The organism is Pseudoduganella violacea, assembly GCF_014191875.1.
In the GTDB taxonomy this organism is placed as follows: Bacteria; Pseudomonadota; Gammaproteobacteria; order Burkholderiales; family Burkholderiaceae_D; genus Rugamonas; species Rugamonas violacea_A.
Genome location: NZ_JACHXD010000009.1, coordinates 223,721 through 278,135, shown reverse-complemented (window position 1 = coordinate 278,135; position 54,415 = coordinate 223,721). Strand labels below are relative to the sequence as shown.

Here is a 54,415-nt window from a genome sequence, read left to right as displayed (position 1 = left end):
TTCAACGATCAGGTCTTCGTATTGCATCGATGTATCTCCTCCAGAGTGAAAGGTGTGCGGCGATTGTAGCCTTTTCATCCGCCGCGCTGGTATATTCAAGCTTCAATGTTTACGGTCTTTCGCTCCTACCTCGCCGAACAGCTTAGCAAGGACGCCCTGCTGCGCAGCGCCGATTTCCGCCGCTACTGGATCAGCAGCATCCTGAATGGCTTCGGCGGCCAGATCAGCGCCCTCGCCCTGCCCCTGTGCTCCGTACTGCTGCTGCACGCGTCGCCGGCGCAGATGGGCATGATGACCGCGGCGCAAGCCATTCCCTTCGCCTTGTTCGCCCTGCCCGCCGGCGTCTGGCTGGACCGGCGCGCCAAGTTGCCCATTCTTTTGGCAAGCAAGATCGTGCAGGCACTCACTCTGGCGAGCGTACCGCTGGGCTGGTGGTTGGGCATGCTGTCGATGCCCTGGATGTATACCGTGGCCTTCATCATGGGTATGTGCTCCCTGGTGGGTGGCGGCGCCGAACAGATCTTCCTCACCTTTATGGTGGGCCGCGAAGGGTTGATCGACGCGCAGTCCAAATTCGCCGCCACCGATTCCGCTTCGCGTCTGATTGCACCTGGCATGGCCGGGATACTGATCCAATGGCTGAGCGCCCCCTTCGCCATCCTGGTCAATGCCGCCACCTTCCTGTGTTCGGTGCAGCTGATGCGCAAGGTCAGCGTGCGCGATCCGGTGCCGCCGCCCTCCGACAAGCACCCGCTACGCGATATCCGCGATGGCCTGGCGTATATATGGCAGCAGCCGCTGCTGCGCGCGCTGGCCTGGTCGGCCGCAGCCTGGCATCTGCTGTTCTATGGCTACTCGGCCCTGGTGCTGCTGTTCGCGACGCGCGAACTGGGCATGTCGCCGGGCGTACTGGGGACGGCGCAGATGCTGGGCGGGATCGGTGTTTTTGTCAGCTCGCTGCTGCTGAAGCCTCTCAACCGGCGCTATGGACAGGGTGTGACGATTCTGCTGGGCGTAGGCGCGACCGCCATGGGCTTTGTGCTGATGCCGGCCATTCCGGCCACGCTGTTCGGCAGCGCGACGGCCAGCGCTGTGGCGTATGCGGCCCTGGTCTTCTTCTTCGACTGCGGCGTGATGCTCTACTTTGTCCCCTATATGGCGCTGCGCCAGAAAGCCACACCCGACGAGTTTTTGGGCCGCATGATCTCGACCATGCGCTTCCTGACCATCGCCACCGCGCCGCTGGGCGCCTTGGCCGCCGGCTACGTGGCCGACCACTTCAGCATCCGCACCGGCCTAGCCTGCGTGGCGGCGGGCGGCGTGGCGCTGACGGCGGCGATGCTGCTGTCGCGCCCCATCCGAAGCGTGCGCCCCTGAGCCAACAAGGGTTCTACACTGACCTCTATATAGGAGGTTGCCATGTACAAGAGTATTTTGCTGCCGACCGACGGCTCCGAGCTGTCGCACAAAGCGACCGAAACCGCCATCCAGTTCGCCAAATTAAATGGCGCGCGGCTGGTGACGATTTCAGTGGCCCAGCCCTTTCCCTTCGTGCCGATGGGCGATGGCGTGATTGTTCCCGACGCCACTGTATTCGAACGTCAGATGGACGCGGCGGCCCGCGCCAGCGTGGAGCGGGTCGCCCTTGCCGCCAAGGAGGCGGGCGTGCCTTGCGAAGGCGTGGTGGCGGTATCGCCCACGCCCTACGATGAAATCGTGACAGCGGCCGAAAAATTCGGCTGCGACATCATCCTCATGGCCTCGCACGGGCGGCGCGGCCTGAACAAGCTTTTCCTCGGCAGCGAGACGCAGAAGGTGCTCGCCCACACCACGCTGCCGGTATTGGTGCTACGCTAAGTGGCTCCGCACGCAGCGCCAGTTCAGCGCTGCAGTCGCGGCAGCAGCACCCAGACATTGCCCGACTGCTTCATGCGACCAGCGTTTTCCGCCGCTTCCGGGCCGAAGCCAAAGAAGTAGTCGACGCGGATGGCGCCTTTGATGGCGCCGCCGGTGTCCTGCGCCATCACCAGCCTTTGCAGCGGCACTTCGCTGTTCGGTTGAGTGGTCGCGATGAACAGTGGCGCGCCCAGCGGCAGTTGCGCAGCGTCGACGGCGACGGAACGCTGCGGCGTCAGCGGCACGCCGAGCGAACCTTTCGGACCCACTTTTGGGTCCGGCAACTTCTCTTCGCGGAAGAAGATATAGCTCGGGTTGGCGTTGAACAGTTCCTGCTGGCGCGTCGGATGGCCGGCAATCCACGCTTTGATGCCCTGGGCCGAGGCTTGGTCGGCCGTCAGCTCCCCCTTCTCCACCAGGTATTTGCCGATGGACTTATACGGGTGGCCATTCTGGTCGGCATAGGCGACGCGCACGGTTTCCTGGGTATCGCCGAGCTGGACGCGGCCCGAGCCTTGTACTTGCAGGAAGAAGGCTTCCACCGCATCGTCCACCCACATCAATTCCTTGCCCTTGAAGTCGGCCTTCTCGATTTCGGCGCGGGTCGCATATGGCACCACTTTCTTGCCTTGCAGGCGGCCGCGCAAACGCATGCCTTTCAGTTGCGGATAAATGCTGGCCAGTTCCACCGTCACTAGGTCATCCGGCGCTTTATACAGGGGCGTCTGGAATGGGCCGCCGCGCTTGCGCGAACCTTGCAGCAGCGGTTCGTAATAGCCTGTGACCAGGCCACTATTGGCGCCATCGGCCGCCACCACCTGGTGCGGCTGCAGGAAGGATTCGAAGAACAGGCGGATCGCCTTTTCGTCATTGCCGTTCACGCCGCGCGCGATGGTGCACGGCTCCTTCCAGTCGGCCTGCTTGGCCAGCACGCCGCAGGAAGACATGAAGGCGGGCCATGCGGCGCGCACGTCGTCGCGCGTCCAGCCCGGCAGGGAGGAGAAGCGCACCGGCACGAATTCAGTCTTGGCCGGACGCGCCGGCGCGGCTGGCGCGGGCTGCACCGGCGCCGGCTGGACGGGCGGCGTGGCCGGCTGCGCGGGCGCGGGCTTGACCGGTTGGACTGGCGGCGGCGTGGTGCCGCAGGCGCTCAGGAGCAAGGCCAGGGCGGTAGCGGCGACGGGGGCGGGAGAAACGAGTAGACTACGGCGTGCGAATAACATGGGGATTATCTATGTGGTATCTAATGATTGAAGCGCTGGTGGCCCTCTTCCTGCTGGTCTTTATCGTCTGGTGGACGCTGCCGAGCAAGAAGAAAACTCCGCCGGTCAAGGCTCTGCCGGAAAAGAAGGACGACCAAGGCGTCGAGTAAAACAGGCAGCCCGCAGGCTGCGGCACGCCCACCACCGGCGTGCCAGGGATGCCGCTCCTGCCGCTCAGTGCAAGGTGCGCGGCAGGGACAGAACGAATTCCGGAATCTTGGCTTCGAACTGGTGGCCGTCTTCGGCCACGCAGAAGTATTCGCCTACCATCGATCCTTGCGGCGTGGCGAGCTGGGTGCCGCTGGTGTATTCAAACGTTTCACCGGGCTGCAGCAGCGGCTGATGGCCGACCACGCCGAGGCCGCGCACTTCTTCCTTACGGTTGCTGGCATCGGTGATGACCCAATGGCGCGAGATCAGCTGCGCGGCCACGGTGCCCGTGTTCTGGATCGTGATCGAATAGGTGAACACGAAATTGGTGCGTTCAGGATCGGACTGTTCCGGCAGATACTGGGTTCTGACCGCAACGGTGAATTCATACTGGGGCATCGAGTTTCCTTGATTGGGCGGCAAACATGCCTCGAGTGTAATTATGGCGTTTTCATATCGCGTGTCCCACATTGCACCGCAAATCCGGCGCGGGCGCAAGGTGTGTCCCCCTTAAATGTGTCGCCGCGGCTGCGGGATGAGTCACGGCAGCGTAAAATAGCGCATCTTTTTAAGGCAAGCCCCACCATGACTACTTTCCGCATCGCTCCCAGCATCCTGTCCGCCGACTTCGCCCGCCTGGGCGAGGAAGTGCGCAATGTCGTCGCCGCCGGCGCCGACATCATCCACTTCGACGTGATGGACAATCACTATGTGCCCAACCTGACGGTCGGTCCACTGGTGTGCCAGGCCATCCGTCCGCACGTACAAGTGCCGATCGATGTGCATCTGATGGTCAAGCCGGTCGACCGCATCATCCCCGATTTCGCCAAGGCAGGCGCCAACATCATCACCTTCCACCCGGAAGCCTCGGACCATATCGACCGCACCCTGCAACTGATCCGCGACAACGGCTGCAAGGCCGGCCTGGTGTTCAACCCCGCCACGCCGCTGCACCACCTGGAACACGTGATGGACAAGATCGACATGATCCTGATCATGTCGGTCAACCCCGGCTTCGGCGGCCAGTCCTTCATCCCGCAGGCATTGAAGAAGATCGCCCTGGCGCGCCAGATGATCAATGAATCCGGCCGCGACATCCTGCTGGAAGTGGACGGCGGCATCAAGGTCGACAATATCGCCGCCGCCGCGGCAGCGGGCGCCGACACCTTCGTGGCCGGTTCCGCCATCTTCGGCCAGCCGGACTACAAGGCCGTGATCGACGCCATGCGCGTCCAACTGGCGACGGTGTAAGCATGACGGCGGCGTCTGTGCTTCGCGGCGTGCGCGCCGCCATCATCGATCTGGACGGCACGATGCTCGACACCGTGCCGGACTTCCACGTCGCCATCAACCGCATGCGCGCCGATCTGAATCTGGCGCCCATCAGCGCCGAGCGCATTCAGATCATGGTCGGCAAGGGTTCGGAAAACCTGATCCGCAGCGTGCTCGCGCTAGACCACGAAGCCGATGGCGTGGAACGCCATTTCCCCGCCGCGATGGACGCCTATCAGCGCCACTACCTCGACATCAACGGCAACCACAGCACCTTGTATCCGGACGTGATGGCCGGCCTGCAGGCATTCAAGGATGCGGGACTGCGTCTGGCCTGCGTCACCAACAAGCCAATCGCCTTTGCGCGCCCGCTGCTGGCGCAAAAAAAATTGGATGGCTATTTCGAGATTGTGTATGGCGGCGATTCGCTGCCGAAGAAAAAACCGGACCCGCTGCCGCTGCTGCAGGTCTGCCACGATTTCGGGCTGGAGCCGGCGCAGGTAGTGGCCATCGGCGACTCTTCGAACGACGCCGAAGCCGCGCGCGCGGCCGGCTGTCCAGTGCTCACCGTGCCATATGGATATAACCACGGAGAGTGTATACACAAAATCAATTCTGATGGTATAGTTGCCTCGCTGCTCCAAGCGGCCCAATTAATTAGCTTGCAAAACCCAATCGCAAACTGACCTTTCTAAAGACGATGTTTCTCAACAAAAGACACAATGTCACCCACCGCGGCTCGATTGAGGCCTGGCTGTGGCGACGCTGGCAATCGTTGGCTAACTAAGCCGTATTGATTGCTGCCGTTGCGTTCCTACGCGTTCGCTCCCGGCAGGTTTTTTGAACCTCACCGCCACCACCACATCCAAAGCTGGCGGAATGGAGAGAAGCATGACCGAACTCGAATTCAAATCGCTGGCCAAGGAAGGCTATAACCGTATTCCTCTGATCGCGGAAGCTTTCGCCGATCTCGAAACGCCCCTGACCCTGTACCTCAAACTGGCCCAGATCCAGAACAACGGCAAGAACACCTTCCTACTAGAATCGGTAGTGGGCGGCGAACGCTTCGGCCGTTATTCCTTCATCGGCCTGCCCGCCAGCACGGTGCTGCGCACCACCGGCAGCCGCACCGAGGTCGTCAAACACGGCGAAGTGATCGAGACGCATGAAGGCAATCCGCTGGAATTCATCGAGTCCTTCCAGGCCCGCTTCAAAGTCGCCCTGCGTCCCGGCATGCCGCGCTTCTGCGGCGGCCTGGCCGGCTACTTCGGCTACGACACCGTGCGCCATATCGAGAAGAAGCTGGCGCACACCCAGCCGAAGGATGATCTGGGCCTGCCCGACATCCAGCTGATGGTGACGGAAGAGCTGGCGGTGATCGACAACCTGTCCGGCAAACTGTATCTGATCGTGTATGCCGACACGGCGCAGCCGGAGTCCTTCTCCAAAGCGCGCCAGCGCCTGAAAGACTTGCGCGCCCTGCTGCGGCGCGGCGTCGACACGCCGCTCACCTCGGCCTCGGTGCGCACGGAGATCATCCGCGACTTCAAGAAGGAAGACTATCTGGCCGCTGTCGCCAAGGCCCACGAATACGTGATGGCGGGCGACCTGATGCAAGTGCAGATCGGCCAGCGCATCCGCAAGCCTTATGTGGATTCGCCACTGAGCCTGTACCGCGCCTTGCGCTCGCTCAATCCTTCGCCGTATATGTACTTCTACAATTTCGGCGATATGCAGATCGTGGGCGCATCGCCGGAAATCCTGGTGCGCAACGAGACCCTGCCGGACGGCGAGAAAAAAGTTACGCTGCGCCCGATCGCCGGCACCCGCCCGCGCGGCGCCACGCCGGAGCACGACGCCGAACTGGCCGAAGAGCTGCTGGCCGATCCGAAGGAAATCGCCGAACACGTGATGCTGATCGACCTGGCGCGCAATGACCTGGGCCGCATCTCGGACATCGGCACGGTGAAGGTCACCGACCGCCTAGTGATCGAAAAATACTCGCATGTGCAGCACATCGTCTCGAATGTGGAAGGCAAGCTGAAAGCGGGCATGTCCAATCTGGACGTCCTGCGCGCCACCTTCCCGGCCGGCACCCTGACCGGCGCGCCGAAAGTACGCGCCATGGAAGTGATCGACGAGCTGGAAATTTCCAAGCGCGGCATCTATGGCGGCGCCTGCGGTTATCTCTCCTTTGGCGGCGAGATGGACGTGGCCATCGCCATCCGTACCGGCGTGATCAAGAACGGCATGCTGCATGTGCAAGCCGCCGCCGGCATCGTGGCCGACTCAATACCGGAGATGGAATGGCAGGAAACCGAAAATAAGGCGCGCGCCGTACTGCGCGCCGCCGAACAAGTGCAAGATGGCCTGGATGGAGGGTTCTAACATGCTGCTGATGATCGACAACTACGACTCCTTCACCTACAACATCGTGCAGTATTTCGGCGAACTGGGCGAAGACGTGCGCACCTTCCGCAACGATGAAATCACCATCGCGGAAATCGAAGCGCTCAATCCCGACCGCATCTGCATTTCGCCCGGCCCGAAAGCGCCGGCGCAGGCGGGCATTTCCGTCGAGGTGCTCAAGCACTTCGCGGGCAAGAAACCTATCCTCGGCGTTTGCCTTGGCCATCAGGCCATCGGCGAAGCCTTTGGCGGAAACGTCATCCGCGCCAAGCAGGTCATGCATGGCAAAACTTCCTTCATCGCGCATACGGGTGTTGGCGTATTCAAAAATCTGCCTAGCCCCTTCACAGTCATCCGTTACCACTCGCTGGCTATCGAGCGCGCCTCCCTGCCATCCTGCCTGGAAGTGACGGCATGGACCGACGACGGCGAAATCATGGGCGTGCGCCACAAGGAATTCGATATCGAGGGTGTGCAGTTCCACCCCGAGTCGATCCTGTCGGAACACGGCCACGCGCTGTTGAAGAATTTCCTCGAACGCTGATTGCTACGGGACGCCGCGCGTCCCGCACCACCGTTTTGCGACGCTATTCATTCTATTGAAGGAATTGTCATGCCAATTAGCCATCAAGAAGCCCTGCTGCGCTGTATCGAGCACCGTGAAATCTTCCACGACGAGATGCTGCATCTGTTCCGCCAGATCATGTCCGGCGAAATGTCGCCCGTGATGATCGCCGCCCTGACCATGGGGCTGCGCGTGAAGAAGGAAACCATCGGCGAAATCACCGCCGCCGCGCAGGTCATGCGCGAATTCTCGACCAAAGTGCCGATGGCCGACGCCACCAACCTGCTCGACATCGTCGGCACGGGCGGCGACGGCGCGCACACCTTCAATATCTCGACCGCTTCCATGTTCGTGGCCGCCGCCGCCGGCGCGCGCGTGGCCAAGCACGGCGGACGCAGCGTGTCCTCCGCCTCCGGCAGCGCCGACCTGATCGAATCGCTGGGCGCGAATATCGATCTCAAGCCGGAGCAGATCGCGCAGTCGATTGCGCAGAGCGGCATCGGCTTCATGTTCGCGCCGAACCACCACGCGGCCATGAAGCATGCCGCGCCGGTACGGCGCGAGCTGGGCGTGCGCACCATCTTCAATATTCTGGGACCGCTGACCAATCCGGCCGGCGCGCCGAATATCCTGATGGGCGTGTTCCACCAGGATCTGGTCGGCATCCAGGTGCGCGTGCTGCAGCGCCTGGGCGCGCAACACGCCATCGTGGTGTATGGCCGCGACAATATGGATGAAGTGTCGCTGGGCGCGGGCACCCTGGTAGGCGAACTGGTGAACGGCGAGATCCGCGAATACGAAATCCATCCGGAAGACTTCGGCCTGAAGATGACGGCCAGCCGCAACCTGAAGGTGGCCAATGCGGCGGAATCGAAAACCAAGGTGCTGGAAGCGCTGCAAGGCGTGCCGGGACCGGCCAGCGATATCGTGGCGCTCAACGCCGGCACGGCGCTGTACGCGGCCGGCGTCGCCAGCTCGATCGAAGACGGCTTGCAGCGCGCCCGCCAGGCGGTATCTTCCGGCGCGGCGATGGCGAAGCTGAAGCAGTTCGTGGAAGTGACGCAGGCGCTGGGCGCGGGAAATTAAGCGCTGCGCCCCTCCCCCCGCATTGCACGCCTGACCTTCTGAACAACATTGAGAGCAACAGCATGTCCGACATCCTGAACAAAATCCTGGCCGTGAAGGCCGACGAGGTGGCTGCGGCCAAAAAGCACCGCAGCCTGGAAAGCCTGCGCCGCGAAGTGGAAACCGACAAGGAGGCGCGCGCCGCCATCCGCGGTTTTGAAGCGAGCCTGCGCAAGCGGATCGATGCCGGCGCGGCTGGCGTGATCGCCGAAGTGAAAAAGGCCTCGCCCTCGAAAGGCGTGCTGCGCGCCGACTTCCGTCCGGCCGACATCGCGGCCAGCTATGCCGGCAATGGCGCGGCCTGCCTGTCGGTGCTGACCGACGAGCAGTTCTTCCAGGGCGCCACGGAGTATCTGCAACAGGCGCGCGCCGCCTGCGCCATTCCCGTGCTGCGCAAGGACTTCATGGTTGATATGTACCAGATCTATGAGGCGCGGGCCATGGGCGCGGACTGCATCCTGCTGATCGTGGCGGCGCTGGACCATGGCCTGATGGCCGAAATGGAAGCCTGCTCGCACGAATTGGGCATGGACGTGCTGATCGAATCGCATGACGGCGACGAGCTGGCCGCCGCGCTCAAGCTGAATAGCCGCCTGATCGGCATCAACAACCGCAATCTGCGCACTTTCGAAACCTCGCTCGACACCACGCTCGGCCTGCTGCCGCGCATTCCGAAAGAGCGCCTGGTGATTACCGAGTCGGGCATCCTGAATGGCGACGATGTGAAACGCATGCGTGACGCCGACGTGCACTCCTTCCTGGTGGGCGAAGCCTTCATGCGCGCCGCCGATCCGGGCGCCGAACTCAGCCGCCTGTTTGCCTGATCCCGCGTGGCCTGCTCAGGCCACGCTGCACCACTCCATCGAGCAGGGATCGTCGTCCAGTTCGACGCGGTTCCTGCCGTTCGCCTTGGCGCGATACAGGGCCACATCGGCCCGCGCCAGCAGATTGTCCAGCGATTCATGCGAGGAGTATTGGCAGGCGATGCCGATGCTGGCCGTATATGCCGGCAGGTGCGCGCCGCGCAGTTCGCGCAGCATGTTCTGAATGCGCTCGGCGGCACCGGCCGCCGCCTTCAGCGTGGAGTCAGGCAGCAGCACCACGAATTCCTCGCCGCCGAAACGCGCCACGTAATCGCATTCGCGCACCGCGTAGCGGATGGCACCCGCCGCGTGCACCAGCACCTGGTCGCCCGTCGAGTGGCCATAGCGGTCGTTGATTTTCTTGAAGTGGTCGAGATCGATGTGCATCAGCGCCAGCGGACGGCCTTCGCGGCGCAGCAAGGCCAGTTGCGCGTCATAGCAGGCGCCAAAACCGCGCCGGTTCAGCACATTGGTCAGCGGATCATGGGTGGAGCGGCGCTCCAGCACGGTCTGCAGGCGCCGCATCGCCATCATCAGGAAGCCCACCGCCAGCAGCAGCGACATCATATTGGCTACGGCCAGGTAGACCGTGGCCAGTGCGCTGCCTCTTTGCAGATCCACTGTGGACAGATCGGCGGTCAGCGCCATCACGCCGCGCGCCAGCACCGGCAAGGCTTGCAACGCCAGCAGGCCGGTGAAGAAATAACTGGAGAAGTGGCGCGCGCCATAGCGCAGCACGGCCACAATCTGCACCGCGTAAAAGGAAAAGGCGACCACTGAGAACACGGCAATGCGCAAGGGGAAGCTGGAAATGGCGGCGAACCAGCAGAGCAGCGATGCGCCGCCCGCCCAGCCGGCATGGAACAGCAGCCAGGAAGGACGGCGCCCCAGCAGCATCTGCGTGCCGAGCATGGTACGGCCCAGTCCCCACAGCACCACGCCGTTGGCGATCGGCACGATCACCGGATCGGGCAGGATGCCGTACAGCTTATACAGCCAGATGCTGGGCGCCAGCGCCAGCAGGCCGGCCGCCCACTGGTCCAGGCCTTGCACCTCGCGGCCTGCGCTGCGATGCACGGAATACAGCACCACGCTCATGACCGCGCACATCAGCGTGGTCATGATCATGATGGTTCTTACGTCGAGCGAGGCAAACATGCGCCAGCGGACTTACACTGCCGTCGGACGCTTTGGTCCCGCGCCTTTCTTTTTGGCTTCATCCACCGCAATGCTCACGCCTGGCGCGCGGTCGCCTTCGAGCTGCGCGCTGAACGTCATCAGCTCGTCGCGGCGGAAGGCATGGATCTCCACCGTATCGCCAACCTTGTAGCGCGCCAGCAGGCCTTCCAGATTGGATGGGCTGCCGGTCACGCGCAGGCCGTCCACCGCCACCAGCAGGTCGCCGGCCGACAGGCCGGCGCGGTGCGCCGCGCCGCCTTCATGCACGCTGGCCAGCTTGCAGTCAGTGCCGTCACGGCCAATGTTCACGTCCAGGCTAGGCTTGGTGCGCTTGCGCTCATCGCTGTATTTGACGCCGAACGGCGCCAGCAGCTTGGCCAGCGGCAGGTCTTCGGTGCCGCGGATATAGCGCTCGAAGAAGGACTTCAGCTTCATGCCGCTGATTTCGTCGACCAAGGCTTCCACTTCAGCCGGGGTCACGCCGCGCGCGCCGCCCCGGTAGAAGTCGCGGCCATAGCGCTGCCACAGGGCCAGCATGATATCGTCCAGCGAGCGCTTGCCCGCGGTCTTGGCGCGGATGGTCAGGTCCAGGGCCAAGCCGATCAGTGAACCCTTGGTGTAGTAGCTGACGATGGCGTTCGGCGCGTTCTCGTCCTGGCGGTAGTACTTGCCCCAGGCGTCGAAGCTGGAGTCGGCCACGCTTTGCTTGGTGCGGCCGGCGCCGCGCAGCACGCCGTTGACGGTTTTGCCGAGCAGCTTGTAGTAGGCCGCTTCGCTCATCAGGCCGGCGCGCACCAGCAGCAGGTCGTCGTAATAGCTGGTGAAGCCTTCGAAGAGCCACAGCAGCGGGGTGTAGTTCTCCACCTGCAGGTCGTAAGGCGCGAACACGGCTGGCTTGATGCGCTTGACGTTCCAGGTGTGGAAGTACTCGTGGCTGCACAGGCCGAGGAACTTCATATAGCCCTCGCTCGGTTCCTTGTTCTGCTGTGCGGTGGTGGGCAGGTCGGCGCGGGAGCAGACCAGGGCGGTGGAGGCGCGGTGTTCCAGGCCGCCGTAGCCATCGCCCAGGACCATGGTCATGAAGACGTAGCGATCCATCGGCGCCTTCTTTGTTTTCGGCTCGAAGAAGGCGATCTGGGTTTCGCAGATCGCTTTCAGGTCGGCGCACAGGCGGGCCAGGTCAAGATTCGGCACGCGGCCGGTGAAAACGATATCGTGCGGGATACCGTGTGCCTTGAAGCTGGCCAGGGCAAAATCGCCCATTTCGACCGGGCTGTCCACCAGCTCATCGTAATTGACGGCGGTATACGTGCCAAAGCCGTAGCGCTTGGCCTTGAGTTCCTTCAGCGAAGTCGCCACGCGCCAGGTGCGCGCCGCTTCATCGGCGGGACGCTGGATATCGACCACATGCTCCGCCTCTTCCTGGCCCAGCACCCGCAGGAAAACGCTGGTGCCGTTGAAGAAACCGTGGCTGCGGTCGAGGTGAGCGGCGCGCACCGACAGGTCCCAGGCATAGACTTCGTAATGCACAACCAGTTTGCCCTTGACCGGGGCGGCTTGCCAGGAATGCTTATCCAGCTTGGTCAAGGCCACGGCCTCGCCATTCGATTCGGCGCTGATCCGCACGATATTGCGCGAGAATTCGCGGATCATATAGCTGCCCGGAATCCAGGCCGGCAGGGCCAGAATCTGGCCATCCACGGCCGGCGCATCGACGGTCAGCGTGACCTGGTACAGGTGGGCGGGCAGGTCCTTGCCGACGATGGCGTAGGTGATGCCGGATTTTTTCTGGACGGTTTTCTTTTGCGTGGTCTTGATCATAGTAGGTCGGATGGGGTGTCGATATCCAGCAGTATGCCGGAATCTTCCACCACCACTTCATTGACAGGAAAATTCTTGACGATGGCGCGCGCTCCCTGGTCGCCTTCCAGCGCCAGCAGCAGCGACAGATGGCGGCGGCCGAAAGCAACGGGATTGCCGCGCCGGCCCTGATAGATGGGGGCGGCGATGTCGGCGCCCTCTTCCACCGCCCGCGCCAGCGCGGCCATGGTGGACGGCTGCACATAAGGCATATCGCCCAGCGCCAGCAGCCAGCCGGACGCCTGCGGCGCTTGGCGCAAGCCATGCACCAGCGAAGCAGCCATGCCCTGCGCCGCCTGCGGGCAGACGCTCACTTCGCAGCCCAGCTTGCGCAGCAGCGTCGCGCTTTCTTCGTCGACGGGCCGCACCACCGCGACCACGCGCGGCAATGCGGCCAGCAGCCGGCGCGCGCTGGCTTCCAGCACAGAGGCGGCATCATTGGGCAGGGCTTGCAGCAGCTTGTTGCGCGCGCCAGCCGGGTCGAAGCGGCTGCCTCGCCCGGCCGCCAGCAGAATGCCGACGATGCTCACGCCGCTGCCGCCATTGTCATGCCGTCGCCAGGTCGAAAGGCAGCTTGCGCAGGCGCTTGCCGGTCAGTTTGAACACCGCATTGGCGAAAGCTGGCGCCAGCGGCGGCAGGCCGGGCTCGCCCATGCCGGTGGGCGGTTCGGTGGATGGCACGATATGCACTTCCACCTTGGGCATATCCGGCATGCGCGCAATCGCGTAGTCGGCCAGCTGCGACTGCTCCACCACGCCGTCTTTCAGCGTAATGGCGGCGCCGGGCAAGGTGGTGCCGACAGCCATCAGGATCGCGCCCTGAATCTGGGCCTCGATGGTCAGCGGATTGACCGGCTGGTTGCAGTGCACGGCGGCCGTGACCTTGTGCAGCTTGGGCACGCCATCCTTGACCGAGGCAACGACCACATAGGCCGCCACGGTGTTGAACGATTCGTGCAGCGCCACGCCCCAGGCCTGGCCTTTGGGCAGCGCCTTCTTGCCATAGCCGGACTTGGCGACCGCAAGGTCCAGCGCCGCATGGTGGCGCTTGTGCTTGGGATCGATCAGCTTTTTGCGGTAAGCCACCGGATCGGCGCCGGCCGCGTGGGCCGCTTCGTCGATCAGGGTCTCCATCACAAAAGCGGTGTGGGTGGAACCGACCGAGCGCCACCACAGCACGGGCACATTGGCCTTTACGTTATGCACGCTCAGGTTCAGCGGCACGTCGTAGGGATCGCCCATGCCCTCGACCATGGTGGCGTCGATGCCATCCTTGATCATGAATTGCTCGAAGGGCGTCCCCGTCAAAATCGACTGGCCGACAATCACATGGTTCCAGCCTACTATCTGCCCTTTGGCATCCAGGCCCAGTTCGGCGCGGTGCACATGGGAAGGACGGTAATAGCCGCCCTTGATGTCGTCCTCGCGGCTCCAGATCACTTTCACCGGGCCGGCCTTGCCGCTGGCCTTGTAGGCCTTGGCGACGTTCACCGCCTCCACGATATAGTCCGAAGTCGGCACGGCGCGGCGGCCGAAACCGCCGCCCGCCATCATGGTGTGCAACGTGACCTGTTCCGGCTTCAGGCCGGCGGTGCGCGCGGCGGCCGCCTGGTCCATGGTCTGGAACTGGCTGCCGGCCCACACGGTGCAGGAATCGGCTTTCAGATCGACCACGCAGTTGAGCGGCTCCATCGGCGCATGCGCCAGATAGGGGAATTCATAGACGGCGCTGATTTTTTTCGGCGCCGAAGCCAGCTTGGAAGTGTCGGCCTTCTTCGCCGACAAACCGGCCTTGGCGGACAGCTCCTTGTACTCGGCCAGTTGCTTGTCGCTGCTGACCTTTTCCACGCCGCTGCTGTCCCATTCGATTTCCAGCGCCTCGCGGCCCTGCTTGGCGGGCCAGTAGCCGTTGGCGATCACCGCCACGCCGCTGCCGCCACGGTCAGTCGGCACCTGCACCACATCGACCACGCCGGGAATGGCCTTGGCCTTGCTGGCGTCGAACTTCGCCACCTTCGCGCCGAATACCGGCGGACGCGCCACCACGGCGACCTTGCAGCCTTCCGGCTTGAAGTCCATGCCGAACTGCTGCTGGCCGCTGGACTTGGCGCGCGCGTCGAGGCGCGGCGTGGGCTTGCCGATGATCTTGAAGTCCTTCGCTTCCTTCAGCGTGACCTTTTCCGGCATGGGCTGCTTCATGGCCGCATCGGCCACGGCGCCGTAGCTGGACTTCTGGCCGTTCGGTCCGAGCAGCATGCCTTTCGATGTTTTGACCTGGGCCGGATCGACCTTCCACTGCTCGGCCGCCGCTGCGATCAGCATCAGGCGCGCTTTGGCGCCGATCTCGCGGTACTGGTTCCAGGAATGGGCCACGGTGCCGGAGCCGCCCGTCATCTGGATGCCGAAAGCCGGGTCTTTATAGGCCTCGGCCGCCGGCGCCAGGGCGCCGCGCATCTGGCGCCAATCCACGTCCAGTTCTTCGGCGATCAGCATGGGGAGCGCCGTATGCACGCCCTGGCCGAACTCCAGGCGGTTGACTTGCACCGTCACCGTATTGTCCGGCGCGATCTGCAGGAAGGCGTTGGGCTGGTACACCGGCTTGGCTGTTTCGGCCGCGCGCGCGAAGCGATTGCCGCCGCTGATAAAGAAGCCCAGCACCAGGCCGCTGCCGGCCAATGCGCCCGCCTTCATGAAACTACGGCGCGATACCGCGCCGCTCTCGCCCACCACAACCGCATCCTGCTTCATCCATTCTTTACGCATGACGCTCTCCTTCAGGCGAGGGATTTGGCCGCGTCCTTGATGGCGGCGCGGATACGCTGATAGGTGCCGCAGCGGCAGATATTGCCGGCCATGGCGCTTTCGATGTCGGCGTCGCTGGGCGACTTATTCGTTTTCAGCAGAGCCGTGGCGCTCATCACCTGGCCGCTCTGACAGTAGCCGCACTGCGGCACATCATGCTTGACCCAGGCGTTTTGCACCGCCTTGCCCACCTTGTCGCCTTCCATCGCCTCGATGGTGGTGATTTTCTGGCCCACGGCCGAGGAGATCGGCGTTACGCAGGAACGGATGGCCTGACCGCCCATATGCACGGTGCAGGCGCCGCACAAGGCCGCGCCACAGCCGAACTTGGTGCCCGTCATATTCAGGTTGTCGCGCAAGGCCCATAGGATCGGTGTCGATGGATCGGCATCGAGCTGGGTATCGCGTCCGTTGATATTCAGCGTAATCATCTCTTACTCCTTGGCGTTGGCTGGGGCTTCGTGAAAGAGGTACAGGCACGCAAGCGATATGCGCGCCAATAATGATGCTGCGGGATGGCGGGCCTGGGCCCGGGCATCCCGTCGGATGATGCTTACTGCTTGATTGCGGACAGCTTGGATTCCAGCGTCTTGGCGTCGATCGCGCCAGGAACGCGGCTGCCGTCGGCGAAGAAGATCGCCGGCGTGCCGTTGATGCGCAGTTTTTGGCCCAGGGCCAGCACCTTGTCGTTCGGCGCCACGCAGCCTGACGGCGCGGCCGGCGCGGCCTTGTTGGCGACCATCCAGTCGTCCCAGGCCTTGTTGCGGTCGGCCGAGCACCAGATGTTTTTCGACTTGGTGAACGAATCTTCGGACAGGATGTTGTACATAAAGGTGTACACCGTCACATTGTCCATCTCGTTCAGGGTCTGCTTGCGGAAGCGCTTGCAGTAGCCGCAGTTCGGGTCTTCGAACACGGCGATCACGCGCTTGCCGTTGCCCTTCACGGTTTTCAGCGCCAGTTCCAGCGGCAGATCGCTGAACTTGATCTTGTTGATGTCGTCGATGCGGGCCTGGGTCAGGTCTTCGGTGGTCTTCAGATTGAAGATATGGCCCACCATCAGGTAAGTCGCGGTCTTGTCGGTGTAGCGGATTTCGTCGCCGATGCGGATCTCATACAGGCCGGCGTAAGGAGTTTCCTTGACCGAATCGACCTTCACATTGTCGCCCAGGCGCGGTTCGATCAGCTTTTTGATATTCGCTTCGGTGGGATTTTCCGCGCCGGCGCAAGCCATCAACAAGGCCGACATGAGCATCAATGCAAACTTACTTTTTTTCATACGTTCTCCGGTTTACTGCTTTCCAAGTGCTTGAGAAATCAGCCGGCGCTTCAGGCCCGGCAATTTGTCCAGCAAGTTTAATCCCAAATTGCGCACTACGCGCACCGGTTCCAGATCGGCGCCGAAAAGACGTTGCAAACCATCGGTGGCGATCTGCATCAGCAGCACGTCTTCCTTGCGCGCGCGGGCATAGCGCGCCAGCACGCGCTCGTCGCCCACGGAACGCTGCTCCTCGCGTTCGGAGATCACGCGGAGCAGGTCTTCCACATCGCCAAAGCCCAGGTTCATGCCGTGGCCGGCCAGCGGATGCACCACGTGGGCGGCGTCGCCCACCAGGGCCACGCGCTGCGACACCAGGGAATGGGGACGCATCAGGCGCAGCGGGAAATCGCGTACCACTTCCGGCTGCAGCGGCGTCAGGGCGCCCAGCTTGTCGGCCGCGAATTCGGCCAGGCGCGCGGCCAGACGCTGCGCGCCCTCGCTGCACAGGGTGTCGGCCAGCGCATCGGGCGCCGACCAGACCAGGGATACCTGGTTGCCCGGCAGCGGCAGCAGGGCCACGATGCCCTGCTCGCAGGTGAACCATTGGTGGGCCGCGCCATGGTGCGGCTTCTCGCAGGCGAAATTGGACACCACGCCGCGCTGGTGATACGGCCGGTAATCCATGCCGATATCGCACTGGCCGCGCACCCAGGAGTTGGCGCCATCCGCGCCCACCACCAGCGCGGCTTTAATCACGCTACCATCGTCCAGGTGCACGCTGGCGCCATCGTCCTCGCGCACCAGGGCGGTGGCGCGGCCGGAAACCGTGTGCACATTCTGCGCGAAGCGCAGCGCCGCATCCAAAGCCTGGTCCAGATTGCGCTCCTCCACGATCCAGGCCAGAGTGCCGGTATGGGCGCCGTACGCGTCAAAGTGCAGGCCGCCGGCATGCGTGCCATCGCCGTTGACCAGCATGGCGTCGACCGGTGCGATGCGCGCCTGGTCCATGGCGCCCCAGACCTTGAGGCGGGACAGCAGATTGTAGGCGGTGTGATTCAGCGCATATACGCGCACATCCCAACTCGCTTCCAAGCCGGGCTTGGCGGCCGGCGACGGCGGCGGCCCCAGCAAAGTGACGCTGTGCCCGGCCTGAGCGAAGGCCAGAGCAGTGGTTTTGGCGATAGCACCGTTGCCGACAATGCAAACCGCAGTCTGCACGTGGTGCCGCGTGGACGATGTGGACAGATTGTTCATCCGGCCATTATAGCCCTTGCCATAGGGCAGAATGCCTTGCGCGAGAGGGAATTTCTGGCTTGATACAGGGCGCGCGACCAGCGCTTCCGCCCCTGAGTCGGCAATTTTTCAGGAAAAACTTCCCTGGCGCTATTGCAAATGCTTTTTCGCGTGCTATAATCTTGCCTCTTGGCCTGGTAGCTCAGTTGGTAGAGCAGAGGATTGAAAATCCTTGTGTCGGTGGTTCGATTCCGCCCCGGGCCACCAAGAATATAGAAAACGCCACCTTCGGGTGGCGTTTTTGTTCGTGGGTTCCACACCCCTCGTATCCGCTCCATTTTTAGGCATCCCGGCTTGCGAACATGCAGTCAACACCATATTATGAATGCGTCGCAGGCATTTGTATGAGGTGATGCTATGGCAATGTTAACTGTACGCAATCTACCAGATGATGTGCATCGCGCCTTGCGCGTGCGTGCCGCCCAACATGGGCATAGCACGGAGGCCGAAGTTCGCGCGATTCTATCGAATGCGGTCAAGCCGGAGACCCGCCTTCTCATGGGTGATGCCCTGGCGGCGTTGGGCCGCGAAATTGGCGTGACGGACGAGGACATCGACATATTGACCCAAGCAAGAGACAAGTTGCCGGCCGATCCGCTCAGGCTTGAATGATCGTTCTCGATACCAACGTCGTTTCTGAAGCGATGAAGCCCGCGCCCCACCCTGCTGTGCGGGCATGGTTGAACGCGCAAGCGGCCGAAACCCTGTACCTGTCCAGCGTAACGCTTGCCGAGTTGCTGTTTGGCATACGGACACTTCCGACCGGAAAACGCCGGGATATATTGGCGCAAGCCCTTGACAGCCTGATGCACCTTTTCCGCGGCCGGATACTCCCCTTCGACACTGATGCAGCGCGGAACTATGCCAAATTGGCGGTGACGGCCAAAGCCGCCGGACGTGGATTTCCAACACCGGATGGCTACATTGCCGCGATTGCGGTGTCACGCAGATTCATCATCGCATCACGCGATACGGCTCCCTACGAAGCGGCCAATGTCACTGTCATTAATCCCTGGGAATCGTAAGGCAATTCCACAAGCCATGCTGGCGCATTGTCGTTTCTGAACAGCCACCAAGAAGACAGGCACCGCCATCTTCGGGTAGCGTTTCCGTTTTCAGGAGCGAAGCCTTCATCCCCGCGCGGGACGCGTTATACTCGCAGCCATGATGACCCTGGCCGCCATTCCAACCCTTTGCAATGCCTCCCTCAGCGGGCGCGCATCGGGTATGCCTGTCGTGGCCGGCCTGCTCTTCAACCGCAATCTCGCCTGGCTTTCCTGGGCTCGGTGAGGCCCTACCGGACCTGTCCGGCAATCCCCGCCTCGCCGAGCCGCTCCCGCTTACCGCTTACCTTTCAAGCCAAACCGAAAACCAGGAGAATTGCCAATGAAACCCCATATCACCATTTCCTCGCTCGACGCCGAGCGGCTGGAAGCCCTGCTCGACGCGCCACGGCCTGCCGATGTCACCGGCCAGGCGCTGCTCGACGAACTGGCGCGCGCCGACATCGTGGCGCCGGAAGACATGCCGGCCGACGTCGTCACCATGAATTCCACCGTCCGCTTTGAAATTATCGGCGCGGGCGAAGAACGCTGCCTCACACTCGCCTACCCCAAGGATATGGCTCATTTGCCAAACGGCATTTCCATTCTCACTCCGATTGGCGCCGCCCTGCTGGGCCTGTCGGTGGGCGATACGATGGAGTGGCCTCGTCCCGATGGCCAGTTGCTGCAAGTTCGCCTGCTGGAGGTGCTCTACCAGCCGGAGCGGGCTGGAGAATATTTCCGGTAACAGCGCATGCCGCCCTTCGCCGGCATAATGCTACTTGCACCAGAAATTCAAGCTATAGGGAACAACCCCATGGTCACGCCGCGCGCGCCAGCGTGCGGCACATCTTCGCGCATTGGCCAGTTCAAGGCTGAGATAGCGATCCGTACCGGCATAGACACAGTCGACCTCATGCTTAAAGCCAACGACCTTTTCAAGGTGCCAGATTTGGTAGATAAATCCTGCCTTTTCACGCTCTTCCCACGGCGGCGTAGCATAGTATTCACGATCCGGACCAGGCAAATCCTGGGCTGGGTAGGACATTACACGCACTGACTCCAGCGCTTTCTGCCCGATGCCCCAGTCCGCAGGCGCGAATTGGGGGCAGCTCAGTTGGCCGGCCGAGGCGAAGCCGGCGAAAGTACTGGCGAGAACAAGGATTGCGGTCTTCATTTGACGACTGAATAGTGTTCAGCGCGTAGAAATGTCTGAGCTTGTGAACGACCGAAATAGAGCACACGCCGGTGAGGCGCCTTACCTTTCCATTGGTGAAACACCTCAATCCCGTTACTAACCCAGCGCAGAAAAATGGCTGCGTGATTACCATGTGGCCAATTTGGATAACGGCCGTCGAAAAATGTGGCGATGGCTGTTCCTGCTGCGATGGGGGCATTAATTTCAAGTAAATCAACCAGCTTATCGCCTTCTCGCCAGGTAGACGACGCGGGTGCGCCTGTCAGCTCGCGCACCAGGGCTACACACTGACCATTTCCGAAAATTTTTGCTTGTTCTGTAAAATTCTTTTTTGCAGTGTAAGGCATCGTGAGCTCCAAGTAAGATGACGGAAAACTTCATCCTAGGATGTGGTTCAGAATGCACCTTGCGTTAAAGCAACTACCGCGTGCCGGCGAGGAAAGGTCCACCGCATGTCAACAACACGATAATCTGCCCCGACTTGTCCACTTGCTGCGCCGCATCATGCTAGAATTCTTGCATTCTTAGCCATTTCATGGGCCAGCGTATGAAACGGGTGATCTTCAATCAGAAGGGCGGGGTCGGGAAGTCGACGATTGCGGTGAATCTGGCGGCCATTGCGGCGCACCAGGGCAAGCGGACACTCTTGATCGATATCGATCCGCAGTGCAATTCCAGCCGCTATGTGCTGGGCGCGGCCACTACCGAGGTGGCGCCGACCCTGGGCGCCTACTTCGAGCAGATGCTGAGCTTTTCCATGTTCGCCAAGGAAGCCAGCCACTACGTCCACACGACGCCGTTCGAGAACCTGTCCATCATGGTGGCCCATCCCGAGCTCGGCGATTTGCAGTCCAAGCTCGAATCGCGCCACAAGATTTATAAGCTGCGCGACACGCTCAAGGAGCTGAGCCAGCAATACGATGAAATTTTCGTCGATACGCCGCCCGCGTATAACTTCTTCACCCAATCCGCCCTGATCGCGGCCGATACCTGCCTGATCCCCTTCGACTGCGACGATTTCTCGCGCCAAGCCCTGTACACCCTGATCAATAACGTGAAAGAGATCAAGGCCGACCACAACGCCAACCTGAGCATCGAAGGCATCGTGGTCAACCAGTTCCAGCCGCGCGCCCTGCTGCCACAGCGCCTGGTTGACGAACTGAAGGAGGAAGGCTTGCCGGTGATGGAGAACAAGCTGTCGAGTTCGATCCGCATCCGCGAATCGCACGAGCGCAACCTGCCCATGATCCACCTCGACCGCAACCACAAGCTGAGCCAGGAATTCCTGGCGCTGTACGGCGAGCTGCAAGCCGCCTGACCGCCAGCGTTGCCAGACAAGCCACCTGCGGGTGGCTTTTTGCTGCCTGTCGCCACGGCGCACCGTTCAGAATTTCTTAGTGACAACATGATATAGTTGGCATCAGTTTAGATAAGGAACGGTTTTATGAAGACAATGGCACTTGCCATCGCCGCCGCGCTGGCATTGACTGCCTGCGCCAGCCCGGAACAAGCACGCATCACCGAAATCGCCGGCACGCCGCTGCGCGACCTCAATATTTCCAAGCCCGAGATTCCCGCCGCGCTGCGCGAGGCGCTGGACAAGCCTTATGCCACGCCCGCGCAACAGGATTGCCCCAGCCTGGCCAGCCAGGTCGATACCCTGGACGATCTGCTCGGCCCCGACATCGACGCGCCCGAAGAAAAGCAGGGCCGCACCGAGATGGCGCGCGACATGGCCAGCAAGGCCGCCACCGGCGCCCTGCAAAACACGGTGGAAGGCGCCATCCCCTTCCGTGGCTGGCTGCGCAAGCTGAGTGGCGCCGAGCGCCATTCCAAGGAAGTGCAGAACGCCCTGCTGGCCGGCAAAATCCGCCGCGGCTTCCTCAAAGGCGTGATGCAAACGCGCGCCTGCAGCCTGGCCTGATTCGCGGCGCCAACACGCAACTTGCTCAATAGTAGCGGCTGCACGCCAGATCCCGTTATCATGCCGACGCAGAAAAACGAGATGGAGCCAGCCAGTCAATGAACAAGTTCGCGGAAATGCATTTCTTTGTGGCGGTGGTCGATGCCGGCAGCATGTCGGAGGCCGCCAAGCGCCTGGGCACCACCAAGTCCATGGTCAGCCAGCGCATGCAGCAGTTGGAGCAGCGCCTGGGCGTGAGCCTGCTGGCGCGCGGACGGCAGATGATGGTGACGGAACCGGGCCAGATTTTTTACGCCCACAGCGCGCGCATCCTGGCCGAGGTGAGCGAAGCGGAAAACGCCGTCCTGGCGGGACAGGCCTGCATGCGCGGCAGCTTGCGCATTGCCGCGCCGATGGCCTTCAGCATCGGCCATCTGGCGCCCATGCTGGCGCGCTTCGCCAGCCTGCATCCCGAGCTGCGCATCGACGTCGAGGCCGACGACCGCCGTGTCAACCTGAATGACGAGAATTACGACCTCGCCATCCGCCTCGGCACGCTGCAGGATTCCAGCCTGGTCGCCAAGCGCATGGCCGTCAACCGCCATGTGATCTGCGCCAGTCCGGAGTATCTGGCGGAGCGCGGCACGCCCGCGCGGCCGGAGGATCTGCAGGACCATGACGGCCTGCTGTACGTGCACCGCGAACCGCATGGCATGTGGCAGTTGCCCGTCGATGGCGAGGTCCGCTCTTTCCGCATCCGCAACCGCATGCGCACCGATAGCGGCCATCAGTTGATGGCCGGGGCCAGGCAGGGACTGGGCCTGGCCATCCTGCCCACCTTCCTGTGCGCCGACGCCGTCGCCAGCGGCGCGCTGCGCATCGTGCTGCCCGAGTTTGCGCCTTCCGGCGGCATGGTGTCGGCCGTGTACCGCCAGTCGCACCGCGCCTCGCTCAAGATCCAGACCCTGGTGAACTTCCTGATCGAGGAAATCGGCTATCCGCCCGTGTGGGAACTGCCGATCCAGGAGCAGTTGCAAGCCGTTTCCAGCGATCGTTCGGAAAAAACGAACTTCTGATTCGTGATTCATCGGCTTATGCAAAATCGCTAATCCCCGTAGTCTTCGTTTCGCGGATTTCCCGCGGCTTTGGAGACTAAGAGATGAACGACGCAGTGCATGGCAAGCAGACCGAGAATGCTGTTTTCGACGTGATCGTAGTGGGTGGCGGCTCGGCCGGCGCCGTGATGGCGAACCGCCTGAGCGCGGACGGCAAGCGCAACGTCCTGCTGCTGGAAGCGGGACAAAGCTACGAGCCGAATGCCTATCCCGCCATCATCGCGCAAAGCGACATCCTGGGCGCCAACGGCGATGCGCAGCATGAGTGGGGCTATCAGACCGAAGCCGGCTATGTGGGCCACCCGATCGCGGCGATTCGCGGCAAGGTGCTGGGCGGCAGCTCGGGCGTGAACGGCGCGGTGGCGCTGCGCGCCCGTCCCGAAGATTTCAAGCGCTGGAATCTGCCCGGCTGGAGCTACGAGGATATGCTCCCGCACTTCAAAAATCTGGAAAGCCGTTCCGGCGGCAGCGACGAGCTGCATGGCCGCTCCGGCCCGCTGCCGGTGCGCCAGCTGGAACGCGCCGACATCACGCCGATGCAGCGCGCCTTCCTCGACGCCACGCTGGCCAACGGCCACCGTGAGATCGCCGACTTCGACGCCGCCGATGCCAACGGCGCCGGTCCTTACCCAATGAATATCGTCGACGGCGTGCGCGTCAACACCGGCATGGCCTACCTGACGACCGCCGTGCGCGAGCGGGAAAACCTCTTCATCCACGGCGACAGCACGGTCGATAAAGTCCTGTTCGACGGCAAACGCGCCGTGGGCGTGCAGATGGCGAACGGCGCGCGCCTGTATGCCGGCGAAGTGGTACTGTCGGCCGGCAGCTACGGCAGCGCGGCCATCCTGCTGCGTTCCGGCGTCGGCCCGCAGGCGCATCTGCGCGAACTGGAGATTCCGCTGGTGGCCGACCTGCCGGTGGGCCAGAACCTGATCGACCATCCTTTCTATTACAACGCCTACGCCGCCAAGCCGGAAGCCATCGGCGCGCAAACCCCGGTGATCGGCGCCAAGCTGTGGACCCACAGCAGCGGCGCGGCCCAGGGCGAGCTGGATGTGCATATCACCGCCACCCACCTGTTCCCGCATGAGCAAAGCCCGACCAAGGTCGGCTTCGTGCTGGCCGTGGCGCTGACCCGCCCCCTGTCGCGCGGCCGCTTGTCCTTGAACAGCCGCGACCCGCTGGCCGCGCCGAAGATCGACCTGAACTTCCTGGCCGAGCCGGAAGACCGCGCGCGCCTGCTGGAAGCGGTCAAGCTGTCGCGCCGCATCGGCCAGACCGCGCCGCTGGCGGCCATGGTGGACAGCGAACTCAATCCCGGTCCCGACGCCCAGTCCGACGAAGCCATCCTGGCTTCGATCAAGGCCACGCTGGATACCTATCACCACCCGACGTCCACCGCGCCCATGGGCCATGCCGGCGCGCCGCAAGCCGTGGTCGATTTCGAAGGCAAGGTACACGGCCTGACCGGCCTGCGCGTGGTCGACGCCTCGATCTTCCCGGACGTGCCGTCCGTGGCCACCAATGTAACGACCATCGCCGCTGCGGAACGCATCGCCAGCCGTTTCGCCTGAACCCCATAACACTGATAAAGGAGCACACACATGAACAAGAACATCGCATTGAACTGGATCGGCGGCGAATGGACCGATTCCGGCATCCATAAGGATTCGATCAATCCCGCCAACTACGAAGTGATCGGCCAATATGCCGACGGCGGCCTGCGCGAGGCGAGCGACGCGATCGCCGCCGCCAAGCGCGCCTTCGTCGAAACCGAGTGGAAGGAAGACCGCGCCCTGCGCGCCAAGGCGCTCAATGAGCTGGCCGACGCTTTCGAGCGCCACAGCGCGCAGCTGATCGACATTCTCGCCACCGAAAACGGCAAGGTGAAGGGCGAGGCCGAATTCGAAGTCAGCATGGTGCCGTCCAAGCTGCGCTACTACGCCGCGCTGACCCGCACCGAATATGGCCGCGCCGCCGATCCCAAGCCGGGCCGCCTGTCCGTGGTGCTGCGCGAAGCGATCGGCGTGGCCGGCATCATCGCGCCGTGGAACTCGCCCGTGGTGCTGATGATCCGTTCGCTAGCCCCGGCCCTGGCCGCCGGCTGCACTACCGTCATCAAGATGCCGGGCCAGACGGCGCAGACCAATACCCTGGTTTCCCGCATCATGTCGGAAGTGACTTCGCTGCCGACCGGCGTGGTCAATCTGTTCAGCGAATCGGGCGCGGAGGGTTCCAAGTGGATGATCGAATCGCCCGACGTGCCGGCCATCAGCTTCACCGGCAGCACAGCCACCGGCCGCGCCATTTCCGCCGTCGGCGCGCAGCGCCTGAAGCGCTTCGGCCTCGAGCTGGGCGGCAAAACCCCGATGATCGTGTTTGACGACGCCGACATCGAAGCCGCCCTGCCCAAGCTGGAGAAAGCCCTGACCGTGTTCGCCGGCCAGTTCTGCATGACCGGTTCGCGCCTGCTGGTGCAGTCGGGCATTGCCGACAAATTGCGCCAGCGCCTGGCCGAACGCCTGGAAGCCGTCAAGGTCGGCCCGGCCTCCGATCCAGCCAGCGAGATGGGACCGCTGATCGACCGTCCCAACGTGGAACGCGTGAACCGCGCGGTCAACGAAGCCATCGCAGCGGGCGCCAAGGTGATCGTGCGCGGCGGCCCGGTGGCGCAAGGCCCGCTGGCCCAGGGCGCGTTCTACCGTCCAACGCTGCTGGAGGTGAACGATCCCGATATGGACATCGTGCAGAAGGAAACCTTCGGTCCGGTGCTGACCATGCAGGTCTTCGACAGCGAGCAGGAAGCCATCGCCCTGGCCAACAACAGCGAATACGGCCTGGCCGCCAGCGTCTGGACACGCGACATCGACCGCCCGCTGCGCGTGGCGCGCGCGCTGGAAGCAGGCACGGTCTGGGTCAACGACTGGGCCGTGGTGTACGACGAATTCGAGGAAGGCGGCGTCAAACAGTCCGGCCTGGGCCGCCTGAACGGCATGGCGGCGATGGACGACTTCATCCAGTTCAAGCACATCACCATGACCCACGGCCTGGCGCAGCGCTAAGCCAGCCCCCTAATTTTTTGAAAGATCCAGTCCGTGAACAAGGATAAGCTTTACGACGATATGCTCGACGCGCTGACGGCCAGCTTTGGTTGCCATGAAGGCTTCCGCGTCAGCCATGCCAAGGGCATCGTCGCTCTCGGCACCTTTGTCGCCGCACCCGGCGCCGCAGCCATCACGCGCGCGCCGCATTTCCAGGCCACACCCATTCCGCTGCAACTGCGCTTCTCCAATTTCAGCGGCGTGCCCACCACGCCCGATGGCGACAGCATGGCCAATCCGCGCGGCCTGGCCCTGCGCTTCCAGCTGGAAGACGGCACCAGCCACGACATCGTCGCCCATTCCCATGACGGCTTTCCCGCCGGTTCGCCGGAGGAGTTTCTCGGCTTCCTGCAGGCGATCGCCGCCAGCGTCGCGCCGCAGCCCGATGCGGAACGCCTGAACCGCTTTCTGGAACAGCACCCGCGCGCCAAGGCCTATCTGGAAGCGCCCAAGCCCGCGCCGAAAAGTTATCTGTCCGAGCACTACTTCGGCCTGAACGCTTTCCGCTTCATCAACGCGGCGGGTGAGGTGCGCCACGGCCGCTACCGCATCGATCCGCTGGCGCCGGCCCCGCACCTGACGGATGCCGAAGCGCTGGCCATGCCGCCCAACTTCCTCAGCGCGGAACTGGCGCAGCGCCTGGATGCCGGCGCCGGTCTGATGCGCCTGATGCTGCAATTGGCCGCGCCGGGCGATGTGCTGGACGACTGCTCGCAGGTCTGGCCGCGCAGCGGCCCCGAAGCCCGTCAGGAGATCATGCTCGGCACCATCCGCGTGGAGGCGCTGGCGGCCGACACGGCGGCGCAGCCGGCCTTGCAGCGCAGCCTGGGTTTCAGTCCGGGCGGCGCGATCGACGGCATCGAAGCGTCGGACGATCCTTTGATTCCGCTGCGGCGCGAACTGTACGCGCGCGCCATGCAGCGCCGCCAGCGCGCGGCGGCATGAGCGCCCTGCCCGCGCCGGACCTGAGCACCAGCGTGATCGTGCACGATGTCCATCCGCGCCATCGCGCCGACTACGAACGCTGGATGGAGCGCGCCACGCAGGCGCACCAGCGCTTTCCCGGCCACGTCGCGACCGACATCCTGATGCCGGCCGGCGCGGGTTTGCGCTATGTGGTGATCCTGCGCTTTTGTTCGTCGGCCAGCGCCAGCGAATGGCTGCTGTCGCCGCTGCGGCGCGCGTTGCTGGAAGAGGCGCGGCCCTGGCTGCTGGGACGCGACCGTTTCCGCGTGCACGACGACGCCGAATTCTGGTTTGCGCCCTCGCAGAATGGCCCGGCGCCGGCGCGCTGGAAGCAGTGGCTGCTGTCCACCTCGGCCGTGTTTCCGCTGACAGCCATCGTGCCGCCCGTGGTCAGAATACCGGGGCAAAGCTTTGCTCCCGGCCTGCCTGTTGCCGCCGAGATGTTCGCTTCAGCGGCAATCATCTCGGCGCTCATGGTGTACTGGATCATGCCGCGCCTGACGCGCGCGGCATCGGCCTGGCTGTCGCGGCCCTAATGACGAGATTACGCGCCCTGCGCGTCTTCTCCGGCGCCGCGGCACGCGCAGCTTTGCTGAATATTTTTCATGCAAATATGACGGTTTGATGACGAAACTTAACGTTCCGTCATGAACCCGTCACACGCCATTGGTATGGTGCAGGCTTTTCGACACCCCGGACTAACCGCCATGCCAAAGTTCCCTCTGCGCGCCGCGATCGGCGTATGCGTTGCTCTTGCCCTTGCCGCCTGCAGCAGCAGCGACAATAACTCGGGCGACACCACCGCCCCAGTCACTCCTGTCACGCCCACCACGCCGAAGAACATCATCTTCTTCCTGGGCGACGGCATGGGCCTGACCACCATGACCGCCGCGCGCATCTACTCGGTGGGCGAAGATGGCGACCTGACCATCGACACCCTGCCGGAAACGGCCTTCGTCAAAACCTTCTCCAACGATTCGCAAGTGACCGACAGCGCGCCGTCGATGGCCGCCTATATGACCGGCGTGAAGATGAATAACGAAGTCATCTCCATGTCCAGCGACACCACCGCCATCGATCCGATCAACGATACCGCCGGCAATAAGCTGGGCAACAACTGCGGCAGCAAGAACGGCACGCCGGCCACCACGCTGCTGGAACTGGCCAAAGCCAAAGGCCTGTCCGCCGGCGTCGTCACCACCACCCGCGTTACCCACGCCACGCCAGCCGCCACCTATTCCCATATCTGCCACCGCGATCTGGAAAACGATATCGCTGCGGCCCTGGTTCCAGGCGGCACCGGTTACAACAGCGCGCTGGGCGCCAACGGCATCGACGTCCTCCTGGGCGGCGGCAGCCAGTTCTTCACGCCGGTCGCTGCCAAAGGCAAGCGCGCCGACGGCCGCGACCTGATCGCCGAATTCAAGGCCAAGAACTACGCCTACGCCAGCAACGCCGCCGAATTCAACGCCATCGATGCGGCCAAGACCGATCGCCTGGTGGGCCTGTTCACCTCCAACCACATGAGCTATGACCTGGACCGCGATCCGGCCAAGGAGCCTAGCCTGGCCGATATGACCACCAAGGCCATGGACGTTCTGGCCAAGAACAAGAAGGGCTACTTCCTGATGGTCGAAGGCGGCCGCATCGACCACGCCCTGCACGAAACCACCGCCAAGAAAGCCCTGCACGACACCGTGGCCTTCGACAACGCGATCAAGGCCGCCATCGCCAAGGCCAAACAGACCGACCCTGAGCTGAAAAACACCCTGATCGTGGTCACCGCCGACCATGACCACACCCTGGTGCTGAACGGCTACGCCAAGCGTACCGGCAAGACCGCCGCCAACAATGCCGGCGTGCTGGGCGTGGTGAAAAACTACGTCACCGGCGCCGTGGAAAAAGACGCCGACGGCGCGCCTTACTCCATCATCGGCTTCGGCAACGGCGAGAACCGCACCCAGGGCAGCCGCTCCGCGCTGGCCAGCCTGGACGACAGCGTCACCAGCGCCAACACCTACCACCAGGAAGGCGTGATCCGCGTCAGCGCCGGCAACGAGACGCACGGCGGCACCGATGTCTTCCTCGGCGCGATCGGCATGGGTTCCGAAACCTTCCTCGGCACCATCGACAACACCAAGGTGTTTGGCCTGATCAAGGCCGCCGGCGGCCTGTAACAAGCCTTGTGAGGGCCGCGGCGCGCGCCGCGCCCTCCTGCAATCAATTCTTTCTGGACTGGATCCAAATATGAAACGCAATCTGCACCGCTCCCTGCTGGCCCTCGCTGTCGGCACGGCATTCTCCCAGGCCGCCGTGGCGGCCGATGCCAAGAACGTCATCTTCTTCCTCGGCGACGGCATGGGCCCGGCGACCGTGACCGCCTCGCGCATCTACAAATACGGCGAAGACGGCAGCCTGACCATGGACAAGCTGGAACGCACCGCCCGCATCAAGACCTTCTCCAACGACGCGCAAACCACCGACAGCGCGCCGTCGATGGCCGCCTACATGACCGGCGTGAAGATGAACAATGAAGTCATCTCCATGTCGGCGGAAACCGTGGCGACAGAACCCAGCAAGGACGCCAACGGCAACCTGGGCGTGAACAACTGCGCCGCCACCAATGGCAAACCAGCCGTCACCATCCTGGAACTGGCCAAGGCCAAGGGCAAGGCCGTGGGTTCCATCACCACCACCGAGCTGACCCACGCCACCCCGGCAGCGACCTTCTCCCACATCTGCAACCGCAATGCACAATACGCGATCGCCGCGCAGCTGGTGCCGGGCGGCGCCGGCTACAACAGCGCCCTGGGCGACGGCGTGGACGTGCTGATGGGCGGTGGCCGCAACCACTTCACCCCGTTCGACACCACCAATAAAGGCGGCCGCGCCGATGGCCGCGACCTGCTGGCCGAACTGAAGGCTAAGGGCTACACCGTGGCCGCCAACAAGACCGAGATGACCGCCGCGCCGCTGGACAAGAAATTCATCGGCCTGTACAGCGCCAAGAGCCATCTGCAATATGAGCTGGACCGCAGCACCGCGGCCGCCGGCAGCGAAGGCGCCAGCCAGCCCACCCTGGCCGAGATGACCACCAAGGCCATGGATCTGCTGTCGAAAAACCCGAACGGCTACTTCCTGATGGTCGAAGGCGGCCGCATCGACCACGCCCTGCACGGCACCAATGCCAAGCGCGCCCTGGTCGACACCATCGCCTTCGACGACGCCATCAAGGCGGCGCTGGACAAGGCCAAGGTACTCGATCCGGAACTGAAGAACACCCTGATTGTGGTCACCGCCGACCATGACCACACCCTGACCATCAACGGCTACGCCAAGCGCGGCAACCCGATCCTGGACATCAACCGCGACTACCGCAACAACCAGCCGGGCAAGGACGCCGACGGCAATACCTACTCCACCCTGGTCTTCGGCAATGGTCCGAACCGTCCAAACGTGCGCACCAACCTGGATAGCGCCACCGTGCAGGGCAACGACTATCTGCAGGAAGCCGGCGTGCGCCTGAGCAGCGAAACCCACGGCGGCGGCGACGTCAAACTGTTCGCCACCGGCTCCGGTTCCAAAGCCTTCAAGGGCACGCTGGACAACACCAAGGTGTTCACCCTGCTGAAATCGGCCTTCGGCTTCTAAGCAATACGGAGCAGCATGAAATCCCTGAAGTCTTTTCTGCTGTTCGCGGCCAGCCTGTGCTCCTTCGCGGCACAGGCTGCGCCTGCGGCCCCCGATCTCGATCTGGGCATCAGCTTCTACAGCAAGGTCATCACCGAAGAAGGCGTGACGCGCGAAAGCCGTTACGAGGAACGCTGGCTGCGCCGCACCGGCCATGTGTGGGTCGAACGCGTGCTACCGCAGCGCGCCAAGGACAAGCACGAGCACAAAGGCAGCGGCCACCGCCACTTCAATCCAACGCAGCTGGCGCGCCACGTGATGCTGGAAAACGGCACGCTGAAACTGGAATACGTGGACGCCCACGCGCGTGAACGCATCGCCGTGCCGCCGGGCGAGTATGGCAATGTCAGCTTCAACGGCTCCTGGGACGGCCAGTTCTACCTGGTGTCGCCAAAGATGGTGGCGGACATGCCGCTGTCGGCCCGCGCCTCCGACGTGCCGGGTGCGCGCTGGCGCGAACGCGAGAAGAACGGCCAGTTCCAGCGCGTGCTGTGGGATGACGCGCGCCAGATCGCCCTGGTGATCGAAAGCGGCGACCGCGCCGGCCAGGAATTCCAGCGCATCGAAGTGCGGCCGTCCAAGGCCAGCGCCACCGCGCCCTGGAACAAGCTGGCGGGCTACAGCCTGCGCGAGTACGCCGACTTCCTCGACTGAAAAGCGGCAGGTGGCGCGGACCGGGTGCGCTCACCCGCCGCGCGCCTTTCTTATACCAATCCCGTCAGGTAATACACACCGATCACGAAGAACACCGCCGCCGTCTTGATGATGGTGATGCCGAAAATGTCCTTGTAAGACTGCTTGTGCGTCAGCCCCGTCACGGCCAGCAGGGTGATCACGGCGCCATTGTGCGGCAAGGTGTCCATGCCGCCGCTGGCCATGGCCACCACGCGGTGCAGCACTTCGAGCGGGATATGCGCCGCCTGGGCGCCGGCGATGAAGTAGTCCGACATGGCGGCCAGCGCGATGCTCATGCCGCCCGAGGCCGAGCCGGTGATGCCGGACAGCGTGGTCACCGACAGCGCCGCATTCACCAGCGGATCGGGCACGCTCTTGAGCGCATCGCTGACGGCGATAAAGCCCGGCAGCGATGCGATCACGCCGCCGAAGCCATATTCGGAGGCCGTGTTCATCGAGGCCAGCAGCGCGCCGCCCACGGCCGCCTTGGTGCCTTCCGCGAAGGCGGCACGGATGCGGCCGAAGGCGCTCACGCAGACCAGCACAATCCCCAGCAGCAGCGCGCCCTCCACCGCCCAGATGCCGACCACGGTCTTGACGCTGGTGGTGACGGGCGCGTGCAGGCCGGGCAAGGTGGCGCTGGTGAGCTGGTGGCTAGCGCCGTAAGCGTCGCGGATCAAGTTGGTCAGCACGAAGTTGGCCACGCCCACCAGCAACAGCGGCGCGATCGACAGCAGCGGATGCGGCAAGTCCTTGGCCTCCTTGCCTTGCTGGACGGCGGCGCTGTCGGCGCCATAGCCCTCGCCCTTGGCCATGGCGGCGCGGCGCCGCCATTCCAGGTAGAGCAGGCCCACCGTCACCGTCATCACGGAACCGGCGACGCCGAGCCAGGGCGCGGCCCAGCCGGTGGTCTGGAAGAAGGTGGTGGGAATGATGTTCTGGATCTGCGGCGTGCCGGGCAAGGTATCCATGGTGAAGGAAAAGGCGCCCAGCGCGATCGCGCCCGGCATCAGGCGCTTGGGGATATTGCTTTGCCGGTAAAGCTCGGCGGCGAAGGGATAGACGGCAAACACCACCACGAACAGCGACACGCCGCCATAGGTCAGCGCGGCGCAGACGGTGACGATCACCGCGTTGGCGCGCGAACGGCCGATATAGCGGATGGCCGCCATCACGATCGATGCGGAAAAGCCGGACAGCTCGATCAGCTTGCCGAACACGGCGCCCAGCAGGAAAACCGGGAAGTAGAGTTTGACGAAGCCCACCATCTTTTCCATGAAGATGCCGCTGAAGGCGGGCGCCACGGCGGAGGGATCGGTGAGCAGCACCGCGCCCAGCGCGGCGACGGGGGCAAACAGGATCACACTGTAGCCGCGGTAAGCGGCCAGCATCAAAAAGCCCAGTGCGGCCAGAACAATCAGAAAGGACATCGGCGACTCCCTCAATGAATTTCCGGCAATACTACATTATTAAAAATTACATCTGGGTATTTCCCACCGGACCGAAAGCACTATTTTTTCGCGCGCGAAAATAGTCCGGAATTAGCCGGGCATTTTTGATGTACATCAAGGATTTGCAGGAAGAGCCACCGTAAGATACGCGGTTTTGCCTGCCTTCCCCACCATGTCCCGCGCTCCCGAACTCCTCCTTCCCGCCGGCTCGCTGGCCAAGATGCACGCCGCCTTCGACTATGGCGCCGACGCCGTCTATGCCGGCCAGCCGCGCTACAGCCTGCGCGTGCGCAATAACGATTTTTCCACGCTGCAGGCGCTGCAGGAAGGCATCGAGGGCGCGCATGCGCGCGGCAAGCTGTTCTTCGTCGCCAGCAATATCTTCGCCCACAATTCCAAGCTCAAGACCTATCTGCGCGATATGGCACCGGTCATCGAGATGAAGCCGGACGCGCTGATCATGGCCGATCCCGGCCTGATCATGATGGTGCGCGACAAGTGGCCCGACGTGCCGGTCCACCTCTCGGTGCAGGCCAATGCCGTGAACTGGGCCGACGTCAAGTTCTGGCACCGCATGGGACTGACGCGCGTGATCCTGTCGCGTGAACTCTCGCTCGACGAGATCGAGGAAATCCGCCAGCAATGCCCGGAGATGGAACTCGAAGTCTTCGTCCACGGCGCGCTGTGCATCGCTTACTCGGGCCGCTGCCTGCTGTCGGGCTATTTCAACCACCGCGACCCGAACCAGGGCACCTGCACCAATTCCTGCCGCTGGGATTACAAGGTCAAGAACGCGGAAGAAGACGCCAGCGGCGACCTGAACGAGATGAAGGTGATCCAGTTCGACTTCAACCAGGCGCTCGATGAGGCCAACAGCCGTCCGCTCTCCGCGCTGGGCCAGCAACCGCGCCATCCGCTGGCCGACCGCCCTTACCTGATCGAGGAAGGCGGCCGTCCCGGCCAGATGATGCCGATCCTCGAAGACGAGCACGGCACTTACATCATGAATTCCAAGGACTTGCGCGCCGTCGAACACGTGGCGCGCCTGGTCAAGATCGGCGTCGATTCGCTCAAGGTCGAGGGCCGCACCAAGTCGCTGTACTACGCGGCGCGCACCGCCCAGGTCTACCGCCGCGCCATCGACGACGCCGTCGCGGGCCGTCCTTTCGACACCGGTCTGCTGGGCCAGCTGCAAGGCTTGGCGAACCGCGGCTATACCGACGGCTTCTACCAGCGCCACCACACCCAGGCGCACCAGAACTATATGCGCGGCGCCTCCGAAACCGACCGCAGCCAGTATGTGGGTGCGGTGCTCGGCGTGGAAAACGGCTGGGCGCGCGTCGATGTGAAGAACCGCTTCGCCGTCGGCGACCGCATCGAGGTGATGCACCCGAGCGGCAACCGCGACATCACGCTGACGCGCATGCTCAATGACGAGGGCGGCGAGATCCAGATCGCCCACGGCAGCGGCCATATCGTGCGCATCGAACTCGATCCCGCCCTCGACCGCGCGCTGCTGGCGCGCTACCTCTAAGGCGCCGGCCTCACAGGAAGGACAGCACCGCATCCAGGAACTCGCGCTCGCGTTCCACATTCGGCGGACTATTTCATGATCGCCGGCGCCCACCAGTGCACCGTGGCCGACCAGCTGATGAAGAAGGAAATCATCCTGCAAGGCATGGCCTGGGGCCATATGCCGCGCTTCCTGGTGGCGCAGGAATTGCGCGACGGCGCCCTGCTCTCGCTGGCCGGGTGCTATCTGCCGGGCAACGTGGAAGCGCTGGTGGCGGCGCGCCGCAGCGACCGCCCGCATGGGCCGGCGGCCCAGCGCTTGTGGGCGCATCTGCAGCAGGCCGCAGCGCAGCTGCGCCTGCCCGAGCCGCTTTAAGTTTCCGCTAAGCCATAATGCCGCGACAGCCTTATTCGCCCGCCAAATAAGGCGCGCCGCAAAATCGCTTCATTTGTGGCTTATCCGCCGCAAGCTGAGCAATATTGGTAGAACACCCAACACTTACAAAAAAAGCATGCAATAATTGAATCGCAGTTCTCAGCGTTTCCCGAGGGCTGTCTCCATCGCTTCTTCCCTTATCAATACTAAACGGAGCATAAAAAAGATGAGCATCGTAAAGTTCTTTAGGGTTGTACTTGCTGCGGGTATTCTGTTCGCTGGGCTGACCCAGGCCGCCCGCGCCGATATCAAAACTTTCACTGGCGATACGTCGACCGGTCCAACCTTCCACCGTCCCGTTGAATCGCTGCTGGGACTGTCGGCGGTCGGCACCAATGTGCGCTACGATTCCTTTGCCTTCACCGTATCGCAAAGCGGCACCTATACCTTCCTGACCACCGGTCTGTTCGACACCTTCCAACTGCTGTATGAAAACTCGTTCAACCCAGCCGACTCGCTGACCAACGCCATCGGCGCCAGCGACGATCTGCTGGGCCAGACCACCTCGGGCTTCTATGGCCCGCTGAGCGCTGGCGTGACCTACATCTTCGTCTCGACCGGTTTCGAGAACACGGATCATGGCCAATACAGCGTCACCATCGGCGGCCCTGGCCTGATCACCGCCGTGCCTGAGCCTGCCACCTACCTGATGCTGGGCCTGGGCCTGGCCGGCATCGCGCTGGCAAGCCGCCGCAAAAACCGCCAGGTTTAAGACTTCAGCCCGGCAAAACGAAAACGCCACCTTCGGGTGGCGTTTTACTTTTCAGATACGCCCCTGGAAGGCGGGCCAGGCGCGCAAAGCCTCCAGGAATTTCTGCGTGATGCGGGCAAAGCCGCCGGGTGTCGGGTGCAGTTCATTGGCCCAGTCGTGCGCGCCCAGCGTGCCCTGGGTTGGCACGTGAACGAAATTGGCGTGGCGCGTTTGCAATTCGTCCAGCAAGGCGGAGAACTGGCTCAGCAGCTCACGCACGATGAGCTGCCCGTCAGCCAGCGCTTCCCAGCCCCGGTCCAGCAAGCCCGGTTGCAGCCACGGTCCCGCGCCGCACACGCCCTTCCCATCCGGCAACGCGAAATCGTAGCTGTGCACGAAAATGGGAATGGCAGCATCGATGCGGTCGCGCGCCTGGGCCAGATCCTCGTAAGCGGCGCGCACCACGGCCAGCACGCCATCGACGCGCGGCTGCAGCAAGCCCTGGGCCGGGTCGCTGCCGGCGCTCACGGCATCGCGCACCCACAGGCGGAACTGGTCGCCGGCCAGATCGTTGCCGCCGCCCGAAAACAGGATGGCGTCGAAATGGCCATTCTGCGGATCGCGCAATTCGCGCAGCAGCTCGTGCAGCTTCTTTACGCCCAGCATGCTTTCGGCCGCCTCGCCATGGTGGGCCAGGGACAGGATTTCCGGCCCCTTCGGCACATTGCGCAGATGCGCGATCACATCGCTGGCGCCCGGAAACGGCAAGGGATAGTCGAACCAGCTGTCGCCCTGGGCGATCAGGTTCAGCGGCGGCGCCGTGCGCAAACCGGCGGGACCGGCCATGGCGTGCATGCGCTGGCGGTTGGCGATGCGGATCTGGTGTTCCTGGATGCGCTGTTCCTTGTCCTTTTCAATCGCGGCCTTGGCCTGTGCATAGTCAAGCATGCCCTCTCCGCTCAACGCTTGTAGACGCCGGCGCAGACCACGCTCTCATCGAGCTTCTCGCAATACATTTCCTTGGGCAGCACGCCCTTGGTGACGGGGTCGACAAACACATAGTTCTGCCAGAATTTGCCCTTGCTCTTGGCCAGCTCGACCCGCTCGCGCACATAGTAATTGCCCTCCACGTCGCGGATATCGATCAGGTTCTTGCCCACCAGTTTGGAATTCTGGCCGTGCGCCAGCACCTTGCCCTGCATGTCGTAGACCACCGGATACAGGTCGCCATGCACCCAGGCCGCATCCTTGGCGGTGATGGCCGACAGCGTACTGCCGGCATCCTTGCGCATGGCGGCGGTGACTTTTCCCACCAGCTGCTCGGCCTGCTGCCGGCTCGCATAGGTTTCCGCGGCATTCGCCTGGACGGCAGCACCGATAAAGGCCACGGCAAGAATCGCATATTTCATGATCGGCTCCTGGGTTTGAGATATGCCTACGATACGACGATTTGCCTTGCCCGCGCCACATCTTTTCTCGCAAAAAGAGTCCCCTGCAACGCCAACAGTATTATTGGCGTTTATATATGATGTAAAATACAATATCTTTTACGCAAGCAGTTCTCGCAAAAAATCTCCGTGTCTCGAATTCAAGTTATTCAAATCCACCCTTATGACCCCACTAGCTCTTATGTGGGTGGTATTGGAACTTATATTCGCGGCATAATTAAACATTCTCCTGAGGAGTGCGAAGTCAGTTATGTGGGCGTAAGCAGCAATCCCGCGCGCTACCCCGTAGGCCGCTGGCATAATATTGAAGTGGAAGGACGCAAACTGCGGTTTTTCCCGGTACTTTCCGCGGATCTACGCCGCCGTAAGCCCATTCCCCTATCTCTGCGATTTACGCTTGCCTTGCTGCGTTATCGAGCCTGCATCCAGCACGATAACACCGTGCTGATCTTTCACCGCATCGAACCCAGCCTGCCTTTCTTTGGCCGCGATTGCGCCCGTATTTTGTTTCTACATGGACATAATGGTAAGGATTTTTACAATCCGCAATCTGAAGTGAAGTGGTCGTATTTCCCGCGCCTGTATTTTTTGCTGGAAAAACGACTGATCGCCAAAATAGAGCGCGTTTTTATCGTGCGCAGCGATGCGATACCGGACTACCAGTCTCTTTATCCCCGCTTGCACGACCGCATCCATTTCATCCCGACCTGGGTGGACGATGACAACGCGGCAAGTCTTCCGGAAACCGAACAAGCGGGCTTGCGCACGCAGCTTGTGCAGCCACTCCAGTTTGCGTCCACCGGCAAACTGCTCTTGTTTGTCGGCCGCTTCGTATCGCAGAAAGATCCGCTGCTCTTGTTGCGGGCTTTTCAACGGCTGCGCCAGAGGCGCCCGGATGTGAATCTGGTGATGATAGGCAGCGGCGAGCTGGAAGGCGAAGTCCGCCAGTTCATCGCCGCACAGGGCTTATCGGCCGCGGTACGCATCCTTGGCCCCCAGCCGCACCAGCACATTCTGCGATGGATGAACGCCGCCGATTGCCTGTGCATGTCCTCCGCCTTTGAGGGCATGCCCGTGGTGATGGTGGAAGCTCTGCATTGCGGTCTGCCGGTCGTCAGCACCAAGGTCGGCGAGGCCGCCAGGCTGATCGGCAATGAGCAGGTGGGGCGCCTCGTCGAAGAGGCGACGCCAGCGGCATTAAGCCTGGGCATCGAGCAAGTGCTGGCCCAGGCCAGGGACCGTGATGCCTGCCGCCGGCAGGTATCTCCATACCGCGCGGCCAATGTGCTGCAAGCCCTGAATGTGCACCTGTACAGGAATCAGGCGGCAACGCCGAAACGTGGATCAGGTTTGGCCGACGCCTCATAACGCCGGCGGAACCATTGCACCATGGGGCGCTCGACCAGCAGGTAAACCACATAAGCAATGGCAACCGTTCCAACAAACACCACGATATAGCTGAGGTGAGCGCCCAGCACGCCATACAGGCCGCTACGCATGAGCACCTTCAACAACAAGCCCTGGACCTGCTCATGAATCAGGTAAAGCGTATACGAAGCATTGCCGATCCGTACCAATAAAGCGGGCGCAAAAAACGAGGCGCTGTTCTCCAGTTTGGCCATGCCCACCAGGAAGAAGGCAAAGCCGGCAATCAAAATCATGTAACCGAGCTGATGCGGCAAACCCTTGAGCGGCATGGCGATCGCCACCAGAATCAGCGCCAGCACGGTTTCCGCAACACCGTTACCAGCCTTGCGCGATAAATACCACGCGCCTATGCCAAACAAGAAATACAGATTATAGGCAGCGGTATACACATTCCACGCCGTCCGGTCATGCGCGCCGGGATGGTGGAAGAACAGCAAGGTCAGCGCCACGGTCACCGCCGCCAGAGCCATCCCGGCCCGCCGATTCCAGATCAGCACAGCGAACACGGCATAAAAAGCCAGTTCATGAAAGAGTGTCCAGGCCACCGTCAGCGGTGGCGCCCCCGGCGTAAAACGGATGAGGGTGATGGCGGTCAGCCAGTCCAGCCAGTTCGACGGTATTTTGGCATCGGTGCCAAAGCCCATCCAAACAATGATGGAAAATATCAGGGTATACAGCCAGTACAGCGGAATCAGACGGGTGAACCGTTTGTATACAAAGGTTCCCAGGGCGGCAGGCTGGCCTATATCTTTCGCGTGGGCCAGGAAAATCGTGAATCCGGATAATACAAAGAAAAATCTGTTTGCGCCAAGATATTGCGTAATTTCATAAAAAGCCGCGTTGCCGCCATAGCGCGGCAACGCCATGCTAATCGACAAGTGAAAGGCAGCCGCACATAGTGCCGCTATAGCGCGCGCCGCCTGAAAGTTCTTCAGCATGATAATAAGAGAAAATAAGGGTCAAAAATTTTGCAGATTGTACATTAATATCAATTAACCAATAAAGCAACTGAAGTTGGAAATACCCTGCCGATGCTACCTGTTGCGGGAATTACCATGCCTTATGCCGCCATTTGTGGAGCAGTCTGGCTTCTCCTCGCATTTCCGGCCCCAGCCTTGCCGCATGGGGATGAGCAGGTAATTGTGTCCAATACCCGTAATCCGGTCGACAAGTCCTACCGCAAAATGGTGCGCGGCATGGAGCGCTTCGCGCGCGAGCAGGCCCGGCTGGCACCTGGCGCCAGCCTGCGCTTTCGCCTGCTGCCGCGCCTACCGTCGGTGCGGCTCGACGACGTGGCGCTGCACATTGTCGGCGACACGCTGAGCCTGCCCGTGGCGCTGGCACCCGACCACAGCTTTACGCTGGAACGCAACGACGCCGCGCTGCGCGAAGACGCCGCCCTGATCGCCAACCGCAAGACCAGCAGCCTGACCTGGCGCGCCGACGTCCGCAGCCCCGGCGTGCCGGACGGCATGCGCCGCCTCGGCGATCTGCGGCTGGAATGCCTGGTTGGCATGGAAGCGGGACTGGTCTCGAACAATGCGCGCCTGTTCGCCTGGCTCAGCGACTGGCTCGCCAGCGGCGAGCGCGTATGCACGGCGGCGGACGGCAATTACCTGTTCTTCAGCGAGCGCCCGCTGTTCAGCGTGACGCTGCAAGCGGGCGCGCGCCGCGCCGTGCTGCCCTTCCGTCAGCAGTACGCGGGCGGCACGCAGGATGCCGCCACTCTGCCCTACTGCGATTGCCAGGTGCTGCTCGACCGCAGCTACTACGCGCCGCTGTGGGACGCCAGCTGGCCCGACGACACCTTGCTGTCCTTCGAATACATGGATGACCCGGCGCCACCCGCGGCATCGGCCGCGCCTGGCGCCCAGCCCGGCGACACGCGCGCCCAGCTGCGCGCCAGCCTGGGCCCCGCCACGGAAATCAGCTTCGACAGCGGCATGGAAGTCTGGCTGTACCCGCCGGCTACGTCCAAGCGGACGCGCCAAGCCCAGCCGCAAGCCCTGCTGCTGTTCGGCGCCGATGGCCACCTGCTGAAAAGCCGGCAACTGCCGGCGGCGGCCAGCTCAGCGCAATAAGGCCGCGCGCGCTTTCAGATCGTCGAGCACTGGCACGATGGCCATCAGCACCAGCAGCAGCGCCAATGGCACCGTCGCCAGATAGCCGATGCGCGCAAAGCCCAGCGCCCCGAGCAGACCGCCGCCAAAGAAAGCCAGCGCCAGCGCGCACAGCAAGCGTAGACGGGACCGGTTGGCCACGACTGGCGGCGCGGCCGCCTGCTGCGCATTCCAGTACACCGCCTTGCCCAGTTCGATGCCGATATCGGTGACGATGCCCGTGATATGGGTGGTGCGGATTTCCGCGCTCGACAGCTTGGTGATGACGGCGTTCTGCAAGCCCATCATGAAGCACAGCAGCATCACCGTGGCCGGCAACACCAGCACGTCGATATCGGCCAGCCAGGCCCCGAGCATGCCGAAGCACAGCAGCAGCAGCGCCTCCAGCAGCAGCGGAAAAGCATACTCGCCATGCATCTGCCGCCGCCGCGCGTAATTGATCATGATGGCGCAGCAAGCCGCCCCCGCGACAAAGGCCGCCAACGCGCCGCCGCCGGCCAGCACCAGGCTAAACGCGCCGATCGCCACATTGTCGGCCATGGCCGAGACGATGCCGGTCATATGCGAAGTGTACTGTCCAACCGCGACAAAGCCGCCCGCATTGGCCGCGCCCGCCACAAAGGCCAGCACCACGCCCAGCTGGCGGTTGCTGGCCGCGGCGCGCTGGCGGCCCGTCAGGCGGCGGGCGTAATTGATCGGCATGGCGGTGGTCGGCGCGGGGGCCGGGCAAGTGCTGGCATGGGGAAAATCTCTGGGGTGGAGGTCAAAATTTATACCTCCGGAAAAAATCCGTCAATCCAGGCTAGGCAAGCCGGGTTTCACCCTGCTATAATTGCGCGCCTTGGCCTGGTAGCTCAGTTGGTAGAGCAGAGGATTGAAAATCCTTGTGTCGGTGGTTCGATTCCGCCCCGGGCCACCAAGAATTTAGAAACGCCACCTTCGGGTGGCGTTTTTTGTTTTTGGACAGATTTTTTGCCTGGTCCGTTCTTCAGGATGGGGCGAGGGAGAAAATTGCTCAATTGCAATGATGTATAATTGCAATATTTGTGCAGAAGTGAGCATTGATTTGCTCGGATTGAAATTGAAAAAAATACTAGCTCCAGCGTATTACCTGATCGCCCTCCTCTTATCTTTCCTGGTCGTTCGCTCCTTTGGTTACCCTGCTAAGCTCAACAATGTTCTGAGCGTGCTTGGCCTGTTCCTCTTCTTGTTAGGCAGTTGTGTCGCTGGCTTGCGTTTTCTCTTGTTCGCGTGCGTGCTGCTACTCGGCTCTTACATACCGGTTGGATTGATATACGGCAAGCCCAACTTCCTAATTATCGCTTCTGTTTTGCAAACGAATTCGAGTGAATCCGTAGAGTTCATAAAGCAGATCCCCATTCGCAATCTTTTGCTTGCAGCCACCTTTATCCTGGCTTCCTGGCTTCTCATTTTCAAACTCAACTCTGATCGAATTGCCAAACGCCGACTCATAGCGGGCTGCTTACTGTTCACCCTATCATTTGCGTCCTACGCCAAGCTGTTTCGCTCTGATGCTGAGGCAAGGAAGGATATCCTTATCCTCGATTTGCCCCGCACGGTTGCTCGTGCTTTGGAGCAGTACCGGACAGAGGAGGCAAGTTTTCGGCTGGCACAGGTCCGCAATCCATGGGACATCCTCGGCGTGCACAGCAAGTACAAAAATTACGTGATCGTGATCGGCGAAAGTGTGCGCAAGGATTACATGTCGGCATATGGTTTTCAGCAAGATACGACACCATTCGCCGAACATGCCAATGGCTTGTTTATTGACGGCTTTATTTCGCCCGCAGGAAATACGCTGGCATCAGTACCCCGCATGCTGGCCGAACTAGATGGCGATAAAGTGCTTTATGGGAAAAATATCGTGGCCCTGGCTAAGCAAGCAGGTTTTAAAACGCACTGGTACTCAAACCAGGGCTATGTTGGCGAATACGATAGCCCTTCATCGCGAATTGCGGCCAGCGCAGACGATGTTTACTTTACCAAATGGGGCTCAAGTACATCCAAGAAAGTGGACGATTCGGCTTTACTGGAAAAATTGGCTGAAGGGGTCAAAGAAAAACAAACTGGAAGCCATCTATTCATTCTTCATCTGATGGGTTCCCATATGGCCTATTGCGACCGCGTACGCGGTGAGGAGGCACTATTCTCCGCACCCAGCCAGAACATGCGCTGCTATATGGGTTCCATTCGCAGAACGGATGCCATGCTCTCGCAAGTGCACGACATCTTAAAGAAAAGCAATGAAAGCTTTTCGATGATTTACCTGAGCGATCATGGCTTGCGGCATGAGGAAAAAGGGAGCGCCAACGAAACAGTTGTTCACGACGCGCAATTCAAACAGAACTACGCCGTGCCTTTCTTCATTCTCTCCAGCGACGCAGATCATCGGACCGTACTCAAAAAAGACATGTCAGGCTTCAACTTCGCCAGCGGGGCGGCAAACTGGATGGGCATCGATGTCAAAGGGAGACGCTCCTACGATTTCTTCAGCCACAGCGCGGACCAGAACATACGCGTCTTCAATGGCGATAACTATTGGCAATTCTCAGAATTGAAAGACGATCCCGTCTAAAGATTTCCTGTCGATGGCTTGCTTCCGCGCAGTCCACCAAGACTCCGAAAACGCCACCGTCTGGTGGCGTTTCTTTTTTGGACATTTCGACGACCAGCTCATCTACGTCAGGCCCCCGCTGTGTCGGCATCTGCCGTGTTCCGGTAATTAATCCCTGGAAATCGTAAAGCACCGGGATTTTTGGCCTACTATGGCAATAGACAGTGACCAGACGCGGCCATCGTGCCGCTTTCCAACCGGTATTGGAGGATGTGATGGGACTACTTGATCAACTGGCAGGGCAGGTGCTGGGTTCGCTCGGTTCGCAGCAGCAAGACCCGGTGCCGCAGGGGGATTTGCTGAACAGCGTGATGGGTTTGATCAATCAGGCGGGCGGTTTGCCGGGCTTGCTGCAACAGCTGCAGGCCAGCGGCTTGGGCGACCAGGTCGCGTCCTGGGTTGGCACGGGCGCGAACCAGCCGGTGTCCGGCGACCAGATCCGCGATGCGCTGGGGGCGGAGAATATCGCGCAGATTGCGCAGCAGGCGGGATTGCAGTCGGAACACGCCTCGACCGGCCTGGCCCAGCTGTTGCCGCAGATTATCGACACGCTGACGCCCGACGGCCAGGTGCCGCAGAACGAGCTGCTGACGCAGGGGCTGAGCCTGTTGCGCGGCAAACTCTTCGGCTGAGCATCGCCGGCGCGGCTGACGGCGGGGCCGCGCCGCGCGCAACGCTTAGGCGCGCGCCGGACGTCGCTCGGCGTGCAGCGCGTCGAGTTCGGCGCGCAGCGCCTTGACTTCGGCCGCGAAATTGTCGCGCGCGGTGGTGGCGCCCACCAAATCCATTTCGGCCGCCAGGCGGGCGTCGGATTCGGCGGCCAGCGCGGCCACATTGCGTTCGATCTGGGCGCGCAGGTCGTTCAATTGGCGGTCCTTGCCGTCGATGGCCAGCTGGTCTTTCGCTTTGCCGACCAGGGCGTCGGACGCGACCTGGCGCGCATCGCGCAGCTCGGTCGTCAGACGTTGGACTTCCTCGTCGCGCGCTGCCAGCACGGCTTGCGCCTCGTCGCGTTCGGCTTCGCTTTGCTGGCCCGATTGCAGCAGCGCTTGCAGATCGTTATCGGATTGGGCCAACGCGTCGCGCGCGCTGGCGCCCGCTTCTTCCGCATATTGCAGCGCCCAGTTGCCGAGGGCGGCCAACAGCGCCGGCGGCAACTCCGCCTTCGGCGCTTCCGGCTGGGCGCGGCCGGCGCGCCAGGCGCGCAGATGCGGGTGGATGGCGATGGGCGAGGCAGCGCCCAGAACTCCGCTCACGGCTTCGATCGTCACCTGCTGGCCTTCGTTCTCCAGGCCATTGGCTGCCGCGGCAACCTGCTCGAAAGTGAGTTCTTGACTTGCCATTGCTGTCTCCGATAAGGATGGGGTTATCATTGTTGCCAGTTTCGATTACGGGCAGCGAAACGCAATACGATACAGGATGAGCTTGCCTGACGGCAAGTGTCGAAGCCTTACCACATCAAATCGTCGGGGATCTTGTAGGCGGCGTAGGGATCGTCCTCATCGACTTCCGCGCTGACTTTTTTGACCTGCACCACCAGCGTGGCGTCGCGCTCGGCGATCTTCTCGGCGATGACTTTCGGCACCAGCTCATAGTTCTCGCCAAGGCAGACGATGGCCAGACGGCCCGCGATCAGGTGGGCCTGCACCTCGGCCGACACGTGGATGCGCTCGATCTTCGTGCCATAGGTGAAGTTGTAGGCGATGTCCTCGCCCTTGCCCTTGCTCTTGTTCTGGCGGTTCTGTTGCACCATCTGCACGATCTGCGCCATGATGGCTTTCTGGCTGGCGGCGGCGTCGCGCTGGGCGTTCATTTCGCGCGCGCGCTCGGCGTTCTTGCGCTGCATTTCCTGGGCCGCCAGGCGCGCTTCGTCCACGCTCTGGGTGCCGGTCTGGCGCTCGACCTTGCGCTGCTTGCTCTTATCCTGGTTGATCTTCTGGGCTTTTTTCTTGTCGGCCAGGCCAGCCTTCATGAGCTGTTCTTGCAGGGAAACCATGTTTCTACTCCGTGTGGGGAAAGCGCCAGCGATGGCGCAAAAGCGCAAGCATAGCAAACCCGGCCGGCGCGGCGAACCTTCACATCATCTAAAGATTGCCGGATTGACATTCCAAACCACGCAATTACACTGCATCGACCAAGCGGTGACAGCCTTCCATCCTACAGGAGCATGGCAATGCATAAAGCGATCGAGCGTGGTTTGCGCACTTACTTTTATCTCGGCATGGGCCTGCTGGTGCTGGCCGTCGTGCTGCTCGGCTTCCTGCCACGGCTGGACAAGGGACTGCTTCATCCCGAGCTGCCGCCGCCCTTCATCCTCTATCTCCACTCGGCCGTGTTCAGCGCCTGGGTCATTATTTTGATCGCGCAATCGCTGCTGGCGCGCAGCGCCAATGTGCAGCTGCACCGGCGCCTGGGCTGGAGCGGCGTGGCCGTGGGCGCGGTACTGCCCTTCCTCGGCATTGCCACCGCCCTCGTCATGCAGAAGTGGCGCGCGGCGCAGGGACCGGAGAATCCCGCCTTTCTCGCCGTCTCCTTCAACGATATGCTCAGCTTCGGCATCACCTTCGCGCTGGCCGTCTACTGGCGCAAGCGCATCGAATACCACCGCCGCCTGATGGTGATGGCCACCTGCTGCCTGAGCGTGGCCGCCATCGCGCGCTTCCCGGCGGGCTGGGTGCCGGCCGGCTGGTGGTATGCCGGCGTCGACCTGCTCATCATCCTCGGCGTGGCGCGCGACTGGCTGGTGCAAAAGCGCGTGCATGCAGTCTACCGCTACGGCCTGCCCTGCCTGGTCGTGGGCCAGCTGGCGGCCATGTATCTGTTTCTCGAAGCGCCGCCGGCCTGGATGAGCTTTACCAACAGCCTGGTGGCCTAACCGAGTTCCATGCTGGCGATGCCGTACTGCGGCGCCAGCTCCAGCGGCGGTTCCGCGCCGGCATACATGCGCGCCGCCTCGAACACCGGCTGCAGCCGGTGGCGCGCCGCCAGCGCCACGGCGGCCGGATTGGCTTCCGGCACGTCGATAAAGATCGGCATGTCCGGCGCCACCTGGCCTTGCAGCGCCAGGAAAAGCTGTTCCGCCAGCGCGGGCGTGTCGGCGAACAGCGGCGCGATCTTGTAGCCGTTGCGGCAGGGGCGCAGCACCGCATAACCGCGCAAGCCCTGCGCACCGACACTGCCGACCGCCTTGTGCTGCGGCTGGCTCAGCCACGCTTGCAGGAAGCGCTGGCGCTCCCCGCCAAAGCAGGCGCGGTCGTAGCGGCTGACCGCCGCCAGATCCTGCGCCGACAGGCGCACAATGTCTTCGGCCGCCAGCGCTTCGCCGCTGCCGCGTCCCTCATGGCGCACGTGGCGGTAGGCGGCGCGAAAGCCCGAGCGCGCATAATTGCCCTGCTGCGCCACCACGCCATCGAGGCCGATATTGCAGCCGTCGAGCCGCGCCATGGCGGCCTGCCACAGCGCCAATCCGTGACCCAGGCCGCGATAGGCGGGCTGGACGAGGTACAGGCCGATAAAACCGAAATTGCCGCCATAGCGCACGCAGGAAATGCCGGCCACGGCTTCACCGCGCAGCTCGCCGATCAGGAAGCCGCCCGGGTCGGCCGCGTGGAAACAGGCGGCGTCGTGCAGGCCGGGATTCCAGCCTTCGGCGGCGGCCCAGCCCAGCACGATGTCCAGCTCGGCCGCCTCGATTTGCCGGATGTTCAGGGATTTTTCCAGCATGAAGTCCTCCATTCCTTATCACAAGAAAAGTGGCTTGCAATCTGCTTGACATCGCCTGCCGCCGTATTAGGCTGAGTTGACCGGCTGGCGTCGGCTGGCCGGTCTACAGGAGGGATGCCATGAACGTACAAGAAAACAAAAAACTGGTAATGGAAGGCTACCAGTTATTCCAGGCCGGCGATATCCGCGCCCTGCTCAACCGCTATCACGACGATGCGGAATGGATCGGTCCGGAATCGGACTACCTGCCCTTTGCCGGCTGCTTCCACGGCAAGCAGGGCATTGCCCAGTTCTTCGTCAAGCTCGACGCCACGGTGCAGGCGCAGCGCTTCGAAGTCAAGGAAATGATCGCGGAGGGCGACACCGTGGTCGTCATGGGCGAATCGAGCTGGCTGACCAAGTCGACCGGCATCAGCTACGACAATCCCTGGGTCCATGTGTTCAAGATCCGTGACGGCAAGGTGGCCCGCTTCCAGGGCTATTGGGATACCTCGCCGGCCGAACACGCCCTGCATCCGGCCATGACCGGGGAGCAGGCAGGCGCCAAGCCGCTGCACCACTAAAACCCTGACGCAGGCCCGGCGCAAGGCATCAGGCGGCGCCGGGCACGCCTCCCGGGCCGCATTGCAGGGGCGCCAGAAAGCCGTGCAGCAGATGGGCCATCAACTCGTCCGCCGCAAAGGCCGGCGCCACATGCCAGAGCGATTGCGGGTCCAGCATATACACCTCGATGGCGCAGGCCAGTTGCAGCACGCCGAAGCGCAGCGCCGCCGCTGGCGCGGGGTGGGCAATTTCCGCCACATGGCGCAGCAACAGTTCCACGATACATTCGACATTCGCGCGCAGCAGGCGGCGCGCCTCGGCCACGAAAGCCTGGTCGCTATCGCCCTCGATAAAGCGGGTCAGCGCGCGCAGCAGTTGCGGGTGCTGGCGGTATTGCGCGAACAGCAGCGCCAGCAGCTCGCGCGCCGTGGCCGCGAGAGTCGCGCCCGGCATCAGCCGCGCCAGCTCGGCGCGGCGACTCTCATTGCTCTGGTCCAGCACCTGCAGAAAGGCGGCGCGCAGCAAGGCATTCTTGTCGGCGTAGCGGCGGTAGACGCTGGCCGGGGCCACGCCCGCCATTGCGGCGATGCGGGGAATCACGGCGCCATCGAGTCCGGCCTCGTCGAGCACGGCGATGGTGGCTTCCAGCAGGCGGGTGGCGGTGGCGCGGCTGCGCGCCTGGCCGTGGCGCGGTGCGGCATCGTCATGTGGTGGCTGCTGACGCTGGCGGCGCTGGCACTGGCCTGGCCGCTCGACCTGTTCCACCTGCCGCCCGCGCGCAGCGGCCTGGACTGGCTGGCAAATAGCCCCTGGGCGCGCGCGCTGGCCGCCGCCGTCCTGCTGCTGTATTTCGGACTGGCGCTGGCGCCCGCCCTGCACTGCCGCTGCCGCCCGCACCGGCGGCTGAAATACGCGCCAGCGGTGAGCTATCTGCACTTCCTGCTGCCGGTCTCGCCCCAGGAACGGCGCTGGTGGCTGCTGCTCAGCCTGACCGCCGGGGTCTGCGAGGAACTGATGTTCCGCGGCTTCCTGCTGCACTTTCTGACGGGGCAGATGGCGGGCGGCCTGTCCCTGACCCTGGCGGGCGCCTGGCTGCTGATCTCGCTGGCGTTCGGCCTCGGCCACTCATATCAGGGCGTGGCGGGCGTGCTGCGCACCACGCTGGCGGGGCTGATGTTCGGCCTGCTGGCCCTGCTCGCGGGCAGCCTGCTGCTGCCCATGCTGCTGCACGTGCTGATCGATGCGGCCGTGCTATGGCTCTATCACCCGCAGCAAGACCATCCCCAGGCGGCGGCGCGCCTGATTGCGGGCTGCAATCCGCGCCAAGCCTACGCGCCGGAGGAAATACCGGCCACCTAAGCTCCGACGCTTTGCTGTTGCATTGGCAAGAAATTGGTCTATGATTGGTACACACAATCCAAGCCATGGAGACCCCATGTTCGCTGCCCGATTCTGTCTCGCCCTTGCGGCGACGCTGGCCCTGCACGCCGGCGCCGCCGACCTGCCTCCCAGGCTGCAGCAATGGCCGGTCGCCAGCAGCGATCCCGCCCATGACGACTTCCGCGACTTGCAGCCCTTCGCCGACGCCATCGGCAATGCGCGCATCGTCGGCCTGGGCGAGCAAAACCACGGCGGCCGCGGCGAATTCCAGCTGAAACTGCGCCTGCTGCGCTTCCTGCACGAGCGCCTGGGCTTCGACGTGCTGATCCTGGAAAGCGGCTTCTTCGACGTCGGCCAGATCGCGCGGCGCATGGAACAGGGCGAGAAGCTCGACGATATGGCGCCCGGCAATATCTTCTTCATGTACGCCAACAGCGCGGAAGGGCGCGCCGTGCTGCACTATGTGCAGCAGCAAAAAAGCAGCGGCAAGCCGCTCGCCCTGGTCGGCTTCGACAGCCAGCACAGCGGCCTGCTGTCGCAAACCGAACTGCTCAAGCAGCTGCAAGCCTTCCTGCAGAAAAGCCAGCCGGCGCTGGCCAGCGGCAAGGACTGGGACGCATATGCCCAAGCCGCCCAGCCCCTGTTCGCCATGCAGCGCGCGGCGCCCCCGGCCGCCATCCAGGCCGGCTTCGAACGCCACCATGCCGCGCTCAGCAGCGTCCTGTGCGCCTCCAGCGAAACGGCCATCCGCAGCGCCGGATGGTGGTGCCAGGTGGTGAAAAGCGTGCAGGCGCAGGCGACTACCTACTGGAGCGGCAATATGAACTACCAGCGCGACAACCAGATGGGCGACAACGCCATCTGGCTGGCAGAGCGCCTCTTCCCCGGCAAGAAAGCCGTCGTGTGGGGCCACACCTTCCATATCGCGCGCGGCTTCGAACCGGCGCCCGGCATTTTGCAATCGGGCGAAGTCATGCACCGCCGTTGGGGCGCGCAATACAAGGCTGTGCAATTTAGCACCGCCGAAGGCCGATTCCTCGACTACACCAATATGCAGATCGGCAACGTGCCCGAGCCCGAACGCGGCAGCCTCGAATACCAGCTGGCGCGCGGCGCCAGCGCCCCCATCGTCGGCGTCACCAGCAGCAGCGTCGTCGACCTGCCCCAGTTCACCTTCGACTACGCCACCGAGCCGCTGGGCAAGCTGGGCCAGCACTGGGACGTGTTGTTCTTCGCGCGCGACATCGGTCCCGTCAAGATGAGCCGCTGAAACGCCGCTTAGACCACGCTGCGGAAGACCGTGCTGGCGCCATCTTTACGCACCAGCAGCACCTCATACTTATCGCGCCGGCCGCCGTAGGCCGGACCATCCATGCCCGGCGAACCGACCGGCATGCCCGGCACCGCCAGGCCCAGCGCCGCCGGCTTGGTCTGCAGCAGGCGCAGCACATCGCTGGCCGGGACATGGCCCTCGACCACATAGCCGCCCACCAGGGCCGTATGGCAGGAACCAAAGCGCGGCGCCAGGCCCAGGCGCGCGCGCGCCGCCTCATTACCCTCCTGATACACCTTCGCCTTAAAGCCGTTCTGCTCCATATGCGCGATCCAATCCTGGCAGCAGCCGCAGCGCGGATCCTTCCACACCTCGAACGCCACCGGCGCCCTCGTCGCCGCCCGCGCCAAAGGCAAAGCCGCCAGCGCCGCCAAACCGGCGCCTCGCAGCATCCAATCCCGTCGCGACCAAGCCATACCGCCTCCATTCCAAAGCAAAAAATTCATCTTACTTCAAGCCTACCGCTCCATCCTTTGATCTGCCTTAAGCAATGTCCAACCCTGGTGTCAGGCACTGGGGTAGGACATTGGCTGATCAAAATCAAAGAATGTCCGACTCTGGTGCCTGACACCAGGGTGGGACATTGTTTGATTTGGCGCAAACGGACGGTTATTTGTCGCGTCGGCCCAGGCATTCCTGGCGCAGCTCGTCGGGGGGCATTTGCGCAACTTGTTGCCGCATTTTCTCCAGGGTTTTCAAAAACTTGGGGTCGGCTTTCAGCTTGGCATAGGCGGCTGGGTCTTCGGCCGTCAGCATCTCCAGCTGTGCCTGGAGGCGCGCGGCTTGCTCCGGGTACTTTTCTGCGCACACCTGAGTAAATGCAATTATTAGGGGATAGAAGGGATTCGGCCCGCAGTTTTCGGCTCCGGGCGGACATTGGGTCGTGGCCGAGGCGCTTTGCAGCGCTACAAGGAGGGGCAATGCCAGCAGTATTTGGAATTTCATGGATTCTTCGCGACGATAAAAATAATGTGCGCCAGATTCTAGTGCAAAACGCGCGGTAAGCGCCGGCCTGTTGCGCGCGCCGCCTCCCTCGATCGAGGTAGGGCCGCTTCCCCCTTCCGGCCGATTCCAGCTCTCTTGCGCGTGGCTATTCTGTGCGCAGCTTGCGCTACTCCCTTCAACTCGTAGAAAGATAAAAATGACTGACTCGAATCAGCCAGTGGACAGCCGTCGCCGCAACGTTCTGATGGGCGCGGCGGCCGGCGCCGCCGTTGCCGTCAGTACGCCATTCGCCGCCAGCGCCGCGCCGGCCGCCAAGGCCAAGACTTCCGCCAACCTGAAAGGATCACAATATATGGGCACCATTACCACCCGCGACGGCGTTGAACTGTATTACAAGGACTGGGGTCCGCGTAACGGCCAGCCCATCGTCTTCAGCCACGGCTGGCCGCTGAATTCGGACAGCTGGGAATCGCAGATGATCTTCCTGGCGAGCCAGGGTTATCGCTGCATCGCGCACGACCGCCGCGGCCATGGCCGCTCCAGCCAGCCTTGGGATGGCAATGATATGGATCATTACGCCGACGACCTGGCCCAGGTGATCGAGCATCTGGACCTGAAAAACGCGGTGCTGTTCGGTTTCTCGACCGGCGGCGGCGAAGTGGCGCGCTATATCGGCCGCCATGGCAGCAAGCGCGTGGCGAAGGCTGGCTTGATCTCGGCCGTGCCGCCGCAGATGCTGAAAACGGCAAACAATCCGGGTGGCCTGCCGATGTCGGTGTTCGACGGCATCCGCGCCGGTTCGCTGGCCGACCGCGCCCAGCTCTATCTGGACATCGCCGGTGGCCCCTTCTTCGGCTTCAACCGTCCGGGCGCGAAAGTGTCGCAGGGCTTGATCAATTCCTGGTGGGCGCAGGGCATGCAGGCCGGCCATAAGAATACCTTCGACTGCATCAAGGCTTTCTCGGAAACCGATTTCACCGAAGACCTGAAAAAGATCGACGTGCCGACACTGATCGTGCACGGCGACGACGACCAGATCGTGCCGATCGACGCCGCCGGCCGCGCCGCCGCCAAGCTGGTGAAAAACGCCACCCTGCTGGTCTACCCGGGCGCGCCGCACGGCCTGACCGATACCCACAAGGACAAGCTGAACGCCGATATGCTGGCTTTCATCAAGAACTGAGCAAGGGCCAAGCAATGAGCAAGCTTTTGACCACGGCAGCCGGCGCGCCGGTTGCCGATAACCAGAACGTGCAGACGGCAGGCCCGCGTGGGCCGATGCTGCTGCAGGACGTCTGGCATCTGGAGAAGCTGGCGCACTTCCACCGCGAGGTGATTCCGGAGCGCCGCATGCACGCCAAGGGCTCGGGCGCTTTCGGCACCTTCACCGTCACCCAGGACATCACGCGCTTCAGCAAGGCGGCGCTGTTCTCCGCGGTGGGCAAGAAGACCGAAGTCTTCCTGCGCTTTTCCACGGTGGCGGGCGAGCGTGGCGCGGCCGACGCGGAACGCGATATCCGTGGCTTCGCCGTCAAGTTCTACACCGAGCAAGGCAACTGGGACGTGGTGGGCAATAACACGCCGGTGTTCTTCATGCGCGACCCGCTGAAGTTCCCTGACTTGAACCACGCCGTGAAGCGCGATCCGCGCACCAACCTGCGCAGCACCGAAAGCAACTGGGACTACTGGACCCTGCTGCCGGAAGCCCTGCACCAGGTGACGATCCTGATGAGCGAACGCGGCATCCCGGCTTCCTACCGCCATATGCACGGTTTCGGCAGCCATACCTTCAGCTTCATCAACGCGGCCAACGAGCGCTTCTGGGTCAAGTTCCACTTCCAGTGCCAGCAAGGCATCCGCAATCTGAGCGACGAGGAAGCGCAGGCCGTCATCGCGCGCGACCGCGAAAGCGCGCAGCGCGATCTGTACGAGAGCATCGAGCGCGGCGACTACCCGCGCTGGAAGCTGCAAGTGCAGGTGATGCCGGAAGCCGATGCTGCCAGCTACCGCTTCAACCCCTTCGATCTGACCAAGGTCTGGCCGCACCAGGACTATCCGCTGATCGAGGTGGGCGTGCTGGAGCTGAACCGCAATCCGGACAACTACTTCGCCGACGTCGAGCAGGCCGCTTTCACGCCGGCCAATGTGGTGCCGGGCATCTCCTTCTCGCCCGACCGCATGCTGCAATCGCGCCTGTTTGCGTATGGCGACGCGCAGCGCTACCGCCTGGGCGTGAACCACCACCAGATTCCGGTGAACGCGCCGAAGTGTCCCTTCCACAGCTACCACCGCGACGGCGCCATGCGCAGCGACGGCAACCATGGCGGCAGCATCGGCTACGAGCCCAACTCCAAGGGCGAGTGGCAGCAGCAGCCATCGTTCGCCGAGCCGCCGCTGGCCCTGCAAGGCGACGCGGCCAACTGGGACCACCGCGCCGACGAGGACTATTACAGCCAGCCGCGCGCCCTGTTCCAGCTGATGACACAGGAACAGCGCCAGACCCTGTTCGACAACACCGCGCGCGCCCTGAACGGCGTGCCGCAACCTATCCAGCAAAGGCATATCGACAACTGCGCCAAGGCCGATGAAGCCTATGGCGCGGGCGTGCGCACCGCGCTGGAAAGCCAGCGCACCCTCTGGTAAGCCACCATTTTTCAACCGAAAGGATCAACACCATGACCATCAAAGCTACCCCAACCCCAGGCGCCCTGCTGCTGTCGCCGCAGGACCACACCCTGATCATGATCGACCACCAGTCGCAGATGGCTTTCGCCACCCATTCGATCGACGCCGTTGCGCTGCGCAATAACGCCGCCCTGGTGGCGCATGCCGCCGCCGGCTTCAAGGTATCGTCCATCGTCACCACCGTGGCCGAGAAGAGCTTCTCCGGCCCGGTCTTCGACGAAATCAAGGATGCTTTTCCGGGCGCTGAGATCACTGACCGTACTTCCATGAACACCTGGGAAGACGCCAACGTGATCGCCCGCGTCAACGCCATCGGCAAGAAGCGCATCGTACTGGCCGGCCTGTGGACTTCGGTTTGCATCGTCGGTCCGGCCCTGTCGGCCCTGGACCAGGGCTTCGAGGTGTACGTGATTTCGGACGCCTGCGGCGACGTCTCGGCCGAGGCGCACGACAG

General features: G+C 62.8%; 58 protein-coding genes, 2 tRNA genes and 1 pseudogene (2 of these 61 cut by a window edge). 38 read left to right on the top strand and 23 right to left on the bottom strand.

Translation table 11 applies throughout. The features are described 5' to 3' along the window. Positions 1–27, bottom strand: the beginning of a protein-coding gene (locus tag FHS03_RS17330) for an enoyl-CoA hydratase (protein WP_050409542.1). It extends 750 nt beyond the left edge of the window; the window shows 27 of its 777 coding nt (coding positions 1–27); it begins with the start codon at positions 25–27; its stop codon lies beyond the left edge, outside the window. A 78-nt stretch (positions 28–105) separates the two neighbouring features. On the opposite strand from FHS03_RS17330, the gene FHS03_RS17325 reads away from it, so the two are divergent. Next, positions 106–1,377, top strand: coding sequence for an MFS transporter (locus tag FHS03_RS17325; RefSeq protein WP_229426259.1), 1,272 nt, complete (start codon positions 106–108; stop codon positions 1,375–1,377). 42 nt (positions 1,378–1,419) lie between these two features. Beyond that, a complete protein-coding gene (locus FHS03_RS17320; RefSeq protein ID WP_050409544.1) occupies positions 1,420–1,857 on the top strand; it encodes a universal stress protein in 438 nt (145 codons plus the stop codon). Between the two features lie 23 nt (positions 1,858–1,880). Here FHS03_RS17320 and mltA read toward each other — a convergent pair whose 3' ends face one another. Next, positions 1,881–3,119, bottom strand: coding sequence for a murein transglycosylase A (gene mltA, locus FHS03_RS17315; protein WP_183442189.1), 1,239 nt, complete (start codon positions 3,117–3,119; stop codon positions 1,881–1,883). Positions 3,120–3,130: 11 nt separating this feature from the next. On the opposite strand from mltA, the gene FHS03_RS17310 reads away from it, so the two are divergent. Further along, positions 3,131–3,268 (top strand): hypothetical protein, encoded by a 138-nt coding sequence (locus FHS03_RS17310; protein WP_176349935.1) that lies wholly within the window; start codon positions 3,131–3,133, stop codon positions 3,266–3,268. A gap of 64 nt (positions 3,269–3,332) precedes the next feature. Here FHS03_RS17310 and apaG read toward each other — a convergent pair whose 3' ends face one another. Then, the gene (apaG, locus tag FHS03_RS17305; protein WP_183442187.1) at positions 3,333–3,707 is read right to left on the bottom strand and encodes a Co2+/Mg2+ efflux facilitator ApaG/CorD; all 375 of its coding nucleotides are present in this window, start codon (positions 3,705–3,707) and stop codon (positions 3,333–3,335) included. A gap of 186 nt (positions 3,708–3,893) precedes the next feature. Here apaG and rpe point away from each other — a divergent pair, with 186 nt between their 5' ends. The 6 genes and pseudogenes from rpe to trpC all read left to right on the top strand — a co-directional run bounded on the left by rpe (position 3,894) and on the right by trpC (position 9,503). Next, positions 3,894–4,559, top strand: a complete 666-nt coding sequence (gene rpe, locus FHS03_RS17300) for a ribulose-phosphate 3-epimerase (protein WP_183442185.1) — start codon at positions 3,894–3,896, stop codon at positions 4,557–4,559. Positions 4,560–4,561: 2 nt separating this feature from the next. Beyond that, positions 4,562–5,266: a phosphoglycolate phosphatase gene (locus FHS03_RS17295; protein WP_183442184.1), complete on the top strand. Its 705-nt coding sequence runs from the start codon at positions 4,562–4,564 to the stop codon at positions 5,264–5,266. A 193-nt stretch (positions 5,267–5,459) separates the two neighbouring features. Continuing rightward, positions 5,460–6,872: pseudogene (locus FHS03_RS17290) on the top strand (anthranilate synthase component I family protein); the annotation flags it as partial. 97 nt (positions 6,873–6,969) lie between these two features. Beyond that, positions 6,970–7,533 (top strand): aminodeoxychorismate/anthranilate synthase component II, encoded by a 564-nt coding sequence (locus tag FHS03_RS17285; RefSeq protein ID WP_176349939.1) that lies wholly within the window; start codon positions 6,970–6,972, stop codon positions 7,531–7,533. 69 nt (positions 7,534–7,602) lie between these two features. Beyond that, on the top strand, positions 7,603–8,640 hold the full coding sequence (gene trpD / locus FHS03_RS17280; protein ID WP_183442180.1) for an anthranilate phosphoribosyltransferase: 1,038 nt from the start codon (positions 7,603–7,605) through the stop codon (positions 8,638–8,640). A gap of 62 nt (positions 8,641–8,702) precedes the next feature. Next, positions 8,703–9,503: an indole-3-glycerol phosphate synthase TrpC gene (gene trpC, locus FHS03_RS17275; protein WP_183442178.1), complete on the top strand. Its 801-nt coding sequence runs from the start codon at positions 8,703–8,705 to the stop codon at positions 9,501–9,503. 15 nt (positions 9,504–9,518) lie between these two features. Here the strand turns inward: trpC and FHS03_RS17270 are convergent, their stop codons facing one another. From FHS03_RS17270 to FHS03_RS17240, 7 genes are all read right to left on the bottom strand, one after another. After that, positions 9,519–10,670, bottom strand: a complete 1,152-nt coding sequence (locus FHS03_RS17270) for a GGDEF domain-containing protein (RefSeq protein WP_183442177.1) — start codon at positions 10,668–10,670, stop codon at positions 9,519–9,521. 42 nt (positions 10,671–10,712) lie between these two features. Beyond that, the gene (locus tag FHS03_RS17265) at positions 10,713–12,542 is read right to left on the bottom strand and encodes a M61 family metallopeptidase (RefSeq protein ID WP_183442175.1); all 1,830 of its coding nucleotides are present in this window, start codon (positions 12,540–12,542) and stop codon (positions 10,713–10,715) included. Then, positions 12,539–13,111: a nucleotidyltransferase family protein gene (locus FHS03_RS17260; RefSeq protein ID WP_183442174.1), complete on the bottom strand. Its 573-nt coding sequence runs from the start codon at positions 13,109–13,111 to the stop codon at positions 12,539–12,541. Before FHS03_RS17260 ends, FHS03_RS17265 begins: the two co-directional genes overlap by 4 nt. Before the next feature lie 16 nt (positions 13,112–13,127). Beyond that, entirely contained in the window at positions 13,128–15,344 is a 2,217-nt protein-coding gene (locus FHS03_RS17255) for a xanthine dehydrogenase family protein molybdopterin-binding subunit (protein WP_183442172.1), read from the bottom strand. An 11-nt stretch (positions 15,345–15,355) separates the two neighbouring features. Further along, entirely contained in the window at positions 15,356–15,814 is a 459-nt protein-coding gene (locus tag FHS03_RS17250; protein WP_183442170.1) for a (2Fe-2S)-binding protein, read from the bottom strand. Between the two features lie 122 nt (positions 15,815–15,936). Beyond that, positions 15,937–16,662, bottom strand: a complete 726-nt coding sequence (locus FHS03_RS17245; RefSeq protein ID WP_183442169.1) for a DsbC family protein — start codon at positions 16,660–16,662, stop codon at positions 15,937–15,939. A gap of 12 nt (positions 16,663–16,674) precedes the next feature. Then, the gene (locus FHS03_RS17240; protein ID WP_183442168.1) at positions 16,675–17,898 is read right to left on the bottom strand and encodes a UbiH/UbiF family hydroxylase; all 1,224 of its coding nucleotides are present in this window, start codon (positions 17,896–17,898) and stop codon (positions 16,675–16,677) included. 170 nt (positions 17,899–18,068) lie between these two features. On the opposite strand from FHS03_RS17240, the gene FHS03_RS17235 reads away from it, so the two are divergent. The 4 genes from FHS03_RS17235 (at position 18,069) to rnk (ending at position 19,728) form a co-directional block, all read left to right on the top strand. After that, positions 18,069–18,144 (top strand) — tRNA-Phe (locus FHS03_RS17235). A 150-nt stretch (positions 18,145–18,294) separates the two neighbouring features. Further along, positions 18,295–18,549, top strand: a complete 255-nt coding sequence (locus FHS03_RS17230) for a FitA-like ribbon-helix-helix domain-containing protein (RefSeq protein ID WP_183442167.1) — start codon at positions 18,295–18,297, stop codon at positions 18,547–18,549. Next, complete coding sequence (locus FHS03_RS17225) at positions 18,546–18,962, top strand: type II toxin-antitoxin system VapC family toxin (RefSeq protein WP_183442165.1); 417 nt, start codon at positions 18,546–18,548, stop codon at positions 18,960–18,962. Before FHS03_RS17230 ends, FHS03_RS17225 begins: the two co-directional genes overlap by 4 nt. A 361-nt stretch (positions 18,963–19,323) precedes the next feature. Then, positions 19,324–19,728 carry a nucleoside diphosphate kinase regulator gene (gene rnk / locus FHS03_RS17220; protein ID WP_183442163.1) on the top strand — a complete coding sequence of 135 codons (405 nt, stop codon included), beginning with the start codon at positions 19,324–19,326 and terminating at the stop codon, positions 19,726–19,728. A gap of 30 nt (positions 19,729–19,758) precedes the next feature. Here rnk and FHS03_RS17215 read toward each other — a convergent pair whose 3' ends face one another. Continuing rightward, positions 19,759–20,157 (bottom strand): hypothetical protein, encoded by a 399-nt coding sequence (locus tag FHS03_RS17215; RefSeq protein ID WP_183442162.1) that lies wholly within the window; start codon positions 20,155–20,157, stop codon positions 19,759–19,761. Beyond that, positions 20,154–20,525: a BPSL0067 family protein gene (locus FHS03_RS17210; protein ID WP_183442161.1), complete on the bottom strand. Its 372-nt coding sequence runs from the start codon at positions 20,523–20,525 to the stop codon at positions 20,154–20,156. The genes FHS03_RS17215 and FHS03_RS17210 overlap by 4 nt, the downstream gene beginning before the upstream one ends. A 200-nt stretch (positions 20,526–20,725) precedes the next feature. On the opposite strand from FHS03_RS17210, the gene FHS03_RS17205 reads away from it, so the two are divergent. The 10 genes from FHS03_RS17205 (at position 20,726) to FHS03_RS17160 (ending at position 31,610) form a co-directional block, all read left to right on the top strand. After that, positions 20,726–21,496 (top strand): ParA family protein, encoded by a 771-nt coding sequence (locus tag FHS03_RS17205; protein WP_183442159.1) that lies wholly within the window; start codon positions 20,726–20,728, stop codon positions 21,494–21,496. A 126-nt stretch (positions 21,497–21,622) separates the two neighbouring features. After that, positions 21,623–22,102 (top strand): hypothetical protein, encoded by a 480-nt coding sequence (locus FHS03_RS17200; RefSeq protein WP_229426258.1) that lies wholly within the window; start codon positions 21,623–21,625, stop codon positions 22,100–22,102. A gap of 98 nt (positions 22,103–22,200) precedes the next feature. Then, positions 22,201–23,157, top strand: coding sequence for a LysR family transcriptional regulator (locus tag FHS03_RS17195; RefSeq protein WP_183442157.1), 957 nt, complete (start codon positions 22,201–22,203; stop codon positions 23,155–23,157). 83 nt (positions 23,158–23,240) lie between these two features. Beyond that, complete coding sequence (locus FHS03_RS17190; protein ID WP_183442156.1) at positions 23,241–24,773, top strand: GMC family oxidoreductase; 1,533 nt, start codon at positions 23,241–23,243, stop codon at positions 24,771–24,773. A 30-nt stretch (positions 24,774–24,803) separates the two neighbouring features. Next, on the top strand, positions 24,804–26,261 hold the full coding sequence (locus FHS03_RS17185) for an aldehyde dehydrogenase family protein (protein WP_183442154.1): 1,458 nt from the start codon (positions 24,804–24,806) through the stop codon (positions 26,259–26,261). A gap of 33 nt (positions 26,262–26,294) precedes the next feature. Next, a complete protein-coding gene (locus FHS03_RS17180; RefSeq protein ID WP_183442152.1) occupies positions 26,295–27,245 on the top strand; it encodes a catalase family peroxidase in 951 nt (316 codons plus the stop codon). Then, entirely contained in the window at positions 27,242–27,802 is a 561-nt protein-coding gene (locus FHS03_RS17175) for a putative antibiotic biosynthesis monooxygenase (RefSeq protein WP_183442150.1), read from the top strand. Before FHS03_RS17180 ends, FHS03_RS17175 begins: the two co-directional genes overlap by 4 nt. Positions 27,803–27,973: 171 nt before the next feature. Beyond that, positions 27,974–29,443 (top strand): alkaline phosphatase, encoded by a 1,470-nt coding sequence (locus FHS03_RS17170; protein WP_183442148.1) that lies wholly within the window; start codon positions 27,974–27,976, stop codon positions 29,441–29,443. A 70-nt stretch (positions 29,444–29,513) separates the two neighbouring features. Next, the gene (locus tag FHS03_RS17165; protein ID WP_183442147.1) at positions 29,514–30,917 is read left to right on the top strand and encodes an alkaline phosphatase; all 1,404 of its coding nucleotides are present in this window, start codon (positions 29,514–29,516) and stop codon (positions 30,915–30,917) included. Positions 30,918–30,932: 15 nt separating this feature from the next. Further along, entirely contained in the window at positions 30,933–31,610 is a 678-nt protein-coding gene (locus FHS03_RS17160) for a hypothetical protein (protein ID WP_183442145.1), read from the top strand. A gap of 50 nt (positions 31,611–31,660) precedes the next feature. Here FHS03_RS17160 and FHS03_RS17155 read toward each other — a convergent pair whose 3' ends face one another. Continuing rightward, entirely contained in the window at positions 31,661–33,061 is a 1,401-nt protein-coding gene (locus tag FHS03_RS17155) for a GntP family permease (protein WP_183442143.1), read from the bottom strand. Between the two features lie 193 nt (positions 33,062–33,254). Here FHS03_RS17155 and trhP point away from each other — a divergent pair, with 193 nt between their 5' ends. The 3 genes from trhP (at position 33,255) to FHS03_RS17140 (ending at position 35,742) form a co-directional block, all read left to right on the top strand. Then, positions 33,255–34,616: a prephenate-dependent tRNA uridine(34) hydroxylase TrhP gene (trhP, locus tag FHS03_RS17150; RefSeq protein ID WP_183442142.1), complete on the top strand. Its 1,362-nt coding sequence runs from the start codon at positions 33,255–33,257 to the stop codon at positions 34,614–34,616. Between the two features lie 75 nt (positions 34,617–34,691). After that, complete coding sequence (locus FHS03_RS17145) at positions 34,692–34,970, top strand: LysR substrate-binding domain-containing protein (protein WP_183442140.1); 279 nt, start codon at positions 34,692–34,694, stop codon at positions 34,968–34,970. 226 nt (positions 34,971–35,196) lie between these two features. Next, positions 35,197–35,742 carry a PEP-CTERM sorting domain-containing protein gene (locus FHS03_RS17140; protein ID WP_183442138.1) on the top strand — a complete coding sequence of 182 codons (546 nt, stop codon included), beginning with the start codon at positions 35,197–35,199 and terminating at the stop codon, positions 35,740–35,742. A 51-nt stretch (positions 35,743–35,793) separates the two neighbouring features. Here the strand turns inward: FHS03_RS17140 and FHS03_RS17135 are convergent, their stop codons facing one another. Beyond that, positions 35,794–36,669, bottom strand: a complete 876-nt coding sequence (locus tag FHS03_RS17135; RefSeq protein ID WP_183442136.1) for an SGNH/GDSL hydrolase family protein — start codon at positions 36,667–36,669, stop codon at positions 35,794–35,796. A gap of 11 nt (positions 36,670–36,680) precedes the next feature. Continuing rightward, on the bottom strand, positions 36,681–37,130 hold the full coding sequence (locus tag FHS03_RS17130; RefSeq protein WP_183442135.1) for a cache domain-containing protein: 450 nt from the start codon (positions 37,128–37,130) through the stop codon (positions 36,681–36,683). Between the two features lie 168 nt (positions 37,131–37,298). Here FHS03_RS17130 and FHS03_RS28540 point away from each other — a divergent pair, with 168 nt between their 5' ends. Then, the gene (locus tag FHS03_RS28540) at positions 37,299–38,537 is read left to right on the top strand and encodes a glycosyltransferase (protein ID WP_183442133.1); all 1,239 of its coding nucleotides are present in this window, start codon (positions 37,299–37,301) and stop codon (positions 38,535–38,537) included. On the opposite strand, the gene FHS03_RS17120 is transcribed toward FHS03_RS28540, so the two are convergent. Further along, complete coding sequence (locus tag FHS03_RS17120; protein ID WP_183442131.1) at positions 38,489–39,535, bottom strand: acyltransferase family protein; 1,047 nt, start codon at positions 39,533–39,535, stop codon at positions 38,489–38,491. The genes FHS03_RS28540 and FHS03_RS17120 overlap by 49 nt on opposite strands. A gap of 204 nt (positions 39,536–39,739) precedes the next feature. On the opposite strand from FHS03_RS17120, the gene FHS03_RS17115 reads away from it, so the two are divergent. Beyond that, the gene (locus tag FHS03_RS17115; RefSeq protein ID WP_371871725.1) at positions 39,740–40,678 is read left to right on the top strand and encodes a hypothetical protein; all 939 of its coding nucleotides are present in this window, start codon (positions 39,740–39,742) and stop codon (positions 40,676–40,678) included. Here the strand turns inward: FHS03_RS17115 and FHS03_RS17110 are convergent. After that, positions 40,667–41,419 carry a YoaK family protein gene (locus tag FHS03_RS17110; protein WP_183442129.1) on the bottom strand — a complete coding sequence of 251 codons (753 nt, stop codon included), beginning with the start codon at positions 41,417–41,419 and terminating at the stop codon, positions 40,667–40,669. The genes FHS03_RS17115 and FHS03_RS17110 overlap by 12 nt on opposite strands. A gap of 141 nt (positions 41,420–41,560) precedes the next feature. Between FHS03_RS17110 and FHS03_RS17105 the strand changes: the two genes are divergently transcribed. The 3 genes from FHS03_RS17105 (at position 41,561) to FHS03_RS17095 (ending at position 43,984) form a co-directional block, all read left to right on the top strand. Further along, a tRNA-Phe gene (locus tag FHS03_RS17105) sits at positions 41,561–41,636 on the top strand. A gap of 135 nt (positions 41,637–41,771) precedes the next feature. Continuing rightward, positions 41,772–43,313 (top strand): phosphoethanolamine transferase, encoded by a 1,542-nt coding sequence (locus FHS03_RS28425; RefSeq protein WP_183442126.1) that lies wholly within the window; start codon positions 41,772–41,774, stop codon positions 43,311–43,313. Positions 43,314–43,567: 254 nt separating this feature from the next. Then, complete coding sequence (locus FHS03_RS17095) at positions 43,568–43,984, top strand: YidB family protein (protein ID WP_183442125.1); 417 nt, start codon at positions 43,568–43,570, stop codon at positions 43,982–43,984. Positions 43,985–44,029: 45 nt separating this feature from the next. Here the strand turns inward: FHS03_RS17095 and FHS03_RS17090 are convergent, their stop codons facing one another. Beyond that, a complete protein-coding gene (locus FHS03_RS17090; protein ID WP_183442124.1) occupies positions 44,030–44,695 on the bottom strand; it encodes a DNA-binding protein in 666 nt (221 codons plus the stop codon). Positions 44,696–44,802: 107 nt separating this feature from the next. Then, positions 44,803–45,348 (bottom strand): DUF2058 domain-containing protein, encoded by a 546-nt coding sequence (locus FHS03_RS17085; protein ID WP_183442122.1) that lies wholly within the window; start codon positions 45,346–45,348, stop codon positions 44,803–44,805. 177 nt (positions 45,349–45,525) lie between these two features. On the opposite strand from FHS03_RS17085, the gene FHS03_RS17080 reads away from it, so the two are divergent. Beyond that, positions 45,526–46,227: a hypothetical protein gene (locus FHS03_RS17080; protein WP_183442120.1), complete on the top strand. Its 702-nt coding sequence runs from the start codon at positions 45,526–45,528 to the stop codon at positions 46,225–46,227. Here FHS03_RS17080 and FHS03_RS17075 read toward each other — a convergent pair. Further along, positions 46,224–47,075: a GNAT family N-acetyltransferase gene (locus FHS03_RS17075; RefSeq protein WP_183442119.1), complete on the bottom strand. Its 852-nt coding sequence runs from the start codon at positions 47,073–47,075 to the stop codon at positions 46,224–46,226. The two genes, FHS03_RS17080 and FHS03_RS17075, sit on opposite strands and share 4 nt — an antisense overlap. A 119-nt stretch (positions 47,076–47,194) precedes the next feature. On the opposite strand from FHS03_RS17075, the gene FHS03_RS17070 reads away from it, so the two are divergent. Continuing rightward, positions 47,195–47,638: a nuclear transport factor 2 family protein gene (locus FHS03_RS17070; protein WP_183442118.1), complete on the top strand. Its 444-nt coding sequence runs from the start codon at positions 47,195–47,197 to the stop codon at positions 47,636–47,638. Between the two features lie 28 nt (positions 47,639–47,666). Here FHS03_RS17070 and FHS03_RS17065 read toward each other — a convergent pair whose 3' ends face one another. Then, positions 47,667–48,383 carry a TetR/AcrR family transcriptional regulator gene (locus FHS03_RS17065; protein ID WP_183442116.1) on the bottom strand — a complete coding sequence of 239 codons (717 nt, stop codon included), beginning with the start codon at positions 48,381–48,383 and terminating at the stop codon, positions 47,667–47,669. On the opposite strand from FHS03_RS17065, the gene FHS03_RS17060 reads away from it, so the two are divergent. Then, the gene (locus FHS03_RS17060) at positions 48,324–48,977 is read left to right on the top strand and encodes a CPBP family intramembrane glutamic endopeptidase (protein WP_183442114.1); all 654 of its coding nucleotides are present in this window, start codon (positions 48,324–48,326) and stop codon (positions 48,975–48,977) included. The two genes, FHS03_RS17065 and FHS03_RS17060, sit on opposite strands and share 60 nt — an antisense overlap. A 76-nt stretch (positions 48,978–49,053) precedes the next feature. Continuing rightward, the gene (locus FHS03_RS17055) at positions 49,054–50,268 is read left to right on the top strand and encodes an erythromycin esterase family protein (RefSeq protein WP_183442113.1); all 1,215 of its coding nucleotides are present in this window, start codon (positions 49,054–49,056) and stop codon (positions 50,266–50,268) included. 8 nt (positions 50,269–50,276) lie between these two features. Here FHS03_RS17055 and FHS03_RS17050 read toward each other — a convergent pair whose 3' ends face one another. Together FHS03_RS17050 and FHS03_RS17045 are read right to left on the bottom strand one after the other, a co-directional pair. Beyond that, on the bottom strand, positions 50,277–50,723 hold the full coding sequence (locus tag FHS03_RS17050) for a DUF411 domain-containing protein (protein ID WP_229426257.1): 447 nt from the start codon (positions 50,721–50,723) through the stop codon (positions 50,277–50,279). Between the two features lie 217 nt (positions 50,724–50,940). After that, on the bottom strand, positions 50,941–51,276 hold the full coding sequence (locus FHS03_RS17045; RefSeq protein ID WP_183442110.1) for a hypothetical protein: 336 nt from the start codon (positions 51,274–51,276) through the stop codon (positions 50,941–50,943). A gap of 196 nt (positions 51,277–51,472) precedes the next feature. On the opposite strand from FHS03_RS17045, the gene FHS03_RS17040 reads away from it, so the two are divergent. The 3 genes in view from FHS03_RS17040 to FHS03_RS17030 are tightly spaced (at most 32 nt apart) and all read left to right on the top strand, a layout consistent with a single transcriptional unit that may run on beyond the window. After that, entirely contained in the window at positions 51,473–52,459 is a 987-nt protein-coding gene (locus tag FHS03_RS17040; protein ID WP_183442109.1) for an alpha/beta fold hydrolase, read from the top strand. Between the two features lie 14 nt (positions 52,460–52,473). After that, the gene (locus tag FHS03_RS17035) at positions 52,474–53,919 is read left to right on the top strand and encodes a catalase (protein WP_183442108.1); all 1,446 of its coding nucleotides are present in this window, start codon (positions 52,474–52,476) and stop codon (positions 53,917–53,919) included. 32 nt (positions 53,920–53,951) lie between these two features. After that, a protein-coding gene (locus tag FHS03_RS17030) for a hydrolase (protein WP_183442107.1) crosses the window boundary here: on the top strand, positions 53,952–54,415 show its 5' portion. The gene runs 190 nt beyond the window's last position; the window shows 464 of its 654 coding nt (coding positions 1–464); it begins with the start codon at positions 53,952–53,954; its stop codon lies off the right edge, out of view.

What these genes read in the sequence shown, in the direction of transcription:
- FHS03_RS17210 (WP_183442161.1), bottom strand. Translation starts at nt 20,525, where the DNA reads ATGCCTTACACTGCAAAAAAGAATTTTACAGAACAAGCAAAAATTTTC.
- FHS03_RS17285 (WP_176349939.1), top strand. Translation starts at nt 6,970, where the DNA reads ATGCTGCTGATGATCGACAACTACGACTCCTTCACCTACAACATCGTG.
- FHS03_RS17205 (WP_183442159.1), top strand. Translation starts at nt 20,726, where the DNA reads ATGAAACGGGTGATCTTCAATCAGAAGGGCGGGGTCGGGAAGTCGACG.
- FHS03_RS17050 (WP_229426257.1), bottom strand. Translation starts at nt 50,723, where the DNA reads ATGCTGCGAGGCGCCGGTTTGGCGGCGCTGGCGGCTTTGCCTTTGGCG.
- FHS03_RS17085 (WP_183442122.1), bottom strand. Translation starts at nt 45,348, where the DNA reads ATGGTTTCCCTGCAAGAACAGCTCATGAAGGCTGGCCTGGCCGACAAG.
- trpC (WP_183442178.1), top strand. Translation starts at nt 8,703, where the DNA reads ATGTCCGACATCCTGAACAAAATCCTGGCCGTGAAGGCCGACGAGGTG.
- FHS03_RS17255 (WP_183442172.1), bottom strand. Translation starts at nt 15,344, where the DNA reads ATGCGTAAAGAATGGATGAAGCAGGATGCGGTTGTGGTGGGCGAGAGC.
- FHS03_RS17185 (WP_183442154.1), top strand. Translation starts at nt 24,804, where the DNA reads ATGAACAAGAACATCGCATTGAACTGGATCGGCGGCGAATGGACCGAT.
- FHS03_RS17160 (WP_183442145.1), top strand. Translation starts at nt 30,933, where the DNA reads ATGAAATCCCTGAAGTCTTTTCTGCTGTTCGCGGCCAGCCTGTGCTCC.
- FHS03_RS17310 (WP_176349935.1), top strand. Translation starts at nt 3,131, where the DNA reads ATGTGGTATCTAATGATTGAAGCGCTGGTGGCCCTCTTCCTGCTGGTC.
- FHS03_RS17265 (WP_183442175.1), bottom strand. Translation starts at nt 12,542, where the DNA reads ATGATCAAGACCACGCAAAAGAAAACCGTCCAGAAAAAATCCGGCATC.
- FHS03_RS17245 (WP_183442169.1), bottom strand. Translation starts at nt 16,662, where the DNA reads ATGAAAAAAAGTAAGTTTGCATTGATGCTCATGTCGGCCTTGTTGATG.
- rnk (WP_183442163.1), top strand. Translation starts at nt 19,324, where the DNA reads ATGAAACCCCATATCACCATTTCCTCGCTCGACGCCGAGCGGCTGGAA.
- FHS03_RS17165 (WP_183442147.1), top strand. Translation starts at nt 29,514, where the DNA reads ATGAAACGCAATCTGCACCGCTCCCTGCTGGCCCTCGCTGTCGGCACG.
- FHS03_RS17110 (WP_183442129.1), bottom strand. Translation starts at nt 41,419, where the DNA reads ATGCCGATCAATTACGCCCGCCGCCTGACGGGCCGCCAGCGCGCCGCG.
- FHS03_RS17080 (WP_183442120.1), top strand. Translation starts at nt 45,526, where the DNA reads ATGCATAAAGCGATCGAGCGTGGTTTGCGCACTTACTTTTATCTCGGC.
- FHS03_RS17175 (WP_183442150.1), top strand. Translation starts at nt 27,242, where the DNA reads ATGAGCGCCCTGCCCGCGCCGGACCTGAGCACCAGCGTGATCGTGCAC.
- FHS03_RS17135 (WP_183442136.1), bottom strand. Translation starts at nt 36,669, where the DNA reads ATGCTTGACTATGCACAGGCCAAGGCCGCGATTGAAAAGGACAAGGAA.
- FHS03_RS17060 (WP_183442114.1), top strand. Translation starts at nt 48,324, where the DNA reads ATGTGGTGGCTGCTGACGCTGGCGGCGCTGGCACTGGCCTGGCCGCTC.
- trpD (WP_183442180.1), top strand. Translation starts at nt 7,603, where the DNA reads ATGCCAATTAGCCATCAAGAAGCCCTGCTGCGCTGTATCGAGCACCGT.
- FHS03_RS17250 (WP_183442170.1), bottom strand. Translation starts at nt 15,814, where the DNA reads ATGATTACGCTGAATATCAACGGACGCGATACCCAGCTCGATGCCGAT.
- FHS03_RS17090 (WP_183442124.1), bottom strand. Translation starts at nt 44,695, where the DNA reads ATGGCAAGTCAAGAACTCACTTTCGAGCAGGTTGCCGCGGCAGCCAAT.
- FHS03_RS17045 (WP_183442110.1), bottom strand. Translation starts at nt 51,276, where the DNA reads ATGAAATTCCAAATACTGCTGGCATTGCCCCTCCTTGTAGCGCTGCAA.
- FHS03_RS17325 (WP_229426259.1), top strand. Translation starts at nt 106, where the DNA reads ATGTTTACGGTCTTTCGCTCCTACCTCGCCGAACAGCTTAGCAAGGAC.
- rpe (WP_183442185.1), top strand. Translation starts at nt 3,894, where the DNA reads ATGACTACTTTCCGCATCGCTCCCAGCATCCTGTCCGCCGACTTCGCC.
- FHS03_RS17055 (WP_183442113.1), top strand. Translation starts at nt 49,054, where the DNA reads ATGTTCGCTGCCCGATTCTGTCTCGCCCTTGCGGCGACGCTGGCCCTG.
- FHS03_RS17225 (WP_183442165.1), top strand. Translation starts at nt 18,546, where the DNA reads ATGATCGTTCTCGATACCAACGTCGTTTCTGAAGCGATGAAGCCCGCG.
- FHS03_RS17040 (WP_183442109.1), top strand. Translation starts at nt 51,473, where the DNA reads ATGACTGACTCGAATCAGCCAGTGGACAGCCGTCGCCGCAACGTTCTG.
- FHS03_RS17095 (WP_183442125.1), top strand. Translation starts at nt 43,568, where the DNA reads ATGGGACTACTTGATCAACTGGCAGGGCAGGTGCTGGGTTCGCTCGGT.
- FHS03_RS17140 (WP_183442138.1), top strand. Translation starts at nt 35,197, where the DNA reads ATGAGCATCGTAAAGTTCTTTAGGGTTGTACTTGCTGCGGGTATTCTG.
- FHS03_RS17120 (WP_183442131.1), bottom strand. Translation starts at nt 39,535, where the DNA reads ATGCTGAAGAACTTTCAGGCGGCGCGCGCTATAGCGGCACTATGTGCG.
- FHS03_RS17195 (WP_183442157.1), top strand. Translation starts at nt 22,201, where the DNA reads ATGAACAAGTTCGCGGAAATGCATTTCTTTGTGGCGGTGGTCGATGCC.
- mltA (WP_183442189.1), bottom strand. Translation starts at nt 3,119, where the DNA reads ATGTTATTCGCACGCCGTAGTCTACTCGTTTCTCCCGCCCCCGTCGCC.
- FHS03_RS17035 (WP_183442108.1), top strand. Translation starts at nt 52,474, where the DNA reads ATGAGCAAGCTTTTGACCACGGCAGCCGGCGCGCCGGTTGCCGATAAC.
- apaG (WP_183442187.1), bottom strand. Translation starts at nt 3,707, where the DNA reads ATGCCCCAGTATGAATTCACCGTTGCGGTCAGAACCCAGTATCTGCCG.
- FHS03_RS17230 (WP_183442167.1), top strand. Translation starts at nt 18,295, where the DNA reads ATGGCAATGTTAACTGTACGCAATCTACCAGATGATGTGCATCGCGCC.
- FHS03_RS17145 (WP_183442140.1), top strand. Translation starts at nt 34,692, where the DNA reads ATGATCGCCGGCGCCCACCAGTGCACCGTGGCCGACCAGCTGATGAAG.
- FHS03_RS17270 (WP_183442177.1), bottom strand. Translation starts at nt 10,670, where the DNA reads ATGATCATGACCACGCTGATGTGCGCGGTCATGAGCGTGGTGCTGTAT.
- FHS03_RS17170 (WP_183442148.1), top strand. Translation starts at nt 27,974, where the DNA reads ATGCCAAAGTTCCCTCTGCGCGCCGCGATCGGCGTATGCGTTGCTCTT.
- FHS03_RS17070 (WP_183442118.1), top strand. Translation starts at nt 47,195, where the DNA reads ATGAACGTACAAGAAAACAAAAAACTGGTAATGGAAGGCTACCAGTTA.
- FHS03_RS17320 (WP_050409544.1), top strand. Translation starts at nt 1,420, where the DNA reads ATGTACAAGAGTATTTTGCTGCCGACCGACGGCTCCGAGCTGTCGCAC.
- FHS03_RS17190 (WP_183442156.1), top strand. Translation starts at nt 23,241, where the DNA reads ATGAACGACGCAGTGCATGGCAAGCAGACCGAGAATGCTGTTTTCGAC.
- FHS03_RS17215 (WP_183442162.1), bottom strand. Translation starts at nt 20,157, where the DNA reads ATGAAGACCGCAATCCTTGTTCTCGCCAGTACTTTCGCCGGCTTCGCC.
- FHS03_RS17240 (WP_183442168.1), bottom strand. Translation starts at nt 17,898, where the DNA reads ATGAACAATCTGTCCACATCGTCCACGCGGCACCACGTGCAGACTGCG.
- FHS03_RS17075 (WP_183442119.1), bottom strand. Translation starts at nt 47,075, where the DNA reads ATGCTGGAAAAATCCCTGAACATCCGGCAAATCGAGGCGGCCGAGCTG.
- FHS03_RS17130 (WP_183442135.1), bottom strand. Translation starts at nt 37,130, where the DNA reads ATGAAATATGCGATTCTTGCCGTGGCCTTTATCGGTGCTGCCGTCCAG.
- FHS03_RS17200 (WP_229426258.1), top strand. Translation starts at nt 21,623, where the DNA reads ATGAAGACAATGGCACTTGCCATCGCCGCCGCGCTGGCATTGACTGCC.
- trhP (WP_183442142.1), top strand. Translation starts at nt 33,255, where the DNA reads ATGTCCCGCGCTCCCGAACTCCTCCTTCCCGCCGGCTCGCTGGCCAAG.
- FHS03_RS17155 (WP_183442143.1), bottom strand. Translation starts at nt 33,061, where the DNA reads ATGTCCTTTCTGATTGTTCTGGCCGCACTGGGCTTTTTGATGCTGGCC.
- FHS03_RS17295 (WP_183442184.1), top strand. Translation starts at nt 4,562, where the DNA reads ATGACGGCGGCGTCTGTGCTTCGCGGCGTGCGCGCCGCCATCATCGAT.